Below are 55,286 nucleotides of genomic sequence, written 5' to 3' on the forward strand. Positions count from 1 at the left end.
TCCCCGCCGGGGGGGGCTAGGGCGTGGCTTTTGGCACCGCCCCCGCGAGCCCGGCCTGATCCAAACGACAAGCCCTAGGTACGCCCTCGGGGACGGGTGATCGCTAGGCGATCACCAGGGAAGTGGGCTCGTTGCTCAAGCCCAGGGGGGTGGTTGCCGAGACCGTGTTGGTCGTCGTGTCCACGCGGATGATCGTGCTGGACGTGTTGTTGGCGACCCATATGTCGGTGCCGTCGCCGATGATGCCGGTGGGTATGTGGCCGACCGTCAGGGTGCCGGTCACGGCGAGGCGGGACGTGTCGATGATGGACAGGCTGTCGTCGTTGGCATTGGTGACGTACGCGCGCGAGCCGTCGCCGGTGAAGGCCACGTTCCACGGGGCGCGGCCGGTGGTGATGCGCTTGGTGACCCTGCCGGTGGCGGTGTCCACCACGGCCACACGGTCGTCCATCGGCAGAGTGACGTAGCAGGACTTGCCGTCCGGGCTCAGCGTGGCGCCTCGGGCGCGGGACAGCTCCCTCAGGACGGTCAGCCGACGGCCGTCCGCCGCGTTCAGTACGTACAGGCCGTTGCTGCAGGGAACGTACAGCCGGGCGCTGTCGGGGGACACCGCGATCGTGTACGGGGCCTCACCGGCCTGGTACGTGGCGGTCACCGTGTCGGTCGCGACGTCGATCACCGAGATGTCCCGCGAGCCGCCCGAGCCGGTGTCCGGGCCGGTGTCGGCCACGTAGACGCGGGTGCTGTCCGGCGAGGCGGCGGCGCCGTGCGGGTACACGCCCACGGTGATCTTCTTCGCGACCTTGTTGGTGGACCGGTCGACCACCGCGACCGTGTTCGTGCCGGAGTTCGTCACGTACACCTTGCCCGCGGCGGCCGTGATGCCGTACGCGTTGGTGAACCCCTTGACCGCGGCGATCAGAGTGCCGGACGACCGGTCGAGGATCGCGAGCCCGCCGCCGAGCGACGCGACATACACGGCGGGCGTGGTCGTGTCCGCCGCGGCGTCCAGGTGGCTCTGGCTGGACACCGCATCCATGATGCCGGGGAAGTTGGTGCCCTTGCCGTGGTCGGGATAGTCGTCGCGGGCACTGGTGCGCACCTCGTCCAGGCGGCTGGGCGAGTCACGTAGGGCGCCGCCCCGGCGCCGGCCCGGGTTCTTCTGGGACGGCATGGGGGACGGTGACTGCTGCTGGTGCGGCGGCGTCTGGTCCGTGCCGGGAAGCGTCGGTGCGGGCAGGTTCCCGGCCTCGTACTCCGCCAGCCAGAACGACGGCAGCGTGGGCGGCATGGGCGGGAACCGCTTGTTCACCTTCATGCCGAGCGCGGACGTCAGGTCGCCGAACGTCTCGCGCCGCCAGTCCGTGATGTTGGCCGCGCGCACGCCGGTGACCTGCTCCAGGAACTGCAGGACGGACGTGTGGTCGAACGCCTCGCTCGCCACGTGTCCGCCGCGCGTCCACGGCGACACGATCGTGCAGGGCACCCGGAACCCGCCGCCGATGGGCAGGCCGCCCACGAACTCGTGCGGGGTGCCGGCCGGCGGCGTGGGCGGCGGCACATGGTCGAACAGCCCGTCGTTCTCGTCGTAGTTGATGATGAAGACGGTCTTGGAGAACAGGTTCGGGTCGGACGCGACGGCCTCGAGCTTGCGGGCCACGAAGTCGGCCGCGGCGGCCGGGAGATACGCCGGGTGGGAGGACTGTTCCGACGTCGGGACGATCCACGAGACGGCGGGCAGCCGGCCGCGTTTGACGTCGTACTCGAACTGATCCGCCGGGCCGATCCGCATGCCCCGCGTGTGCAGCGGCGAGCCGGGTCTGGCGTCCTGGAACGTCTGGAAGAACTCCAGCGGGTTGCAGCCGTAGTCGTCCTCGTCCTGGTAGACGCGCCAGCTCACCCCCGCCTCCTCCAGCTGCTCGGGATAGGACTTCCAGCGGTACGGCTGCGGTACGACGTTGCTGATGACCGGGCCGCCCGCCGCGCCGTCCGGGTCGATCGTGCCGGACATCAGGTAGAGGCGGTTGGGCCAGGTGGGGCCCATGAGGGAGCAGAAGTAGCCGTCGCACAAGGTGAACGCGTGGGCCAGCGCGTAGTCGAAGGGGATGTCCTGCCATTCGTAGTAGCCCATGGTGTACGGCCCGACCGCGTCTCCGTCGGCTCGCCGGTGAGCGGGCAGCCAGTTGTCCATCTTGCCGTTGTTCCAGGCCTCGTGCTGCACGGACCAGGCGTGGCTGGTGGAGGGGATGGCCTGGGCGCTCGTACGGTGCGTGTCCAGGTGCCAGGGCAGCAGGTAACCATCCGGGTTCTTCGGATCCGGTTGATGGAACACGGACTTGCCGTCCGGGAGCCGCAGCGCGTCCGGGTCGTCGAATCCGCGGACCCCGGCCAGCGAGCCGAAGTAGTGATCGAACGAGCGGTTCTCCAGCGTCAGGACGACCACGTGCTCGATGTCGCGCAGGGAGCCGGGTCTGGCCGTCGCGGCTGCCGCCGCTTGCAGATTGGGCGGCAGATTCGAGGCGATGAGCGCACCGGCGGCGGTGCCCGCCAGGGATCCGAGCAGTCGACGGCGTGTGATCTCGGGCATGTATGAGACACCTTTCTGGCACGACGGTCCGGACGTGGTTCCCCCGGGCGGACAGCAGGTCTTTCGGTTGCTCGGCCGCGTGCGGGTGCCTGACCGGCTCCGGCCCGCGGCCACGGTGACGTGGGGAGCGAGAGGTGACTTGGATGACCATTACACGGATGTGCCGTGAGGGGCAGCTGCGTGATCGGACTTTGCGGGCAATTTGCGTACGGCCTGAGGGGCTGTCACCTCGCGTTGCATGCGGGCCGCTGGAGTCGTAACGTGCCGTTCCGGTAGCGGACTTGACGGGGCGCTCCAGCGAACGCGGGCAGGATGAAGCCTCGTTCGAGGCGCTTCGTGCTTCGTGCTTCCTGTCTCGGCGGGACGGGCTCTCGGCGCGGATCGAGGACCGGTCTCTTCGGGGTGCCGGGGAGCCCGCCCGGGGAGGGGGCGACGTGGAGTAACTCCTCAATGCCCTTGGCGAGATCGGGCACGATCGCTGCCGCCGCGTCGGTGCCCGAGACGATGACGATCTGCTCGTCGAGCGCGGTGAAAAGGTCCGGGCCCGGCCTCGCGGATTGCCGTGGGTGAGTCGAAACACTGCTCACCCGGTTCCACCCGCACCTGGAAGGCGTGCTCGGCCCCCGCTTTCGGCTCCCGGCCGTGCTCACCCTCCTCGGATACTGTGCTGCCGGGTGAGGGACTGTGGGGCGACCACGTGAGCACGCTGGGGATGAGTGACATGGAAGTCGACATGATCCTGCGGCTGCAGCTGGCGAACGCCTTGATGTTCGTCCCCTCGGCCTCTTCCTCGTCCTGGGAACCCGTGGGCCCCGCCTGGGCCGTGCGGCCGCGACGTGTCTGGTTCTGAGCGTTCTCATCGAGGCGGCGCAGTACGGGATGGACGCCGGCCGCACCGTCGACATTGACGACGTCTTGTTCAATACGCTCGGCGGCGTCCTCGGAAGTGTCCTGGCGTATCTGCCGCACCGGATGCTGAGCCCTGCGCCGCGGCTCCGGCACGCCCAATGACCGCGCAGGGAAGTCCTGTTCGCGGCCACGGCATCCGGCGGCACGTGACTTTGCAGGGCTTCGATACCTCGCGAGGAGTGCGGGACGATGCCGGTACTCGTCGGGCTCGTGGCTCAGCCCGCACCCTCGGTGCTCTTGGCGAGGCGCACTACAGCGCCGTCGTCGGCATCGGGCAGGGGTACGTATCCCTGGCGGCGGTAGAGAGACAGGTTGCGGTGGCTTGCGGCGCCGGTGGACAGGACGATGCGTTCGCAGTCGGCTCCCGCCGCCTCGGCCTGGCGTAGCAGCCAGCGCCCGGTCCCGGCCCCACGCAGGTCAGGAGCGACACCGAGGCGGCCGACGTGCAGGTCGGTCCCGGACTTGCGTGTGCGGACCATGCCCAGCAGCCGTCCGTCGCGCCACAGGCCCGTGGCGTGCCAGGTGCCCAGCCAGTCCCGGACCTCGGCCGGCGACTCGTGCAGAGCCGGGATCGACAGCGTGTTGTTGTCGATGGCCTCGTCCATCCAGCAACACCGCTGAAGCACCGTCACTTCGGCGGCATCGTCCGGGCCGAGCCGGCGTGTGTAGGAGCCGGTCACCGGACCCGGGGAGGATGCCGCGAACTCGCGCTCACGCATCGGAGTGAGGGCACGCGCCACCCGGACCAGCTCTGCCAACAGATCCTGGGCGGCAGCGGCATGGCGCGCGTCGCGGGTGGGACAGCTGTCCTGGAACGCATCCGCGACCTTCAGGGCCACAGTCGCGCCCAGCGGCACCAACCGCAGCGCCGTGACCACCTGCTTGGCGTGCTGGACCGCACGCGTGCCGGACGAGGTGTGGCCGTAGCTGACGAAGCCGACAGGCTTCCACGCCCACTCGGGGCCGAGGTAGTCGAGCGCGTTCTTCAGCGTGGCCGGCATCCCGTGGTTGTACTCCGGAGTCACGAAGACGAACCCGTCCGCCTTGTTCACGATCCGGCTCCAGCGCCGGGTGTGGTCGTGCTGGGGGAGGGCCGTCGACGGGTGCTCCTCCTCGTCCAGGAACGGAAGATCCAGGTCGCCGATCGCCCGGAGTTCGAGATCGGCGTCGAGCAGCCCCGCGGACCGGGTCAGCGTGTCGGTCAGCCAGCGGCCGATCGACGGGCCGAGCGCGTTGGGCCGCGTACTGCAGACCAGGACGAGGACACGTAATTTCGTTGCCATGGAAACGAAATTAGAAGCTAGGTTGGTTACGTGTCAACGAATGAGGTGAATGGTCCCCGTGCCCGCTGGCTCACCCCCGACGAGGAACGCGCATGGCGCGCCTATGTCCGGATGGTCGCCGCCGTGCAGGCGGCAACAGCTCGCGACCTGGCCGCAGTCGGCCTGTCCGAACCGGACTACGAGGTACTCAGCACCCTGTCCGAGCGCCCCGACGGCACCAGCACACTCCACGAGCAGGCCACGAAGATGGGCTGGTCGCGCAGTCGTTTGTCCCGACACGCCACCCGCATGGAAGCGCGCGAACTCATTCGGCGCGCCCCGGACCCCGCCGACGGTCGCGGCTGCCTCCTGACCCTGACCTCAACCGGCTGGTCCACGCTCCGCGACGCCGCGCCTTCACATCTGTCCTCGGTACGGCGGCACTTCGTCGACCGCCTCACGTCCGAGGAACTGGCGGCCATCGAAGGTATCGCCCGCAAACTCACCGATCGAGAGACGGGCAGGAGGTCCCCACCCACCCCGGGAACAACAACGGATTCCAGCAGCCAGTGAAGACGCTGAGGAGTGTGAGGTCACCGCGGGCCGGACTCAGGCACAACTGCCCTGGCAGGAAATGCCGACTGGGGCGATGCACATGGTGCCGGCCGTTCTCATGCCCCGGTCGCCGTCGGGTCCCACAGTCCGGCTGCCGTGCCACGCGCGACGTGCTCGGCGTAGACGCCGACCTTCCGGGCGATGATGGAGCGGCATTCCTCCAGGGCGCGGATCTGGTCCTCCACGCGGTGTTGGTGGGCGTCGAGGAGCTGGAGCCGCTCTGACTCATTGCCCGGGCCCTGCCGGACCAGTGCGGCAAAGCGCTTCAGTTCGGCGAGGGGCATCCCGGACTCCCGCAGCCGTGTGCAGATCCCCAACCAGTCGACGTCGGCGGGGCTGTAGCGTCGGCGGCCGCCCGTAGTGCGGTGGACCGGACCGACCAGCAGGCTCTCGCGCTCGTAGAAGCGCAGGGCGTGGACGCTCAGGCCGGTGCGGTCGGCGACCTCGCCGATGCCGAGCGATTCCGGGAGGGGTTCGGGCGTCGCCATGCGGGTCACTCTAGGGCTTGATCTAGACCTTCCTCTAGCTCATAGCGTTCTCGACATGAGCACTCAAACCGCTACCGCGCAGCACCCGATCAACTCCCCCTTCGCCGCGGCTTCCACCGCGGCGGACGTCATGGCCGGGGTCGATCTCTCCGGCCGGACCGCCGTGGTCACGGGCGGCTCCTCCGGCCTCGGTCTGGAGACCACACGGGCCCTGGTGGCCGCCGGAGCCCGCGTTGTCGTCCCGGCGCGGCGGCCTGAATCAGCCCGGCAGGCGCTCGCCGGGCTCGGTGGCGACCTCTGCGAGATCGTTCCCATGGACCTCACCGACCTCGGCAGCGTCCGTGCCGCAGCCGAGCGCATCCGAGGGTCCGTCGACCGGCTCGATCTCCTCATGGCTGTCGCCGGGGTGATGGCCACGCCGCAGCGGCGCGTCGGGCCCGGCTGGGAGTACCAGCTGGCCGCCAATCACTTCGGGCACTTCGCCTTGGTGGGCGAGCTGTACCCGCTCCTGCGCGATGCGCAGGGCGCCCGCGTCATCGTCTACAGCTCCGGCGGCCACGGCATCAGCGACTTCCGTTGGCACGACCCGCACTTCCGTACCGGTTACGACCGCTGGCAGGCGTACGGCCAGGCCAAGACAGCCAACGTCCTGTTCGCCGTCCACCTGGACGCCCTCGGCCGCGGTGACGGCGTGCAGGCGTTCGCCCTCCACCCTGGCAGCATCATCACCGGCCTTCAGCGGGAGCTGACGCGCCGTGAGCAGGTCGAGCTGGGCTGGGTGGACCAGCACGGCACCGTGATCGGCGAGGGCTTCAAGAGCCCGTCGCAGGGCGCCGCCACCGGCCTGTGGGCGGCGACCTCCCCGCTCCTGGCCGGACGCGGCGGGCTCTACCTGGAGGACTGTGAAGTGGCGCGGGTCACCGACGAGGACGGCCCGATGGCCGACGGCTGGGTCCGCTCCTACGCCGTCGACCGCGCTTCGGCCGCACGGCTGTGGGAACTCTCCGTCGCGGCTACGGGGGTCGGGCCGATCGGCTGAGCCGTTCTCGACAGCGCTCCGACGGTTCCTCGATCCTGAGGCGGATCGCGCCGCGCGGCTTGCCGCTGTCGCCGCCCGCGAACTGGGCAAGCAGGGGCTGCGGCAAGGGATATGCGTCACCCGCGAGCAGCTTCGCGCTCTGGTCGGACAGGCGAGGCACACTGGTCTCCTCACGCTCCAGACGGAAAGATCATGACTGCGGCGAGGCGGCGTCCAGGAGAGACCGCCCGGCTTTGGTGAGCTCGTGCGTGGCGGTACGGCCGGACCGACTGCTGTCGATCAGCCCGGCATCGCGGAGGATGGCCAGGTGTTCGCTGGCCGTCGGCGGAGTGACGTTCACCAGCCTGGCCACCACGGTGGTCTGCAGCGGCGTGGTCAGCGCGGCCAGGATCCGCGCGCGGGTCGGGCCCAGGAGGCGGTCCAGCGACCTGGGAGTGGACGGCGTGGACCACAGGTAGCGCCCGGATGCCGGATAGTAGATCGCCGGCGTCCAGTGGCTGGAGGTGGTGCACTGGATCCGGTCGGTGATGAACAGCGACGGAACGAGAATGAGCCCCTCGGGGCAGTCAACGTCGATGTCGACGCTCTTGTCCACGGTGACGGTGTCGCCCTCGCACGCGGCGGACGGGTGCAGGCGCGGCAGGACCGCACGCAGCCCCTCCCGGTTGACCTGGAGGGCCCGATCCAGCATCTCGGCCCGCAACGCCTGCCGCATCGAGGGCCACTCCGGTTCCACCACTGTCTTCCACAGGCGCCGCAGCGCGTCGGCGGCCTCGGATTTGGCCCGGTCCGGGTTCTCGAGCAGCCGGCGGCGTATGTCTGCTCCCCGCCCGGTCGTGGCGTCGACCAGTTCGGCGTACGTCTGGTCCGCCGGCGCCGCGCGGAGGGCGTCCATGCCCTCCGCGAACGTCGGCTCACTGGACATCGGCGACGGGTCGAGGAAGTCGGGCCGGTAGGCGCCGTCGGCCATGAAGACGGTGAGCGCCCGCAGGTCAGCAAGCGAGAGCCGCGGGCGTCGACGGCGCAGCCAGGAGTGGAACAACGGGTGCCGCTGCGGCTCGGTCAACAGCTGGGCCAGGCTGACGACTTCGTGGATCGGCGACATCGCCCACCGCACACCCGCGGCACCGGCCCCCAGTCGATAACGGATCACTTCTCCATTGTTAGGCCACCGCCGAATCGAGCGCGAGCGATCCGGCCGAGCTCCCAGACTCGGGCCATGACCGACAGGCAATCGATCCGCCCGTACCCCGAGCAAGAGCAACCCCAACAGATCCGAACGATCCGGCTGGGCGCCGCCGGATCGACCATCGAGGTCCTCGCCAACCCCGATCAGGCCAGCGGGAACCTGAGCCTCTATCGGTGGCGCATGGCGCCCTCCAGCACCGGGCCTGCCCCGCACTTCCACACGACCTTCAGCGAGACCTTCATCGTCGAAGAGGGCGAAGTCGACTACTTCGACGGGCGGGACTGGCGAACACTCCGGCCCGGAGACACCGCGCACGCCGCGGCGGGTGACGTGCACGCCCTGCGCAAGGAGCGCGCCGAAGGCGCGACCCTCCTGATGGCGCTCTCACCGGGCGTGCCGCGCGAGGAGTACTTCGCCGCCCTCGCCACCACGGACGAGCGCGACCTGAACCGGCTCCACGAAGCCCACGACAACCACTTCCCCGGCGACGAGCGGTGACCGCACCGCCGCACCCGCCCTTTCCTCATCCGCTCCGTCCCGACCAACCTGCCAGCAAAGGACTCACCGTGCCCACCATCGCCATCGTCGGAGCCGGCCCCGGTATGGGCCTGGCCATCGCCCGCACCTTCGGCTCTCGCGGCTTCGACGTCGCTCTCGTCTCCCGCAACCGCGACAAGCTCGACGCCCTGGCCGGCCGTCTGGAGGCCGAAGGCATCAGCGCTGCCGGGTTCTGCGCGGACGTACTCGACCACGAAGCGCTCACCCAGGCGCTCAAGGACGCGGCGACCCGTTTCGGCCGTATCGATGTCCTGGAGTATTCGCCGGCCGGGAGCCTGGAATCCGTGTCACTGACCACCCCGTCCCAGGCCGCCCCCTCCGATGTGCAGTGGGTGATGGACATCCTGCTCTACGGGGCAATGGCCGCAACGCAGGCCGTGCTGCCCTCGATGCGCGCGGCCGGCGCGGGCACCCTGCTCTACACGAACGGCGCCGGCTCGGCCGACCCCAACCCGATGCTCGGCAACCTCAACGCCGCTCAGGCCGCGCTGCGCAACTGGGTGCTCGGTCTGCACAAGGAGCTCACCGGCACCGGCATCCAGGCGGCCCACGTCGCCATCGGTGCCTGGATCGGCACCGACGGCCCACCCGGTGTCCCGGCGGCCCCGGCCGAGGACGTCGCCCCCCTCTACTGGGACCTGCACACCCGGCGCGACGAAGCCGAACGCGCCTTTACCGCCTGACGCCGGCCGTGCCGGAGGTCGGCGGGAATCCAGTGCCGCCGCCCTCCGGCGGACGACGGCTGTGGTTCAAGGGGGTTGCGTCGACGGGGACCTGGCCGTGGCGCGGGGCCCCGCGGGTCAGTCCACCAGGTCGGGGGAGCGGAGCATCTCCGGAGGGATGCCCCACGCGTCGACGAGATCGACGGCGAGGGGGCGGACCCTGCGGCAGAGGCTGTTGATCTCGCGGCTGATGGCCTTGGAGCGTTGGACGGTCAGGCGTCCGTGCTCCATGAACCACGCCCGGTCGGACTCGATCGCGGACAGCGCGAACAGGTCGCACAGGAGCCCCAGGGCGGACTTGTTGCCGTCGCCGCCGTTGCTGCCTTCGTCGCCGTCGTCCGGCAGCGTGCGCAGCTTGTCGATGAACGCCTCCAGGATCAGGCGTTCCACGTGTGCGTGGGCCACGGCGATGACATGGTCCTGGACGTGGGAGAACACCGCCCCGGGATCGCGCTGCTCGTCCATGCCGCGCTTGAGTCGCCGGGCGAGGGAAGCGAGCATGTGCTCCTCGCGGAAGCGGACCATGGCGAGTTGGTAGTCCGAGTTGAGCAGGCCGACCTCGGGGTCGCCCTCGTCGCCCCCGGGCAGCAGGTCGCGTACGCGTTCCAGCAGTTTGTGCACCGACGTCTTCTCGATGACGGTCTCCACGGCCTGGCCGGTCACGAACCGGACCATGCCGAGCTGGTCGAGGTCCTCGAACTCGTTCGCGTAGTTCGTGAGGAGCCCCTTGGCCACGAGCTGCAGCAGGACGTGGTTGTCGCCCTCGAACGTGGTGAAGACGTCGCTGTCGGCCTTGAGCGCGGCGAACCGGTTGACGGCGAGGTACCCCGCGCCGCCGCATGCCTCGCGGCACTCCTGGATGGTCCGCGTCGCGTGCCAGGTGCCCAGCGCCTTCGTGCCGGCGGCCCGTGACTCCAGCTCCCGCCGTACCTGCTCGTCGTCGCCCTGGTCCGCCGACCGGTTTCCGGAGAAGACCTCGTGCAACTGGGTGCGCACCACGTCCTGGGCGAAGTGCAGGGCGTACGTGCGGGCGAGCAGCGGCAACAGGCGCCGCTGGTGCATCCCGTAGTCGAGCAGCAGTTGCTCCTCGCCGTCCGCCGCCGCCTCGAACTGGCGACGGCGCACCGCGTACTTCGTGGCGATCGTGAGGGCGACCTTGGCCGCGTTGATGGCTCCGCCGCCGACACTGACCCGGCCCTGGACGAGGGTGCCGAGCATGGTGAAGAAGCGGCGGCCGGGGTTCTCGATCGGACTCTGGTACACACCGTCGGGTGTCACGTCGGCGAACCGGTTGAGGAGCGCTTCGCGCGGCACCCGCACGCCGTCGAACCACAGGCGGCCGTTGTCGACACCGTTGAGCCCCATCTTCCGGCCGGCGTCCTCGATCCGTACGCCCGGCGCCGGGCGGCCGTCGACCCGGATCGGCACGACGAACGCGTGCACCCCTTCCTTCTTGCCGTCGACCTCCAACTGGGCGAAGACAACGGCGAGTTCGGCGTGCCGAGCGGCGTTGCCGATGTAGTCCTTGCGTGCGGCGTCGCCGTGCGTGGTGATCACGAACTCCTGGCGGGCCGTGTCGTACGTCGCCACGGTGCCGAGCGCCTGGACGTTGGAGCCGTGCCCGGTCTCGGTCATCGCGAAGCAGCCCATGAGCTTTCCGGTGATCAGGTCCGGCAGGTGGGCCCGGTGGTGGCGCTCGGTGCCCAGGTGCAGGATGGCGCCCCCGAAGAGACCGAACTGCACGCCCACCTTCACCAGGAGTGACAGGTCGCCGTAGGCGAGTGTCTCGAACGCCGCGATCGACGCTCCGACGTCACCGCCCCCGCCGTACTCCTTGGGGAAGCCCATTCCCGTCTGGCCGGTGGCCGCGAGTTCGACCGCGAGCTCGCGCACCCGCTCGCGGAACGCGTCGATGCCGAGCTCCTCGGCCTCTTCGAGAACGGAGGCGTGCGTCGACAGATTCGCGCGCACCAGATCACGGATCTCGCCGTACTCGCCGTCGAGCAGTGCGGTCAGGGCCGGTACGTCGACGGCGGGCGGTACGTAGCCGTCGGTGGGAGGGGTGGCGTCGCTGATCATGGACCACTGGTACCCCGTGAGGGCGTGTGCAAGCGGTCCGTGGCGGCACACGGGTGATCACCGCTGTGGCGCGGTGTTCCGTCGGCGGTGGGTGGAGCGGCGGGCGGAGCGCTTCTTCAGCCAGAGCGGCAGGACGTACCAGCACAGGGCGAACCAGAGAAGCACCGTGGCCACGTAGACGTGGGTGTCGAAGGCGCCGAGGTCGTCGAAGCGCCCGTGGGCCTCCTCCAAGGAGCCGTCGGGCGACGTGTCCGGCCGCACTGTCTCGTCTGCGCTCACCGACTACCTCCACTGCGGGTACGGTCTGTGCTCAGCGTCGACGGGACGACCGGCTGCTCGCCCAGCCGGCGGCCCCCGCCACGTGCAGAGCCAGGGCGGTGAGTCCGAGCAGCATGACGTTCACGGACGAGAAGACGTCATTCGTCGAGATCTCGGCGGCGTTGATCAGGAAGGCGAAGAAGAACAGCACAGCAGCGACTACGGCGAACATGGCAACTCCCTTGTGTGGCGGTGGTGTTGTCGCCCGTATGCCCCCTCTCGTGTTCTCTATCGCATCCCGGGTAGCCGTAACCAAAGTGGCAACGCGAGGAAGTGGACCTCGCCGATCGACACCGAGGAGGCGTCATGCCCGGCATTCTCGACCGGATCAAGCAGTACAGCCGCAGCCCGCAGGGTCGACGGACCATCGCGACGGCGCGCCGGACGGCATCGGACCCCCGCAAGCGGGCGCAGGCTCGCGCGTGGCTCGGCCGTCTGCGTCGTCGCTGAGCGAACTGACCACGCCCAGAACCTCCTCGGCGACGAACCCGACACGTACGACGCCAAGTTGAGGAGCCCTCGCCGATGCCAAGGTGGCCCCCGTGACATCCGCTCTCCGTACCGCCCGCGCCCTCACCGCCGTTGCGCTCGCAGCCCTCGGCTCCGCCGTGTACCTCGGCCTCACCCACAGTCTGTGGCTCATGGCCGCATGCCTGTACGTCGCCGCGTTCTTCGCCTGGTGCGCGCACCGCGACCATCAGCACCATCGCACCCTCCGCGCCCGCGCCGCCCTTCGTGAACGCGCCGTGAGCGGGCTCCCGGTCCAGCCGGCCGTGTTCGACACCGTCCCTTGCTGCGACCTCGCGGGCCACGCCGACGGCCGCACCCACGGCGCCGACTGCCTGCGCCGCCTGGCCGCGCCGAACACCACGCGAAGTGAAGCCGCCTGAGCTTTGCGACCGCTCCCCGTTCTTGTCTTCTCCCGTGATGATCCAGGATGGCCGCGGCGAAGCAGGATGACGGTGTGCGGCTGCGCGCACTCACCACACGCGGCCGGGAGGTGAGTGATGAAGAAGAACGTCGGCCGCAGGATCGTCGCGGCCTCCGTCAGCGCCGGCGCCGCGGTGCGCCCGGGGCACGCACCGGGGGTTCAGGCCGCCTGGGGTTCGTCGTCCGAACGTGGTGCCGCGGCGGCCTCCAGGACTCGATCGGCTGCCAATAGAGCATCACTCACACACCGGGTGCCAGTGCTCACGCACAACGTGTAGGTGACATCGTCGAGCTGTCGCTGGAGTTCCAGGGTCGGCCGCTCCGAGTAACGCAGCTGCACGTCGGCATATCGGCTCAGAAGCGTCCGGATGGCCTTCGGATCGGGATTCAGCACGAGGCTCCGCCTGTTCTGTTGTCCTGAGGATCGTCGGACACCCAATTCCCCGTAATGCTCAGGACATGCCCACTCTTTCCCTGGTGCGACGTCACATTTTTCGTCGGCTTTTCGCCTACATACCGGACGGGCGGAGGGGTACGGGGGTGGAGCACATCCGTACGAGCAAGGAGATACGACGTTGACCTCTGAGGCTGCCCCGAAGTACACCGTGCCCGGCATCACCACCAAGGACGCCGGGACCATGATCGCGCTGCTCCAGCAGCGTCTGCACGCGCTGAACGACCTGCACCTGACGCTGAAGCATGTGCACTGGAACGTCGTGGGGCCGCACTTCATCGCCGTGCACGAGATGCTCGACCCCCAGGTCGACCGCGTCCGGGCCATGGCCGACGACATCGCCGAGCGCATGGCCACCCTCGGCGGGGTGGCCCAGGGGACGCCGGGCGCGCTGGTCGCGGAGCGTTCCTGGCAGGACTACAGCGTGGGCCGGGCCGACGCCATCGCCCATCTCGGCGCACTCGATCTCGTCTACACCGGCGTGATCGGGGACCTGCGCGCCGCGGTGAAGGAGGTCGGAGACCTCGACGCGGCCACCGAGGACTTGTTGATCGGGCAACTCAGGGACCTGGAGCAGTTCCAGTGGTTCGTGCGGGCCCACCTGGAGACCGCCGGCGGCACCCTCGCCACGGCCGATGCCTCCACCGAGGTCGACGCCGCGCGCGCCGGCGCGCAGTGACCGGCGGCGCGCCGAGCCCGTCCGCGCCTACGGGAGGCGGGCGGGCTCAGCGCGGGAGCAGGGGGTCCAGCGGGCCGAGGGCGATGTGAGGCCTCCGGGGTGAGGCCGTAGCGCTCACGCAGCTCGGCCATCCGGTGGTGGAGCAGCATCAAGGTCCTCCGTGCGGTCGAATGTCTCCTCGTTGATGTCACCCGCCGGCGAGCGGCAGGAGGAGCACTTCGTTCCGCAGTCCCATGGGCGCCTCACTCCGCGGTGGTCGCCGCGGGCGCCTGGTCCACGAAGCTGTAGGGCGGCAGCGGACCGTTCACCCGGAACACGAGGTGGGGATGCGCCTTGCGGAGCTGCTCGATCGCCCCCAGGAGGTGCTCGGACGAGGAACGGTCCACCAGGAACGAGAGGTTGGTGATCCATCCGGTGGTGTCGGGCGCGGGGCTGATCGCGTCCGCGTGCGGCTCCAGCTGCGCCAGGACGAGCTCGCCGTCCTCGGCCTCGCGCTGCTGCACGGCCTTGGCGACGGTCTCGCCGAGTCGCATCTTGTCCTCGTGGGTGCCGCCGCCGGTCGCGCGGTTGTGCTCCACCTGAGCGCGCAGCTCGGGCTGGTCCGCCACGACGGTGCGCAGCACCGCCTCCTCGTCGTGCTGGACCTTGACGTTGTACTCGACCCGGTCCCGCAGGGCGGCAAGACGTTCCTGATAGTGGTCCGCATGCTCCTCGAGCGTGGCCGCGACCGCGTCGTCGTCCGTCGCGACGCTGCCGAAGCGCATGGGCAGCACGGTGCCCCCGCCGCCTGCCTCGGCCAGGACGTTCTGGTGGGCCAGCAGATCCCGGCGCTTGGGCCGCAGATTCTCGGGGGCGTCGCTGACCAGGGCGGCGAGTCCGCCGCCGGTCGCCGTGCGGACGGTCAGTGCCGGGCGGCCGATGCCCTCCATGCCCTCGGGCAGGCCGGGGTGGTCGGCGGCCGTGATGCCGTAGACGTACGTGCTCACTAGCGCTCCTCCTTACGGCTCGACGTGCGGCGGCGCGCCCGGGACTGGCTGCTGCCTTCCTCGCGGGCCTGGCTGAAGGCGTCGGATATGGTCTCCGCCGCCCCCGACAGCGCGCCCTTGGTCTTGCCGCGGGCGCCGGACTCGAGGCTGTCGCCGACGATGTCCGTCAGGCCGGACGGCTTCTTGCTGCCGGTCTCCAGGTCGAGTCGGTTGCAGGCCTCGGCGAAGCGCAGATACGTGTCCACACTGGCGACGACGACGCGCACGTCGATCTTCAGGATCTCGATACCGACGAGGGACACGCGGACGAAGGCGTCGATGACGAGGCCGCGGTCCAGGACCAGTTCGAGGACGTCGTAGAGACCACTGGTGCCTCCACCTCCTCCGCCGCTCTGGGTGGTGGCAACGGTCATGGTCGTTCCTCCCATTCCTGTGCGTTCGGGTTCCTGGACGTTCCGGCTGCGGTGAAGCTGTGCTGGTGGTCCAGGTGTGGTCCCTTCGGTCACCGCGACGTCCTGTCCGGCAACGACCGCCGGTTCAGCCGGAGTTGCGGCTGGTGGCGCGACCGCGCTCGTAGCGGCCGAGACGTCGGTAGCCGGTGAGCAGTCCCGCGTCGTCGAGCGTGACCTCGTAGCTCGCGAGCAGGCTCATCGTGTCGGGGACCCGGGAGAGCTCCAGGACCTCGACCTCAAGTCGCCACCCGTCGTCGGTGGCGTTGAACGTGGACACCGACTCGATGGGCTTGCCCGTCAGCTCCGCCAGCTGCTCGCGTGCCTCGCGGATCGCTTCGGCGGGGCGCAGCTTCCTGCTGCGCTGTGGGGCCGGTGACTCGGAGCGCCGCGGGGCGTCCCGAGTCTTCCTGGTGGGTGCCTTCTTCTTCGCGCCGGGATGCGTGTCGCGATTCGAGTCGGAATTCGTGCTGGGCTTCGCGTCCGGCTCGGCGTCGGTCGGCCCGGAAGAGTCGTCCATGTGAACCTCCCGCCCAAGTGCTCGTGTGGATCAGTGCACTTGGGGCGTGTCGGGACGGGCAGCGTGTGCGGTACGTGGCCGATCAGAAGCGGCCGCCGGTCGCGCGGGTGATCGGGCCGTGCCCGCGCCTGGCGCCGGCCCTGCCGAGGCCGTAGGCGCTGACGAGGACGGCGAGCGCGCCGGCAGCCGTCCCCGCCGCGATCACCTTGCGATGCCGGACGAAGTCCCAGGCCGCGGTGGCCACTTGTGCGGACTTGGCGGGAACGGCGGCCAGATGCGCGCCGCCGGCCTTGGCCCGCGCGGCGAGCGCACCCGCCCGGCCCGTTGCCTTGGCGGCCTCGGTCTCCTTCGACCGGGCCGACGCGGTGGATGCGGCCTTTCCGGTAGCAGCGGACGTTTTCGACGTTGCGGTCTTCGTCGCCGTGCTCTGTACGGGCTGGTCGGTCTTGGCAGCTTCAGTCATGCACCCCGATTTGCCGCCGCCGCGCTCCTGAAACCGCTCTGTGAAAATTCGGGGTCGAAAAGGGGGAGAGGTGCGCCACGGCCGATGCCCGCGCCCATGGATCAGGTAGTCGCGCCAGATGCGCCGACGTGGCGGGGAAGCGCGGTCAGTGGGCCGGTTCGCCGTGCGTGGGGCTGTCGTCGCCGAGGAGCGCGCGGATGCGCCGCAGTCCGTTCTCGCGCGTGGCGGTCAGGTCCAGGACCTCGGCGACGCCGGTGACCTCGAAGAGCCTCTCGACGGGGCGCTGGTAGGGGCCGCACAGCACGAAGGGCCTGGCGGCCGCCTCGTAATCGGCCTGGGCGCGCAGGATCAGGTTGAGCAGGGTGCTGTCGGCGAAGGACAGCCCGGCCAGGTCGAGGAGCGTGCCGGTGGTGCCGGCGTCGGAGCGTGCGCTGTCCAGCGCGAGCATGATCTCGGGCCCGTCCGAGAAGTCCAGGTCGCCCCGCAGGGGGACGATGACCACCTGCTGGTGACGGGCGAGCTCGATGCTCTGTCTGTCGGAAGTCATCCGCAGAGCCTCCCACAGGTCCCGCTCAGGTCAGCCGTTGGAGAACCTCGGGCATCTTGGGCCTGGATGGGGACGACGGAAACGTATGGGGCCCGCAGGGTCGGGCATACGAACCCGGACCGATGGGATGAGGGCGGTGACCGCACATGTACGACACGGCCGACGGGGCGCCGACCGTTGTGGAAGCGGGGGAAGCGGCGACAGCGTTGGAGTGCGAGGACATCAGCTGCGCGGACGCCAGGATGGCGGTCCGCTCGGTGTTGACGCAGGAGTACCGGGATCTGCCCACCGACGACGCGGAGCGACTGCGGGACGACGCGCTGCTGGTGGTCACCGAATTGGTCACCAACGCCCTGCTGTACGCGGGTACGGTGACCGGCCTCTCCGTCCGCCGGATCGGGGACGAACTGCATCTGCGGGTCAGTGACGACAGCCCCGAAGCGCCGAAGGAGCGGACGCCGGTGCCGGGCAGCAAGGGCGGGTACGGCTGGAAGGTGATCCGGCGTCTGTGCAGGCGTGTGCAGATCGACACGGAGCCCGACGGAAAGACGGTCACCGCCGTCCTGGCCCTGGCTTGAACCCGACGTGCCGCGCACCGCGCATCCGAACGTATGTGTACGCGCGGCAGCCGGGGGCAATCGGATGCGGACGGGACACCGAAGAGCACACGACGAGAGGCAGGGGCTTGCGGGTATGAGCACCACGGCAGTTGACGAGCAGACGCGCATCGCGACCGACGGAGCCGACGTGAGTCTGATCGAGCGCGCCTGGGTCGATCCGTCCTCCGTCCGCCCGAAGGACGCCCGCGAGATCGGCCGGCACTTCTTCGACCGGCTCTCCCAACTGGAAGAGGGCACGCACGAGTACAGCTACGTGCGCAGCGTGCTGATCGAGATGAACCTCACCCTGGTGCGCTACGCGGCCTCCAGGTTCAAGCACCGCGGGCCCGAGGAGATGGAGGACATCGTCCAGGTCGGCACGATCGGCCTGATCAAGGCGATCGACCGGTTCGAGCTGACCCGCGAGGTCGAGTTCACATCGTTCGCCGTGCCGTACATCGTCGGTGAGATCAAGCGGTTCTTCCGGGACACGTCCTGGGCCGTGCACGTGCCGCGCCGGCTGCAGGAGGCGCGGATCGAGCTGTCCAGGGCGACCGACGAGCTGCGCACCCGGCTGGGCCGCACGCCCTCGACGGCTGAGCTGGCGGAGCTGATGCAGCTCGACGTGGCGGAAGTGGCCGAGGCGCAGAAGGCGTCCAACGGCTACAACAGTGTCTCCCTGGACGCGGCGGTGAACGGGGCCGACGACGAGTCCGAGACCATGCTCGCCGACTTCATCGGTATGGAGGAGGACCGCTTCGAGCTCGTGGAGAACTTCCACTCCCTGGCCCCGTTGGTCGCGGACCTGGACGAGCGGGACCGGCGCCTGATCCATCTGCGCTTCGTCGAGGAGCGCCGCCAGCAGGACATCGCCGTTGAACTGGGCTGCTCGCAGATGCATGTGTCCCGGCTGATCTCCAAGGTGGTGGCCAAGCTCCGCGCCGGGCTGATGGCGACGGAGTAACGCCACGGAGCCGTATTCGACCGCTGCGCCGCACAGCCGGGCGGTGCAGCGTCATGTCCGGCCGGGGGACCGGGACATGCGCCGGCAATGGCGTCTGCCATGTCGTCGTGCTCGACCCGGACGCTTCCACTACCCTGGGTGGCCCCGACTTGCCTCGGCCGTTCCGGGCGGTTCGCCCGTGGCGGCACTTCGACAACCGGCCACGTCGCTCCCTGGGCAGAGAGGGTGCAGGAATGCCCCGGAATCCATCTCCACGTGATCCCGAACAGGTGGCGGACACCGCGAACCACGTGGGTGAGCTGCTCGAGGTGCTGTGGGGACGGGCGCAGGAGAAGGCGCCGTCGGGTCCGATCCCACCCTCTCAGCTGCGCGCCTTGAAGCTCATCGAGGAGCAGGGCAGCGTCAACCAGCGTACGTTGGGAGAGGTCCTGGGCACCGGCCCGTCCTCCGTCAGCCGCCTGTGCGACCGCCTGGAGGCCGCCGGGCTGCTGGAGCGGGTCCCCAGCGCGACGAGCCGTCGTGAGGTCGAACTCACCTTGAGTGCCCAGGGCGAGAAGGTGCTCGACGAGTTGCGCCTGGCGCGCACCCGCGAGGTCGCGGAGGTGCTGCGCACGATGGCACCGTCCCATCTCGGCATGCTGTCCGAGGGACTGGAGCGGCTGCGGCAGGCGGCGACGGTCCACGTGGGCCTGGAGCGGCCCGCCGCCGACGACACTTCCGCGATCGCCTGAGCCTCCTCGGAGCATCCCCTGGCCACCGATCGCGCGCGGCCGAGGAATCAAGCCGCCACTCCCGCCGAGCCGTTGGACGGGCGGGCTAGACTTGACCGTTGCCCCATGACAATAGTTGCCCGGCAGCTACGATCTGTTCGGCTTGATCTATCGACCACTGCTGAGCTGTGCTCGCACCATCAACGAAGGCTGCCGTGACCAACTTCCTGGCTGTGGAACGCGCGCTGCGCACCGCCGCACCGTACGACCTCTATCCCGCGGTGCGGGCCGCACTGGTCGAGCACTACGGTGCGCTCCGCGTCGATCTGCTGCTCGCCGACTACAGTTCCAAGGTGCTGCGGTCCGTCGCCGCGGGCCCGGGCGGCGGCGAGCAGCTCCCGGTCCACGGCAGCCCGCAGGGGCGGGCCTTCGAGAGCCGCGAGCCCCTGCAGATCGTGCGCCACGCGGACTCCGTCGAGCTGTACGTGCCGGTGGCCGCGCACGGCGACCGGCACGGAATCCTGTCCGTGCGGCTGCCGGAGGAGAAGGACCCGCCGCACGTCGTCGACGAGATCGTGGCGATCGCCGACGTCCTGGGCCACGAGATCCTCGTCGCGGAACGCGACACGGACGTCTTCCTCCAGGCCCGCCGGGCCAGTCGGCTCACGCTCGCGGCCGAGGTGCAGTGGAACCTGCTGCCGGGACGGGCCTGCAGTCGCAAGGAGTACGCGATCGGGGCGCAACTGGAGCCCGCGTACGCCATCTACGGCGACAACTTCGACTGGGCCGAGACCGAGAAGTCGCTCACCCTCAGCGTCACCAACGGCATGGGCGAGGGTATTCAGGCGTCCCTGCTGAGCAGCCTGGCCGTCAACGCCCTGCGCAACGCGCGGCGGGCGGGCGTCGGCATCGCGGACCAGGCGGCCCTGGCCGACCAAGCGCTGTTCGCCCAGTACCGCGGCGAGCAGTACGTCGCGACGCTGCTGCTCTCCTTCGACCTGGACACCGGCCGCGTCGAGGTCGTCGACGGCGGCTCCCCGCAGATGTGGCGCCACCGGGGCAGGACGGTGGAGCGCATCTCCTTCGACGAGCAGCTGCCCCTCGGCATGTTCGAGGAGACCGACTACGTCACCGAGGACTTCCAGGTGGAGCCGGGGGACCGGCTGATCTTCGTCAGCGACGGTGTGTTCGCCGCGCTGTCGGACAAGGGCGAGGCCTTCGGCGAGAGGATGCTGGCGCGGGCCATCCAGGCGGCGCGGCTGCTGCCGGCTGCCGCCGTGCCCCGAGCGGTCCTGCGGGAGCTGTCCCAGTACCTGAATGCCGGGCCCGGCCCTGAAGTCGCCGATGACGCGCTGGTGCTGTGCCTGGACTGGTTCGGCCGCGACGTCCGTTCCTGACGCTGCAATGCGCGGCGCCGGCGGCCGCCGAAACGTGTGTGCGCCCGTGGTGGGCGAGCTCTCGAAAGGGGTCGCCCACCACGGGCGCGATCACGCCGAATTCAGTGCTTGCCGATGTCCTTGGTCTTTTCCTTGGCCTGGCGGGCGTCGCCCTTCATCTGCTGGGCGCGGCCTTCCGCGGTGAGTCGTTCATTGCCCACCGCGCGTCCGACCGCCTCCTTGGCGGCGCCGGTGACCTGCTCGGTCTTTGCCTTGGCCTTTTCGTTGGCGGTCATCTCCGCTCACACTCCCTTGGCATCGACATCATGTGCTGCCCTCCGTTTGGCCGCTCGACGGCGAGGCAAACATCCTCGGCGCCGAAGAATCGTGTGCGGCCTCGTTCGGCGGCTCTGCGAAGTCTTTCGACGAGGCCGCGAAGAGAATGTGCCCGCCGAGTGTGTTTGTAGCCGCGATAAGCGAGCACTTGGCGGACAGGAGGTAATAACAATGGTTCCCCTGCTGCTGGTTCTTCTTCTGGCTCTGATCCTCTTCGGCGCGGGTTTCGCGCTGAAGGCCTTGTGGTGGATCGCTGTCATCGTGCTCGTGGTGTGGCTGCTCGGATTCGTGATCCGGCCCGCGGCGAGTGGCGGCCGCAAGGGCCGCTGGTACCGATGGTGAGACGAGCCCGACAGGGTGCGAGACGGCGCGGTGCCACGGGCGGTGGCACGCGCTGAAGCGGTGGGCCCGGCCTGGGACGGCCGGGCCCACCGCTGCTTTGTTCGCGGCGTCAGGGGCGCTTCGGGACGGGCCGGTCGACTTCCGAGGCGCGGGACGCCGTGGCGAAACCGTGCAGCCCGGCCAGCAACTGACGCCGTGTGTGTTCCGGCATCCGGTCGAGCACCTCGGTGAGCAGGCGCTCGCGGCGGGCGGACACGGCGTCGAGCGCGTCGTGTCCGCGCCGGGTGAGTGTGAGGCCGATCGAGCGGCGATCGGCCGGCGCGGGCTCGCGGCGGATCAGTCCTGCCGCTTCGAGCCGGTCGCACAGCCTGCTGGCCGCGGATGGGACCGTGTCGAGCGTCTCGGCCAGGGTGCCCAGGTTGATGCCGGGGGCGGTTCGGGCCGTGAGCAGGGCGTGCAACTGCAGGGCGGAGAGTTGCGGCGTGCCGGTTCCGGCAGTGCGCGTCCACAGGGTCACCAGCGTGTCGACGGCTGCCGCCGTCTCCGGCGCCAGCGATGGGCGGGGATCATCCGGGGAGTCGATGAAGTCGCTGCGACCGTCACGGTCGTCCATGAGATGAAGGGCACCTCTCGCGAGCTGAGGCAGTCGGTACACGCGTTTACCCGTCTTCCTCGTATGCCCGTTGCGCGGGAAGTATCCGTCCGGAATTGCGCCGGTCTCCGCCGTGTTCGCTCCTGCTTCGTGGCCGAAGTTGTCTGCTCGGCCGCGCAGTTCGGTTTGCTTTCGGTGGCGTGGGTACTCGCCCGTGTTCGTGGCGGGCCGGCAATTTCCGCCGAGCGGCGGGGCCGTGAACGGACAGGGGGCGTTCGTGGTTGCCGCGAGCCCTTCGGCCGTGCGACTGTTGCCCTATGGCAACTATGATCGGCCGTGATGTTCGGTCACGATGATCATGGAGCAGCCCAGAGCAGTCGTCCAGCGTTGATGACAGCCTTGGTTCCCCAGCGAAGGGTGGTGGGGATCCCGCACCGTGCGGGTCCCGCGTGATGAAAACCCCAACGGAACCGGTGAGTTCCCGAAGCGCCGGCCCCCCTGCCGGCGACGATGCGGCGTCCCCCTCGTACTGGTCGAACCCCGCGCACTCGTCCTACCCGTCGGTCACGGTGGACGGGGCGGGCCGCGTGCTGTCCTGTGACCACGGAGCCGTCGCCCTCCTGGAGGGTGTGCGGACCGGTGCGCTGCTCGCCGATGTGGCGCCCTCCTGGCTGACCGCGGCGCACGCCGGACTCTGCGCAGGCTTCGAAGGCGCCGATGCGGGCGCGGCGGCGGTGGCGAGAGGCCGCATCGGAGAGGCGACCGTGGACGCGTTCCCCAGCCGCGCGGCCGACGGCTCGGTCTCGTGGTGGCTGGTCGACGACAGTGAACTGCGGCACGTGCGGGACGCGTTGGCGGACGAACGGGCCCGCTCGCGGGTCCTTCAGGAGATCTCCAGCGAGCTTCTCGCCTCGCTGAACGTGAACCGGTGCATGGAGGTGACCGCCCGCCTGGCCACGCGGCATCTCGCCGACGCGGCGGTCATCGTAGGCGTCCGGTCCGGCCGCGTGTATCCCGTCACCCGTTGCTCCACTGGCGGCGCCGTGGTGCAGGAGCGGATCGGGCTGGACCCGCAGAGCATGCCGGGGCTCGCGGAGGCGCTGGCGGGCTTCCCGCCGGTGCCCTCGCGATGGATCGATCCCGCTCTCGTCCCGGACTGGGCGGTCCCACAGGAGTTCATCGGCGGGCGCGCGCAGATCGGTTCCATCGTGGTGGTCCCGCTGCCGGGGCACGGGGTGCCGGCCGGCGCCGTCGTGCTGCTGCGGCAGAGCCGGGAAGCGGCGTTCACCGAGGCCGAGGAGGCCTTCGCGCGGCTCTTCGCCGCCCGTGCGGGCGTGGCCCTGTCCTCGGCGCGGATCTACGCCGAGCAGGCCCACATCACGGACGTCCTGATGCGGGACCTGCTGCCGCCGGACCTGGGGACGGTGCGCGGCATCGACTACTCGGGCCGCTACCGGCCGGCGTCCGCCGCCGACCGGATCGGTGGCGACTTCTACGACGTCTATCCCGCAGAGGGCGACGACGCGGAGAGCTTCGTTGTCCTGGGCGACGTGTGCGGCAAGGGACTGGAGGCGGCCGTGCTGACCGGGAAGATCCGCAACACGCTCGAGGCGCTGCTCCCGTTCGCCGCCGACCACCTCAAGGTGCTCAAGCTGCTGAACAACGCTCTGCTGTCCTCGCACCACACGCGGTTCGCGACGCTCGCCCTGGCATCCGTCCGCCGTGAGGGAAACCGCGTGCGGCTGCGGGTCTCCAGTGCCGGGCACCCCGCCCCTCTGATCCTGCGTGCCGACGGACGGGTGGAGGAGGCGGACACCAAGGGCACGCTGATAGGCGTCCTCCCCACGGACCGGGTCAAGATCACCACCATGTCCGTGGACCTCGCACCCGGCGAGACGTGTCTGCTGTACTCCGACGGCATCACCGAGGCCCGCGGCGGCCCGCTCGGCGATGTCATGTTCGGCGAACAGCGCCTGCACCACACCTTGGCCGAGTGCGCCGGCCTGCCCGCCGACGCGGTCACCGAACGGCTCCACATGGTCGCCACGCAGTGGGTCGGTGGCGGGCCGCACGACGACACTGCCGTCCTGGCCATCACCGCGCCGCGCACCCACGATCTCGCGGCCGTCGAAGGACACACCAGAGGCAGGTTCATTTCATGACCGCACCACATGTCACCGACGGCCCGGCGATGCCCAGTCACGAGGAGCTGTGCGAGCAGCTGTGGCGGGCGGCGATCGACTGCGACGAGATCCATGCCGTGGCCGTCGTCCGCAACGCCGTGGGCGGTGGATCTTCCGCGCAGGTGGTGGCCGCGGCGGAGCGGACGCTGCTGCGGATGATCGCGCCGGTCCAGGAGCGCGTCGGTATCCAGTGGGCGGCCAACGCCATCACGGTGGCCCAGGAGCACGCGGCGACCGCCGTCAACGAACGTTGCGTCTCGGCGGTCGCCGACCTGGCGGCCCCCGCGCTCGCGGAGGTGCCGCCGCTGGGCCGGGTGACGGTGGCCTGCGTGGACGGCGAATGGCACGCCCTGCCCGCCCGCCTGGTCGCCGAGGTGCTGCGCCTGCGCGGCTGGCACGTGGACTACCTGGGCGCGCAGGTCCCCACCGAGCACCTCGTCTCGTACCTCCACCGGCGGCCGGCCGACGCCGTCCTGCTGTCCTCGTCGATTCCCGCGCACCTGCCCGTTGCCCACGCGGCGATCAGCGCCTGTCAGGCCGCGGGCGTGCCCGTCATGGTGGGCGGCGCGGCGTTCGGCCCGCAGGGCCGCTACGCCCATCGCATGCGGGCCGCCTGGGCCCCGGACGCGCCCGGTGCCCACGCCCTGCTGAAGCAGGGCCTCGGCCGGCCCACCGCCGACGCGGCCCGCCTCCCCGACCTGGACCTGCCGCACCTGAACGACCAGGAGTACACGCTGGTCCGGCAGACGGCGCGGCAGCTGGTCAAGCAGACCCTCGCCGACGTCGAGGAGGCCTTCCCTCCCCTGCGCTCCTACACGGAGTACCAGCGGGAGCGCACCGCCGAGGACATCGACCACATCGTCACGTATCTGGCCACCTCCGTGTACGTCGACGACGCCGACCTGTTCACCACGTTCATCACGTGGACCGCGGACATCCTGCGGTCCCGGGGCGTCCCGCCGCGGAGCCTGCTGCCCGCCGTCGACTCGTTGCAGCGCCAGCTGAAGGACTTCCCGCGCACCGTAGGCATCCTCACCGAGGCGTGCGGTGCGCTCACCGCCGGTGCGCTCGGCCCCGCCGCATGAACACCGACTCGAGCACCACAAGGACCTGGGGGGGGGCCGAGAACGCCTACTGCTCGATCTGCTCGGGGTCGATCGGGATCTCGGGGGCCGTCTTCTCGGCGCGCTCCTCGGCGATCAACTCCCGCGCCACGGTCCCGCAGCAGCGGTCGAACTGGTTCTGCCAGTCCGTCTTGAACATGTCGTAGCTGGACTGGCCGACCAGCTTCAGATCCGACTCGTCGTTGTGCCAGACGCCGTTGCTCGTCCAGTTCGAGGAGCCGACGAACACGACTCTGGCATTGGTCGCCCCCGCGTAACCGCCGCTGACCATCATGTACTTGTCGTGCGTGTAGTGCAGAGCGTTGCCGTTCGCGTCGGTGCCGCGGCTGGTGTCGTGCACGTCGATGTTCGGCCGGTCCTTCAGGTAGTTCTGCACGCTGCCGTCAACCTGGCCGGCGGTGAAGAGTATCCGTATCTTTACGCCGGTCTTCGCCAGGCTCACCAGCTTCTTCGGCAGCTCCAGATAGTTCCGGTCGCCCGGCTCTCCGTGAGAGGTCCACTGGAACATGGCGACGTTGATCGTGGCCGGTGCCTTGATGTTGTTCAGGAAGTCGACCCAGGTGTCGCTTCTGGAGCGCGCCTTGGGCCACTGGTAGGAGGGCGGGGACAGCGTCGTCCTGGCGTCCGTGCCGCTGGTGGAGTTGTAGTAGTCGGGCACCAGCGGGCCCGGGCCGTTGAGCGCACCCTTGGCCATGGCCGTGAAGTAGCGGAGATAGGAGTTGTACAGGTCGACGTTGCCCTTGACGGTGGCGCCGCTGTTCCACGCGGTCTTGGCCTGGGCGGAGGTGGGGTTGGCGCTGCTGACGGTCACCGTCCTGTTCGCGTCGCTCCCGCCGCTGAGCATGTAGTACTTCGCGTGCAGGGCGGACCCGGCGTAGTGGGTCAGGCAGCCGCCCGGGCACAGCGCGGCGAAGCTGGAGGCTCGCGGGTCGTTGCCCAACTCGGTGACCAACGACTGCCAGACCGCGTTGTCGCTGTGCGAGTCCATCAGCGTCTTGACGATGACGCCGCGCTGGTGCGCGGCGATCAGGGCGTTCGCGAAGTCCGGGCCCGGGTTCGTCTTGCCTATCGAGTACATGGCGACGCGTATCGTCTGCCCGCAACTGGCGCTGTTGATCGATTCGATGATCGGGCCCATGACGTTCATCTGGGAGTTGGGGTCCTCCGGGTCGCTGAAACTCGGGCCCGGTCTCGAGGTGAACGTCCGGGACTCGCAACTGAGTGGAGTCTTGGCCTTCTTGACCGCCGCATGCGCCGTTGTGGGCGACAGGGCGGTGATGGCCAGCGCGGTGATCAACGTGAGTGTTCGGTGTGTTCGCTTCATGGACGTGCCTTTCTATGGGTTGTGTTGACGATGGCGAGACGGGGTGCTGCCGCGGTGCTCGACCCTGATCGACCCATGAGTGGTCGCTGCGGGGGGGGGACTGGTGGTCGACGTCGCAGTACGGGGGGCCTGTCCGGCAGTTCGGAGTGACGGGGTCGCCCGTCATCCGGTCGGATCAGCTGCCCGTGGCTTCAGGGCAGTTGGCGGCGTTCGCCCCGAACCCGGAGAACGCGACGTCGCCGTAGCCCTCCCCGCAGAAATCCGCCTTGTCGTGCGTGACGGCGCCGCCCGCGCCGGCCGTGCCCGCCGACGCGGCGAGGAGGCCGCCGGTCACAGGCGCCGCCGAGGCGTTCGCTGTGGCGGCGCGGACGCGCGTGGGAGGCGGGGTCGGGGTGGTGGGGCGTATGTGCTCGGCCATGCGTTGAGCTCCTGCAAGGGACAGGGGCGTCCGGCGGACATCCCGCGTCGATAAGGTGCCGATTCGTTGGTTTTTGCCCGAAGCTGATCCAGACGTCACCCAATGTTCGGCAATCAGGAGACGCGTAAAGGCGTCCGAGGGTTGCACGAGAAACCAGGGAAGCTGCCGTGACGCTGCGCACGTTGAGCCGGAGGGCGAGCAAGGTACCCGGGCGCTCGGGCGCATCTGTCCGAAGAGCCGGACGGTGACCGCCGTGGCCGGCTCCGGGCCCCGGGAGGAGGGCCGTTTTGGTCTTCTCCCGTGATGATCCATAAGATCCGCCGATGATCATCAGACAACGGCTGGCGGCGGGCCTGTGTGCCCTGCTCGCCGCCCTCGCCGTCGGCGGCCTGCCGCCCACCCAGGCGTATGCCGATGGGGCCGACGAAGAACCGGCGCCTCAGGTCGAACTCGTCCTGGACGCAAGCGGATCCATGCGCGCCCGCGACATCGACGGCGGCTCCCGGATGGCCGCGGCGAAGCAGGCGTTCAACGAGGTGCTCGACGCGACACCCGACGAGGTGGAGCTCGGGATCAGGACGCTCGGGGCCAACTACCCCGGAGAGGACCGGAAGACGGGCTGCAAGGACACCGAACGGCTCTACCCGGTCGGTCCGTTGGACCGCACCGAGGCCAAGACGGCCGTGGCCACGCTTCAGCCCACCGGCTGGACGCCGATCGGGCCCGCCCTGCTCAAGGCGGCCGACGACTTCACGTCCGGCGCCGACACCGGCGCCAAGCGCATCGTCCTCATCAGCGACGGCGAGGACACCTGTCAGCCGCTCGACCCGTGCGAGGTGGCCCGCGAGATGTCCGCCAAGGGCATCGGTCTGACCATCGACACGCTCGGGCTCGTCGCCGACGCGAAGACGCGTGAGCAGCTGTCCTGCATCGCGGACGCGACCGGCGGCACGTACACCGCCGTCCGGCACAGGGATCAACTCTCGGACAAGGTCGGTCAATTGGTCGACCGTGCGGCCGACCCGGTGATCACGCCGGTGGCTGTCGACGGCGCCGCGCAGTGCGCCGACGCGCCGCGGCTCAAGGCCGGCCTCTACACCGACCGCGAGAAGTTCGGTGAGCACCGCTTCTACCGCGTCGACGTCGAACCGGGACAGGAGCTGCGCGCCTCGGTGAGCGTCGCGGCCGACCGGGCGGTCAACCAGGACTACGGCGTGCTGCTGCGCGCACTCACCACGCACGGCCGGGAGATCGTACGCGGGCAGGAAGCTGGCGACGGGCGCACCGACGTCCTCTCGACGGGCCTGCGTTACCCGAAGTCCGAGCAGGACGAGGACAACGAAACGGATGAGGCGCAGGACGAGGCACAGGCGGAGACGGTCTGCCTCCAGGTCTCGCAGTCCTTCTCCGCGCCCGCCTCGGTGAAGACCGCACCCGGCTTGCCGGTCGAGCTGACGGTCGACCTGGTGGACGGCCCGGACCAGGCGTCCGACGTGGCCGCGTTCGGGCTCGGCAACGGCTGGTGGCTGCTGGCCGCCCTGGTCGTGGTCGGCTTCCTCGCAGGTGTGATCTGGGGCTGGCTCTCGCGCTGGCGTGTCGCTGTTTGGAGGACGAACTGATGCGATTCAGCACGCTGTTGGGGCGTACGAGACTGGTGGCGTGCGGTGTAATAGGCGCCGCCACCGCGCTGCTGGCGCTGGCCGGACCTGTCGCAGCGGACGAGGGTGACGGCACCGGCCAGAAGGCGCCGACGGAGGCGGGCACGTCGTTCCGTACGGCGGCGCAGACGCAGCAGGGCCAGAAGGCGACGGCGAGCGCGTCGACGGGGGACTACCTGTACTGGTCGTTCCCGGCCGACGCCGGTCAGCGCCCGACGGTGAAGGCGACCGTCGAGCTGCCCGAGCCGCAGGCCCGGCACGGCGCGCAGACCTGGCGCATCGACGTCTACGACGGGCTGAGGCGCCGTCAGTCCTGTCAGTACGGCATGCAGGCACGTGCCGTCAAGGCCGGGGCGAACCGTGTGGAACTCGCCTGCACGCTGCGTACGGTGCGCGCCTCGGCGGACGCCTGGAGCAACGACCCACTGCCCGGCACCTACTACGTCCGGCTCACGACGACCTCGCTCGCCGACGCCGACCTGGGGCAGCCGGTGACGGTGTCGATGGAGGCCCACTCGAAGGACATCGGCGGCGCGGCGGCGGTCGACGGCAGCCTGTCCACCCCGCTGGTCCCCGGCACGACCGCCTCCGCCGACCAGGCCGCGCCGGCGGACGGCTGGTCCTCGGCCTGGTGGACGAGCCGCTGGCTGTGGACGGCGACGGGAGCGGTGCTCGCGGCGCTGGCGGGCATCGGGGGCTACGCGCTGACGCGAGGAGGGGGTCGCCCGGCGGGGGTCTGACAGGCCGCGGATGCGAGGCGTGAGGGAGGGGGCGCCCTCAGTGCGGCGTCAGGGGCGTGGGCCCCTGACGCCGGGGCGGTTACGCCTTGCGCAGTCGCAGGGTCACGATCTCGAAGGGGCGGAGCGTGAGCTCGATCGGGTCGCCCCGCTCCCAGGTACGTACCTGAACCGCACCGTTGCCGAGGCTCGCGGCGTCACGCTCCAGGAGGTCCGTCGTCCAGGCGCGTGCGACGGCCTCCGACACGTCGACACGGGTGGTCGCCCGTCCGCCCCGCGCTTCGTAGAGCCGCACGACGAGGTCGCCGGAGCGGTCCTCGGCCAGCTTGACGGCCTCGACGACGACTGCGGGAGAGGGCACCGATACCAGGGGTGCCACCGCGCCCGCGCCGGTCACCGTGCGCACCGGGAGGTTCATCCGGTAGCCGGTGTCGAGGGCCTCGAGGACGGTGGGGGCCGGCCGTACCGCGGCGCGCAGCACATGGGTTCCCTGGTCGGCCTGCGGGTCGGGGAAGCGGGGTGCGCGCAGCAGCGACTGTCGTACGAGGGTGACGGTCGAGCCGTCGGCGGCCCAGCGGCGGGTGATGTCGTGCCCGTACGTCGAGTCGTTGGCGACTGCGACGCCGAAGTCGGGTTCGCCGACGTGCACCCAGCGGTGGGCGGCGGTCTCGAAGCGGGCCGCGTCCCAGGAGGTGTTGGTGTGCGTGGGGCGTTGCACGTGTCCGAACTGCACCTCCGACGAGGCCCGGTCGGCGTGCACGGCGAACGGGAAGGCAAGCTTGAGGAGCTTTTCCTGTTCCTTCCAGTCGACACGGGTCTCCAACTCCAACTCGCCGGCGCACGTACCTAGTTGGAAGGTCTGGGTGAACGTCGAGTTGTGGAAGGAGCGCCGTACGACGAGGCCTTCGGGGGTCGGCTCGACGGCGTCGGCCTCGCGCAGGTCGGTGATGTTGTGGCGGTAGTGGACATCGACGTCCCAGGCGTCCCACTGGTTGGGGGTGTCGCGGCAGACCTGGAGCAGCGCCGCGGCCTCCCCCTCGGCGATCAGTTCGCGTCCGGAGAGGTGATCGACGAGGGAGACGAGCAGGCCCGCCGCGTCGAAGGCGGCCCGGACGATGCCGTTGTCGAGGATCCAGCCATCCTCCCAGGCGCTGGGCGCAGTCCAGGCCGGGGCGGTGCCGGGGGCGGCGCCGAGCGCTGGGGCTCCGGCGGCGGCGACCGGCGCGCCGTTGAAGACGACGGGGGTGTCGCCGGGGCCGGCGAGCGTCTGCTGCGCCTGGTCGATGACACCGTCCAGCGTCCGTGCCAGGGCCGCGTAGTCGCGCTCCGCCTCCTGGTACACCCAGGCGATGGAGGAGCCGGGCAGGATGTCGTGGAACTGCAGGAGCAGGACGGTCCGCCAGATCTCGTCGAGCGACTCGTAGGGGTAGTCGGCGAGGCCGCGCCACGCGGCGGTGGCGCTCCACAGTTCGGCCTCGCGCAGCAGGTGCTCGCTGCGGCGGTTTCCCTGCTTCGTCCTCGCCTGTGAGGTGTACGTGCCGCGGTGCAGTTCCAGGTACATCTCGCCGGACCAGGTGGCGGGTGCGGGATGGGACTTCTTGGCGAGTTCGAAGAAGCGGCGGGGCGTGCCGACCTCGACGCGCGGCGAGCCCTCCAGGGAGCGGGTGCGGGCGGCTGCCTCCATCATCTCGCGGGTGGGACCGCCGCCTCCGTCGCCGAAGCCGAAGGGGACGAGCGAGACGTTGGAGAGCCCCTTCTCGGCGTACTGGCGCTCGGCACGGGCCAGTTCGGCGCCGGAGAGCTCCGAGTTGTAGGTGTCGGCGGGCGGGAAGTGCGTGAAGACGCGGGTGCCGTCGATGCCCTCCCACCAGAACGTGTGGTGGGGCATCCGGTTGGTGTCGTTCCAGGAGATCTTCTGCGTCAGGAACGAGTCGGCTCCGGCCGCGCGCGCGATCTGCGGCAGCGCGGCGGTGTAGCCGAACGAGTCCGGCAGCCACACGTCCTGGGGTTCGAAGCCGAACTCGCGCAGGAAGAAGCCCTTGCCCTGGACGAACTGGCGGGCCAGGGCCTCGCCGCCGGGCAGGTTGGTGTCCGACTCGACCCACATGCCGCCCACGGGGACGAAGCGGCCCTCGGCGACCCGTGCGCGGATCCGCTCGAACAACTCGGGATAGTGCTCCTTGACCCACGCGTACTGCTGGGCACTGGAGCAGGCGAACACGAAGTCCGGATTCTCGTCCATGAGGGCGAGCACGTTGGAGAAGGTGCGGGCGCACTTGCGGATGGTCTCGCGGGTCGGCCACAACCAGGCCGAGTCGATGTGCGCGTGGCCGACGGCGACGACCCGGTGGGCGCTCGCGCTCGCGGGTGCGGCCAGCACCCCGGCGAGCGCCTCGCGTCCGGCGGCCGCGGTCTCGGCCACACGGTCGGGATCCACGACGTCGCACATCCGCTCCAGAGCGCGCAGGATCTCCGCGCGGCGCGGCAGCGACGCCTCCAGCTCACCCATCAGGCCCACCAGCGTCCACACGTCGCGCAACAGGGCGTCGACGGTGAGGTCCCGTTCGACGAGATCGACCCGGCGCAGCGTGTAGATCGGGTCGGTGCCGGCGGTCTTCTTGTCGCCCAGCGGAGTCGGCAGATAGAAGTAGTGGCCGCCGACGTCGGGGTTGGAGGCGCCCTCGACGTACAGGTCAACGGGTCCCGGGCCGAGAGGGATCGCGTTGTTGAGCGGTTCGAGGCCCTTGGCGATGGTGCCGTCCGGGCGGTAGACGAGTCCCTCGGCCTGGAAGCCCGGCTGGCGGTCCGAGAAGCCGAGGTCGACGACGAGCTCCAGGGCAATGTCCGGTCCGCCCCAGCCGGCGGGGATGTCGCCGGTGACGTGGAACCAGGTGGTGCCCCACGGCCTGCTCCAGGGCGTACCGGGCGTGATCGGCGCGTACTCCTGCTTGACGGCCTCGGCGAAGGGGACGGGCTCGTCGGGCACGTCCCATGCCGTCACGTCGAGAGCGAGGTGCCGGCGTTCCAGGGCCGGGGCGATGCGCTCACGGACGAAACGCTCGACGCGCGACTCGATCTGTGCGGTGCTGTCGTGCATCAACTCTCCATAAGGAAAAGGCTGTTGGCTGCGTGCGGGAGGGGGCTACACCGTGGCGGCGGCCGCGCGGTTCCAGTCGGCGCAGCGCTTGCCCCACTGCTCGACCTGCGCGCGCATCTCCTCGAAGCGTTCGGGGTGGGAGGGCGCCAGGTTGTGCTCCTCGGCGGGGTCGGCGTCGAGGTCGTAGAGGCCTTCGGTCACGGCGACGGCCTCCTCCATGCTTTCGCAGCCGTTCAGGACGGCCTTCCAACGGCCGAGGCGGCCGGAGAGCTGGCCCTCGTACTTCCAGAAGTGCCAGCGGTCGGGTCCGGCCTCGCCCGCCGCCAGTTCGGCGAGCACCGAGCGGCCGTCGAGGTTCTCGTCGCTGGGCCGTGTGCCGTCGACGGCTTCGAGGACGGTGGGCAGAACGTCGGACATGCAGCCGACGACGGCGCCGTCGCCGCCCGACGGGAGACCGGCCGGCCAGGAGATGATCGTGGGTACGCGGACGCCGCCCTCGAACAGCGAGCCCTTGTGGCCGCGCAGACCACCGGCCGAACCGCCGTCGTAGGAGATCTCCTCGCCGTCGAGCCAGTTGCGCTCCTCAATGGAGGGGCCGTTGTCGGAGGAGAACAGAACGAGTGTGTTCTCGCGCAGCCCCAGGCGGTCCAGGGTGGCGAGGATTCCGGCGATCGCGTCGTCCATGGCCTTCACCATGGCGGCCATCATCTGCCGCCCGGCGGGCAGGTGCGCGAACTGGGCCACGTACTCCGCGGGGGCGTGCATCGGATAGTGCGGCGCGTTGAACGGGACGTAGCAGAGGAACGGGTTCTCCGCGTTGCGCTCGATGAAGTCGGCGGCGCGGTGACCGATCACCGTGGTGAGGTACTCGCCGTTGTACCAGACCTCGTCCTCGCCCTCCCACAGGTCGTGCAGGGGGTTGTGATCGCCCCAGTAGTAGATGTGGGAGTAGTAGTCGACGCAGCCGGCGAGGAATCCGAAGTGCTCGTCGAACCCCCGCTTGAGCGGGCCGTACTCCGGGTCGACGCCGAGGTGCCACTTGCCGAATATCCCGGTCGCGTAGCCGCGCTCTCGCAGCTCGCTCGCGAGGGTGGGCTGGTCGGGCAGGCCGACGGTGCGCCGGGTGCCGCCGAGGATCGCCTCGACCCCGGCATGCGCCGGGTGGCGACCGGTGAGCAGGGAGGCCCGGGACGGAGAGCAGACCGGGGAGTTCACGTACCACTGCGGCAGGCGCACGCCGGAGGCGGCGAGACCGTCGAGGGCGGGGGTGTCGAAGTCGTCGGCGCCGAAGCAGCCGAGGTCTCCCCAGCCGAGGTCATCGGCGTAGATGACGACGACGTTCGGGCGGTCGATCGGTGATGTCATTCCTTGACGCTCCCAGCAGCCATTCCGGCGACGAGTCGTTTCTGTGCGAGGGAAAAAAGCACGATGGTCGGGACCGTGGCCACCGTCGCGGCGGCCATGATCATTCCCCAGTCGCTGGCGTACTCCCCGAAGAACGAGGAGAGCCCCACCTGGACGGTCTTGTGGTCGTTGCTCGTCATCAGAACGCTGGAGAAGAAGTACTCCTCCCATGTCGCGATGAACGTAGTGATGACCACGGTGGAAATGCCGGGCAGCGCGACCGGCACGATGACCCGGAAGATGACGCCGACCGTCGAGCAGCCGTCGATGCGTGCCGCCTCGTCCAGGGCGAGCGGGATGGTGTTGAAGTAGCTCAGCGTCAGATAGATCGCGAGCGGCAGCGTCATCGCGACGTAGACGAGGGTCAGACCCACGTACGAGTCCAGCAGGCCGAGCTCGCCGAGCGCGATGTACATCGGCGTGATCAGCACGACGAAGGGCAGGAGTTGCGTCGCGAGGACGACCATCAGGATCGAGCCGCGCAGCCGGAAGCGGTAGCGGGACAGCCCGTACGCGGCGAGGCAGGCGAGCACGACGGTGCAGGCGGTGCTCGCGACGGAGACCAGGAGGCTGTTCGCGAGGTAGCGGCCGAAGTCGGAGTCGGCGAACAACCGCTGGTAGGCGCCGAAGCCGAGGCCGTGCAGGTACTCGCCGACCGGCACCTTCGCGGCGAGCGCCGTCGAGGGCCGCAGTGAGGTGAACACCATCCACAGCACCGGAAAGACGATCACCAGCAGGATCGCGAGGGTCGGCACGACCACCAGCAGGTCGCGGGCCCGCCGGCCCGAGGCGCGGGGGCGGACGGCCGCCCGGCCGGAGGCGCCGGCCGTCGTCGCCGGCCGTGTCGTGACGTCGGTGGTCATGCGGACCGCCCCTCTCGTTCTCCGGTCATCCGCAGGTACACGAGGGCGAACAGGGCCATCACCACGGTCATGACGATGCCGATCGCGGCACCCTCCCCGAGGTGATTGGAGACGAACGCCGCCGAGTACAGGCGGGTGGCGAGGACCTGGGTGTACGTACCGGGGCCTCCGGCGGTGGAGAGCCACACGTAGACGAAGTTGTTGAACGTCTGGATCACGGTCATCAGGACGACGACCACCATGACGGGGCGCAGGCCGGGCAGCGTGATGTACCGGAAGGACTGGAAACGGCCCGCCGAGTCGAGGGCGGCGGCCTCGTACCGCTCCTTGGGTATGGACTGCAGGCCCGCCATCAACACGACGACGACAAAGGGCAGCTCGCGCCAGACGATGATGGTGGCCACCGCCCACCACGCCGTGCTCGTCTGCGCGAGGAACGCCTCGCCGTGCGGCAGGATGTGCAGGGCGACCAGGAACTGGTTGAGGACCCCGGTGTCCGCGTCGAAGATCCACTTCCAGCAGGCCACCGCCACCACGGGCGGCACCATCCAGGGGACCAGGACGAGGGTGCGGCTCAGGCCCCGCAGCCGCCAACGTTCCAGGACCGGGCTCTGCAGCAGCAGGGCGAGTCCCAGGCCGATCGCGAGCCGGGCCACCACGGTGACGACGGTCAGCCAGACGACCGTGTTGAACGTGGCGGAGCCGGTCTCCGGATCCTGGAAGAGCTTCACGAAGTTGTGGAAGCCCACCCACTCGGCGTCGCTCGGCAGGTCGTAGGGGGTCAGTTTCTGGAAGGCCAGCACCACGTTGTAGATGCCGGGGAAGAGGAAGAGGACGCCGATGACAACGAGCGCCGGGAGCGTCAGCGCGTAGGGGAGGCGGTTGGCCGAACGGGGCGCGTCGGTCGTACGGGAAGCCATCGGGCGCTCAGTCCTCCAGAGCCTGGTCGAGGCCGTCGAGGATCGTGCCGGCCGCGTCCTCGCTGGACCGCTGGCCGGAGTAGACGGCCGAGAAGTTCTGGTCCACCACCTCCTGGAACGAAGTGATCGTCGCGCCCGACCCCAGATAGCGTCCGAACGAGCGGGCGTGTGGCAGCTGGTCGGTGTAGGCCTTCTGCGACGCCGGTACGGCCACGGTCTCGAGCGTCGTCTTCGACGCCGGGAGCTGGTTGTAGGTCTTGAACGTCGTGGCGCTCATCAGGTACTTGACCACCTTCCACGCCGCGCCCGGGTGCGCGGTGTTGCGGTTGATCCCGAGCGCGCGCCCGCCGAGGTGCGTGGCGCCGGTCTTCAGCCCCTCGGGCATCACAGCGGCCCTCAGCTCCGTGCCCGACTTCTTGGCCTGCTGCCGCAGCGGTGCGAACGTGGACGGCGGCAGATAGCTCATTGCGCAGCTGCCGCGGGCGAGGCCGTTGACGATGGTGGGGTCGCTGTAGTCCTGCACCGCCTTGTTGCCGGCGGGGGTGGCGCCGGAGCGGAACAGGCCGGCGAAGTAGTCGATGGCCCGGGTCAGTTGGCGGCGCGAGACGCCGGTGGTCCAGTCGCCGTCCGCGTCCTTCTTCACGAGCGTGCTGTCGTGCGACCAGAGGAAGTAGTTGATGGCGAACCACTGGGCGCTCGTGACGGACCCCGAGCCGGGGAAGCAGAACCCCTTGGTCGCGCCGGAGCCGTGCGCACTGATCCGTTTGGCGTCGGCGGCCAACTCCTCCCATGTCGTGGGCGGGTGGGTGATACCGGCGTCGGCGAGCGCCTTTGGGTTGTGGACCAGGGCCATGGTGTCGGCGGTCCAGGGCATGGCCCAGGTCTTGCCCTCGAATCGGGTCGCGTCCGTGGCGAGGAGGCCGCTCGCGCCGGCCGGTGGATCCTTGTCGAGGTAGGAGTCCAGCGGCAGCAGGATCCTCGGCCTGGCCAGGAACTGGACGTCGCTGTAGCCGATCTGGTCGATGTCGGGGCCCGAACCCGAGTTGGCCTCGCGTGCGAACTGCTGCACGTTGTTCGGGCTGAGCGTCTCCAACTCGACCTGGATGTGCGGGTGGCGCTCGTTCCAGGTGTGGATCGCGGCGGCCAGTCCCTTGGTCTCGCTCTCCGGGTCGAACTGCCGCAGCACCAGTTTCACCGGCCCGGAACCCGAGTCCGATCCGGAGCCCGAGCAGGCAGTGAGCGGGGCGACGAGGCAGAGCGCCAGGGCGGCCAGCGTCGGTTTCGGCAGTTTCATGATGCCTCTCCCTTGAAGATCATCACTGCGCGGCGGATGCTGGAAGCTAACACAATCAATTTGATTTGCACGAGCCCCAGTTGGTGCTTCCCGCCCCGACCTGCTGGTTTCTCATCTAGGATCTGGCGCACCCCGTGCACCGTTGCGGATCAAGGATGTTCGGCCCCCGTGGAGGTGCAGATCAGGATGGAACGACGTGGCTCCAACCTTCCGCGCGTCGGCGACTACAACCAGCTGCTCGTACTGGACCTGGTACGGCGCGGCGCGTGCATCAGCCGCGTCGAACTCACGCGGCGCACCGGCCTGTCGGGACAGACCGTCTCCAACATCTGTGCGCGGCTCGTCGACGCCGGACTCATCGAGCCCGCGGGGCGCACGGAGGCCGAGACCGGGGCGCGCAGGACGATGTTCAGGGTGGTGCCCGGCGGCCGGTACTCCGTCGGTCTGCACATCGACCCGGCCCGGATGACGGCGGTCCTGCTGAACCTTGCCGGAGAGGTGGTGGACCGGGCCTCCATCGCCACCCCGACCACGGACGGCCCCGAGGATGCACTGGACGCGATCGTCGCCGCCGTCGATGACCTCGCGCGCCGCAACCGGGTCCCACGCCAGCGCCTTTCGGGCCTCGGTGTCTCAACCCCCGGGCCGGTCCTGGCCGATGCTGTGGTCGGGCCGCCCAATCTGCGGGGCTGGGGCGTGGTGCGCCTGCGCGAGGAACTGGAGCACCGCACCGGCCTGCCCGTCGTACTGGAGAAGGACACCATCGCCGCGGCCACGGGTGAACTCTGGGCGGGCGGCGGCGCGTTCACCGATTTCGCCTTCGTCTACCTGGGCACCGGCATCGGCGCGGGCGTCGTTCTGGACGGCGAGGTCAAACGCGGCTCCTCCAACAACCTCGGCGAGATCGGCCACCTGAGCGGCGACCCCGACGGCCCGCCATGTCCCTGCGGCGGCCGCGGCTGCATCGCGCTCACCTGCGCGCCGGCCCACCTGGTCGCGGCCGCCGTCGACGTCGGCGCACTCGGCCCCGTCGATCTCCAGGACCATCTCGGCGTAGAGACCGCACTCACCCGCCTCTGCGCGCTCGCCGACGCCGGTGACGCGAATTGCGCAGCCATCGTGGAGCGGTCGGCGCAAGCCATCGGCCGCGCGGCGGGCCAGCTCGCGAACGTCCTGGATCTCGCCACGGTCGTGCTCGGCGGGCCCAACTGGTCTGCCCTGTCGGCCATTTACCTCAAGGTGGTCCCTCCTATCGCCGCGTCCTTGCTGACGGTCAGCAACGTCCACGGTGTCCAGGTGTGCGGCACGACACTGGGCGAGGACGGCGGGGCGATCGGGGCGGCGTCACTGGTGATGTCGTCGATGGCTTCCGCACGGTCGGAGCGATTGTTTCTTCCTGGGTGATCGGCGGTGCGGTCGGCTGCGAGTGGACCGGGGAGCCCTGCCGGTTCCCCGCCGCTCGCTCGTCCCGACTACCACCCGGAATGGGACGGCGCGGCCACCGGGCGCGGCCCGCACCCCGGACTCGCCGAAGCCCTGCGCCCGCCCACGTACTTCCCGCTGATCAGCATGAATGAGCGGGACGCCCTCCAAGGCCGCTCGACCGCTTCGACGCGGACGCGGTTCGCGGAGTGGACACCGAGTACGGGCGGGGCGCCAGTGAACAGGACCGCCACCTCGGCGACCCCGCGAACACCCCCAACCCGTGCCTGGCACCGCCGGCGAAGGCCCCCTTCTACGCCGTACCCGTCCATGCCGGCGTATTCGGCACGGCAGGCGGCCTGCGCACCGACTGGCCGGGCGGCCGGAGAAGGAAGGGACGCGGGCTGGAGGGATCGCGCGTCGAGTGGTGCGGTCGATGGCGGTCGAGCGATGCCGCAGCCGCCGCACGGGTCGATGCCCGAGCGGCGGCACCCTCACACGGTGAGCCGGAAGGAGCGCACGGTCGTCACCGCTGTCACGGCGGCGAACAGGGAGGCGAGCGCGGCCAGTCGGAGTCCGGCCGTGCGCAGTTCGCCGGGTGCGGCGAGACCGCGTGTCGGTGCCCGCTGTTCAGGGTCGTAGACCACCGCGAGTTGATCGCCCGGCTGTTTCGCCGCGGTGCATCCCCGCCATACCTGTGTGGTGAGCGGTTCGGTCGCCGTGCCGCCCGAGACCGAACAGAGGCGACGCGCCGCGGAGTGAGCCGCCTCATCGGTCCACTCGACTGCCGTGACATGCAAGGACTCCACTCGTCCCCGTGTCTTCAGCGCCACGCCGGCGGCGATCTGCGGTGTCGTGAGCGCGAGGCATACGCCAAGTGCGGCGACGACGCCGATCAGCGCGCGTCCGGCGCGAACCGTGGCCAGGTGGACGAGCACCACGCCGAGGACGAAGAGCCCGACCTCGCCGCTGCCCAGTGCGGTCGGGCCCCACCACATGCCGGCGAATCCCACGCCGGCCACGGCCGCGGTGCCCAGGACGCCGACAGCGAGTCCGCGCACCACCAGTCGCCGGCCCGGCAGGCCGACGAACTCGGCGGGACCCCACAGTGTGGTCCGGAGATGGTCGACGAGGCCCCGCGCGGGCGTGGGGCGCCGACGGCGTACCCGTTCGCCTCGCATGAGTCCCTCCTGCAAAGTCGGCCGACAAGCACCCTTGCATTATGCAAAATGAAGGGAGCTGGTGTGAAGGCGGCGTGATGAAGGCGTCTCGGGGGTCACCATGGCGTGTCGCGGTCGAGGGCGCCACGTGCAACAGTTCGGCGAGCGTCACGGGTTTGGTTGCGCCGCGCGAAGACACCGTCCATGACCCCAAGCGGGGGTGCCGCGCTTCGCATGCCGCCTTCGACTCATTGCCCGTCCTTTGCGTCCCAGGGCTGGTGATAGCGCAGCAGGAGCATCGCGGCGTCGTCATGCAGGGGACCCGCCGCATGGCGGACCACGTCCTCGCGCAGGTCCTCCAAGGCATTCTGGGCGTCCTTGTGGACGAGCAGAGCCGGCGCCTGCTCGGGGAGTGGATAGAAGACCCCGGTGGCGTCACGGGCCTCGGTCACCCCGTCCGTGTACAGCAGGAGTTGCTGGCCGGGCCGGAATTCGACCGGGTACGGGGCCGGGGAGTCGCCGCCGTGCATCCCCAGGCCGAGCGGAAGCGCGAACGCGGGCGGTTCCGGCAGGTCGACCGTGCCGTCCTCGCGAAGGAGAAGCGGTGGCGGATGGCCGTGATTGAGGAACACGACCTGCTCCGCCTGCGGCCGTACCTCGGCCAGGATCGCGGTGACGAACTTCTCTCCATTGGCCTCGCGCGCCATGCTGCGCTCGAGTCGGGCGCCGATGGCCGACAGGTCCGGCTCCTCGTGCGCGGCCTCCCGAAAGGTACCCAGGACGACAGCCGCGGTTTCGACGGCGGCAAGTCCCTTGCCCTGCACGTCACCGACGATGACCCGGATTCCGTGCGGCGAGGCGACCACCTCGTACAGGTCGCCGCCGATGCGGGCCTCGGCCAGGGCGGAGGTGTACGACACCGCGACTCTGAGTGGTCCCGCGCTGCGGGGGACCGGCCGCAGCAGCACTCGCTGTGCGACCTCCGCGATCGATCTGACGCTGGCCAACTCCGCTTCGCGCCGCCGTCGCATGACGGCGGCTGCGACCCCGGTCGCGGTGACGCCGGCCACCGACAACATCGCCGTGTACCCCCGTCGGGTTTCGAACAGCCCGTCGTACAGCCCCAGGCTCGCACAGAGCACCAGCGCGACCACGCCGGTCAGCATGGTGCGCCGCCATGTGCCGATCAGCCCGGCGAAGGCGGGCCCGAGCGACACCAGCGGAAGAAACCCCACTTCAGGACCGGCTGTGAGGTCCACCCCGGCCACAACCGCCATTGCCGCGACGGGCAGCCAGGACAGAACCAGCTGTCGGTCCTGTCCCTCGACGATGGTGGCCATGGTGCTCCCGGCGGTGTTGCTTCGGCGTGCGAGCCGCCTTCGCCGAGCGACCCTCCCCCCGAGCTTTAGACTATGCAAAGATTGCCTCGCCTCACGGGAACGGACGGGGAGCCGTTACCCAATCGAGTCCGCTGTCCGCAGTGCCGTCCCGGTGGATTCCCGGCGTAAGGCCCCCACTCCTGCCGTGACTTGATGACGCTTCCTTAACTCGCCCGGCATGAAGGACGTCGTGAACGTTGCTGGAAACCGGCAGTGTGCCGTCGCGCTCACGACGGCAAGATGGGGCCCGGCGGAGCGCTGAGGACGACCCCGATGCCGAACATCGGCAGCCGGCCGCACGGCTGATGGTGTCCGGCGCCGGAGCCGTGAATTGCGAGGGGGGATGGGGCATGGAGGTGTTCTACGCGGCGGCCACCGGGCTCCCGACGGTCGTCTTCACCGCGGCCGTGGCCGTCGTCGTCTGTTTCTGGCTGCTTGTCGCCGTGGGCGCGGTGGGTGTCCGGTCCTTCGACCGTGATGTCGACCTGAGGCGCTGGGGGACGGGAGGCGTTCCCGCCGCCGTCGTGCTCTCGTTGCTGTGCGCCCTGACATGGGGCCTGGACCTCACGATCACGATCCCGCTGGCGGCCATGGTCCCCACGGGATCGGCTCATCTGCTCCTCGAACTCGTTGGTGCCGCCGTTGCCTCGACCGTCGCCTGGCGGCTGACGCGGGCGGCAGCCCGGCCGCTGGCCAAGCGGTGGCCCGATGAACCGGAGCCTGCGGGCCGGTATCTCGCCCCGCCACGCGTCTGACCCCGAGCCGTTCGCGGGTTCGCCGGCCCCCTGTGCACTGCCGTCACTGTTCACGTCTCACGCCTGACGCAAGGACGTCCGAAATGAATGCCACCACTGTGGGCATCGGCGTGTCCGTCGCCGTTGTCCTGATCGTCGTCGCCGTACTGCTGCTCGTCTTCACACGATTGTTCCGCAAGGTGGAGCAGGGCAAGGCGCTCATCGTGTCGAAGATGCGCAAGGTCGATGTCACCTTCACCGGGCAGATCGTCCTTCCCGTGCTGCACAAGGCCGAGACGATGGACATCTCGGTCAAGACCATCGAGATCACGCGGACCGGCCGGGACGGCCTGATCTGCAAGGACAACATCCGCGCGGACATTCGCATCTCGTTCTTCGTCAAGGTCAACAAGACCGTCGACGATGTCATCAAAGTCGCGCAGGCCGTCGGCACCCAGCGGGCCAGCGACCGGGACACGCTGCAGGAGCTGTTCCACGCGAAGTTCTCCGAGGCGCTCAAGACGGTCGGCAAGCAGCTCGACTTCACCGACCTCTACACCAAGCGTGAGGAGCTGCGCTTCCGGATCATTGAGGTCATCGGCGTCGACCTGAGCGGCTACCACCTCGAGGACGCGGCGATCGACTACCTGGAGCAGACGCCGCTGTCCCAGCTCGACCCGGACAACGTGCTCGACGCCCAGGGCATCCGGAAGATCACCGAGCTGACCACCGTCGAGCACGTGCGCACCAACGAGTTCCAGCGCACCGAGGAGAAGGAGATCACCCGCCAGAACGTGGACGCCCGTGAGGCGATCCTGGAGCTGGAGCGCCGGCAGGCCGACGCCGAGATCAAGCAGAAGCGGGAGATCGACACCGTACGGGCCCGGGAGGAGGCCGAGACGGCGCGGGTGGTGGAGGAGGAGCGGCTGCGCTCGCAAGGGGCGTTCCTTGCCACCGAGGAGAAGCTCGGGGTCCAGCGCGAGAACCAGACCCGCGAGGTCGCCGTCGCGCAGAAGAACCGGGAGCGGGTCATCGCCGTAGAGAACGAGCGGATCGAGAAGGACCGCCTCCTCGAAGTCATCGCGCGGGAGCGGGAGACCCAGCTGACGAAGATCGCCGCCGACAAGGAGGTCGAGGCGGAGAAGCGGGAGATCGCCGAGGTTGTACGGGAACGGGTGGCCGTCGACCGGACCGTCGCCGAGCAGGAGGAGTCCATCAAGAAGCTGCGCGCGATCGAGGAGGCCGAGCGCGGGCGGCAGGCCGTCATCATCGCCGCGGAGGCCGAGGCGCAGGAGAAGCTCGTCAAGGACATCAAGGCGGCAGAGGCCGCCGAACAGGCCGCCACACACCGGGCCGCCGAGCAACTCACGTTGGCCGACGCCGAGCTGAAGTCGGCCGACCTGCAGGCCCAGGCCAAGCGGAAGCTCGCCGAAGGTGTCCAGGCGGAGGCCGCGGCGCCGGGCCTCGCCGAGGTGCAGGTGCGCGACAAGGAGGCCGAGGTCATCGAGAAGGCGGGCCGCGCCGAGGCCGAGGCCACCGAGGCCCGGATGCGCGCCGAGGCCGAGGGGGCCCGCGCCAGGGCCCTCGCGGAAGCGACCGCGATCTCCGAGAAGCTCAAGGCGGAGGCCGAGGGCATCAACCAGAAGGCCGTCGCGATGGCCGCGCTCGACGAGGCGTCTCGCGGGCACGAGGAGTACCGGCTGCGCCTGGCGGCGGAGAAGGAGATCCGCCTCGCCGGCATCGACGTGCACCGGCAGGTCGCCGAAGCGCAGGCCACGGTGCTCGCCACGGGCCTGGAGAACGCCGACATCAACATCGTGGGCGGCGACTCCGTCTTCTTCGACCGGCTCGTGAACTCGATCGCGCTGGGCAAGGGCATCGACGGCTTCGTCCAGCACTCGGAGACGGCGCAGCAGTTGGCGAAGCCCTGGCTGGACGGCTCTGCCAGTTTCACCGACGACCTGGCGAGGATCCTCGGCTCGGTCTCCACGGCCGACGTGCAGAACCTGACGGTCTCCGCACTGCTGATGAAGCTGATGAAGAGCGGGGCCATGAGCGAGCAGGCCGGGCAGCTTCGTGAACTGCTGGACCAGGCGGGCCAGTTGGGCGTCGCCGATCTGCCGCTCGCGGAGCTGAACGGGACCCGCAAGGGCTGAGAACCCGCACCAGACAGGCCGGGGCCACCGCACGGGGGTCGGAGGCCCCGGTCATGCAGACATCCGCAGCGCACTGAGAGGTAACACGTCATGGAAACGGGGCTGGACGCCGGTACGTACGACGTTCTGCGCGACCGTCTCGCCGGGCAGGCCCGACAGCTCACCGAGCGGACCACGGAACTCAATGAGCGCCGCGTCGCCGAGTTCGGTGCCACGGGCCTCGCACTCACCGGCACCGAGAATCTGCGCACCGAGCAGCCGTCGACGGCGCGCGACGTGGTGGCGATCGGCGACATCCTGCTGTTCGGCCGGACGGCACGGAACAGTACGGGAGCCGAGGGCGTGTTCACCCTCCACGACCGGCGCACCCTCAAGCGTCTCCCGGACGACGCCGTGCCGGGACTGCTCGACGACCCCGACTTCGTACGCGAATGCTCCGCACTGCACCGCTACTATCGGGCCTCCGAACTGGTACAGCTCCGGCTCGTGGACGGCCTGTTGCTCGCCGTCTTCCGTACGGGAGAGAAGGCCTCCGACACCCGTGTGCTGCGCTGGAAGGCCGGGGCCGACGGCCGGGCCGCCTTTCTCGACGCGCGCGGCGAGCGCGACCACGTGCTGCCGCCCGCCCACGACATCGAATGGACCCCCGCCACCCGCGAGGACCACGTACCCGGCCGCCACCCCCACATCGCCGTCCCCGGCGGCGAGCTGTATGTCGCCACGCTGGGCGGCACCCTCACCCTCAAGACCGACAACGACACCGAGACCGCCGAGGGCATTCACAGCGAACCCGTCGACGAACCCCTGCAGTCGCTCGCCGACGCCGCCGTCGCGCACGCCCGCGTCGGCCCGCTGATCCTGCTGCGCGTGCGCCCCTACAAGGAGACGTCCGACCGCCACCTCGTCTACAACACACTCACCCGGACGGTCGTTCGCCTCGACGGCATCGGGCAGGCATGCCGGGCGCTGCCCGAGGGACAGGGCATCGTCTTCCCGGGCGGATACTGCCTGGCCGGCGGTGAACACAAGACGTTCGAGGCGCTCGACACGAAGGGACTCGCCTACGAGCGCACCGTGCGCGCGCCGAACGGCGAGGACGTCCTGTACGTCTTCCGCGCGCCCGGCGCAGACCGGACCCTGCTCCTCCCGTACAACGTCATCCGCACAGAGGTCGCCACACCGATCACCTGCCGCGGGCACGCCCTGTTCGGCGACGGCGAGCTGCTCGTGCTGCGTTCCCCGATCGACGACGGTCCCGCACACGTCCACGGGCTGCAGCGGTGGACCTCCCCCTACGTCTCCGACGCCCACGCCGCCGCGCAGCCGCCGGGTGAGGGCCCGCTGGCCCGCGTCGGCAACGGCGACCTGGTGCGCGGCATCTCCGACTGCCTGTCCGTGGCGCGCGTGGCGATCGACACCACCGGTACGCCGACCGCGGCCGCGTACCAGGCACTGGTCGCGGCCTGTACCAGCGCGGCCGACCGTTACCACTGGCTGCACGACCCGCAATTCGGCGGCCTGCACCGCCTGTTGGGTGAGGTGCGGTCCACGGCCGGGCAAGTGCTCACCGAGTTCGAGACCGTGCAGATCCTCACCCGGCAGGCCGCCGACGCGCTCGACTCGGCGGCGGAACACGTCACCGGACTGGCGCGCCGCATGCGCGGCGAAGTGCCGCGCGGTGCATCCGAGTGGTTCGAGCGGCTCTCCGAACTGCGCAACGCTCAGGGGCGCTTGCTGGGGCTGAAGGATCTGCGGTACGCCGATGCCGAGCGTATCGACGCGCTCGGTGAGGAGCTTGCGGCCGACCTGGCGGCGGTTGGGCAGCGGGCTGTCACGTTCCTCGCGCGCCCCGACGCCTTCGCCGTGCATCGCGAGCGGATCGAGGAGCTGACGCGGAACGCGGAGGCCCTCGCGTCCGTCGCGGAGGCGGACGCACTGCACGAGGAACTGCGGGAATTCAGCGACCAGTTGCACACGGCAGCCGACGTCGTGACCGGAGTCGACATCGCCGATGCCACCGTGCGTACCACGGTGCTGGAACGCGTCACTGAGGCACTCGCCGGCGTCAACCGCGCCCGTGCCACCCTGGAGGCGCGACGCCGCGAACTGAACGCACGGGAGGGACGGGCCGAGTTCGCCGCAGAGTTCGCCCTGCTCGGCCAGGCCGCCGCCGGCGCGCTCGCCGCGGCCGCCACCCCGGCGGGCTGTGACGACCAGCTTGCCCGGATTCTTCTCCAACTCGAAGACCTGCAAAGCCGGTTCGCCGAATCCGACGGGTTCCTCCGGGATCTCGATGCCAAGCGCACCGAGATCCAGGAAGCCCTTACCGCACGCAAACAGAGCCTCATTGACGAGCGCGCCCGCCGCACCGAGCGACTCGCCGCCTCCGCGGGCCGCGTCCTGGACACCGTCGCCCGGCGCGCCGCGACCCTCGCCTCACCGGACGAGATCCACACGTACTTCGCCTCCGACCCGCTCGTCACGAAGGTCGACCGCAGCATCGCCGAGCTGCGCGAACTCGGCGACCAGGTACGGGCGGACGAGCTGGCGGGCCGCCTCGACGCCGCTCGCCAGGAAGCCGCCCGGGCCCTGCGCGACCGTACCGAGCTCTACACGGACGACGGCTCCGGCATCCGCATCGGCCGCCACCGCTTCGCGGTGAACACCCAGCCCCTCGACCTCACGCTCGTCCCGCACGGCGACGGTATGGCCTTCGCGCTCACCGGGACCGACTACCGGGCGCCCGTCGACGACCCCGCATTCGCCGCCACCCACCCCTACTGGGACCAGCACCTGGCGTCCGAGAATGCCGCCGTCTACCGCGCCGAACACCTCGCCTCCCGCCTCCTCGCCGAGCACGGAGCCGACGCGCTGCTCGCGGCGGACGACCTCCCCGGCCTCGTGCGCGCCGCGGCCGAGGACGCCTACGACGAGGGATACGAGCGCGGCGTCCACGACCACGACGCGACACTGATCCTCACGGCGCTGCTGCGGCTGAACGCGGCGGCGGGGACGCTGCGGCACACTTCGGCGGCCCGCGCGGCAGCGCAGATCTTCTGGGCGCATCGCGTGCCGTCGGCCGACCGCGAGGTACTGGCCCGCCGCGCAGCCTCCCTCGCCCGCGCCCGCGACACATTCGGGCTCGCGCCCGCCATCGACGACTTCCGTGCCGAGCTGGCCGCACGCATGGACGGCGACCGGGCGGCGGCCGCGTACCTCTTCGACGAACTGAGCCACGGGTCCGCCGCCTTTGTCCTGTCGATGGGGGCACGCACGTTCCTCGACAAGTTCCGCGGATCGGTGGACACCTCGGCGTACGAAGCAGATCTGGCGGGGGTCGAGGACATGCCGGCCCGCCGCCAGCTCGCGGAGGCCTGGCTGCACGCCTACGCGAACTCGGCGGGGGAGGGGGCCTACGACCTTTCCGAGGCGGTGGCCGTGGAACTCTGCGCCGACCTGGACCGCTACGACAGTGACGCGGAACTGGCCGCGACCGTGACCGGCCTGCTCGGTACCCACCCGCGCATCGAGGGGCGCGCACTGGCCATCCGGCTGGACGAATTCCTCGGCCGCACGCGGGAGTTCCGCGACGGTACGCTCCCCGGGTACAGGAACTACCGGGCCCTTCGCACCCGCCTGGCCGCCACCGAACGCGAGCGTCTGCGCCTGGACGAGCACCGGCCCCGCGTGATGTCCACGTTCGTGCGCGGGCGCCTGGTCGACGAGGTCCACCTGCCACTCGTCGGAGACAACCTCAGTAAGCAACTCGGCACGGCGGGCGGCCTGTTGCTGCTCATCTCGCCGCCCGGCTACGGCAAGACAACGCTCATGGAATACGTCGCGGACCGCCTTGGCATGATGCTCGTCAAGGTCAACGGCCCGGCCCTCGGCCATGCCGTCACCTCGCTCGACCCGGCCGAGGCCCCGAACACGACGGCCCGCCAGGAGATCGACAAGGTCAATTTCGCGCTGGAGGCGGCCAACAACGTCCTCCTCTATCTCGACGACATCCAGCACACGTCCCCGGAACTCCTGCAGAAATTCATCTCCCTGTGCGATGCGCAACGCCGCATGGAAGGTGTCTGGAACGGCGTGTCCCGCACCTACGACCTGCGCGGAAAGCGCTTCGCCGTGTGCATGGCCGGCAACCCGTACACCGAGTCCGGCGCTCGCTTCCGCATCCCCGACATGCTCGCCAACCGTGCCGATGTGCGAAACCTCGGCGATGTCCTCACCGGCAAGGAGGAAATCTTCGCCCTCTCCTTCGTCGAGAACGCGCTCACCGCCAACCCGCATCTCGCACCGCTCGCCGGCCGCGACCGCGCCGATCTCGCCCTGCTGCTCCGCATGGCCGAGGGCGACCCCACGGCCCGCCCCGACCACCTCACCCACCCGTACCCAACAGCCGAACGCGAGCGGATCGTTGCGGTCCTGCGCCACCTGCTGACGGCGCGTGCCACGGTACTGGCGGTGAACGCGGCGTACATCGAATCGGCCGCCCAGGACCCGGCGACGCGCACCGAACCCCCCTTCCAGCTCCAGGGCTCGTACCGCGACATGAACGCCATCGCCACCCGCATCGACCCGGTGATGAACGAGGCCGAACTCGTCGCGGTCATCGACGACCACTACCGGGCACAGGCCCAGACGCTGACCGCCGACGCCGAGGCGAACCTCCTCAAACTCGCCGTGCTGCGCGGCACGTTGACCGCCGAGCAGTCCGCCCGCTGGACCGACATCAAACATGGGCACGTACGCGCCCGGACCCTCGGAGGCCCCGAGGAGGACCCGGCCACGCGCGCGGTCGCCGCGATCGGGCTGCTGGCGGAACAGGTCGCGTCGGTCGAGTCGGCCATCACCCGCGCCACCCACCCCGGCCACGCCCGCCCCGGCCCGTAGTGGCGGAGCTACTCGGATGGTCCGGCAACGCCGCGAGCGTGCGTACCAGCCGCCGCGACGCAGACGGGAGTTTGACCACAGTCCCTAGCGTTCCGCCGTCAGCCGGAAGGTGGCGATCTCCCATGCGCGCAGCTCGGCATCGAACCGGCCATCCCGTACCGGCAGTTCACCGGTGGTGGTGCCGGTCAGGTCCACGCGGCGCGCGGCCGTCGTGCCCGCGCGGGCGAGACGCACCGTCGTCGCCCGAGGGGTCTGGGCGACGACGCGCACCTCCAGGGCGCCGGCGCGCTCGCGTACGGAGCTGAGCACCACGCCGTCGCCCTCGACGCGCAGGCCCTCCTCGGCGGCGGGCAGCGGCGTCCGCGCGGGCGCGGTGCCGGGCAGCGTCGCCACCGGGTGGCGGAACTCCTCCGCCGCCTCCAGGACACCGGACGCGTGCCACTCCTCCGCGTACGGCAGCAGCGCCAGGTCGACGGTGCGCAGGCCGCGGCACTGGGCCTGCGGCGTCGGGATCTGCGGGCCGGCGGGCTCGTCGCGGTGGGCGTGCCGGTTGCGGGAGATCTGACCGGTGGGCCGCAGCAGCGTCAGCGCCAGCTCACGGCCCTCGTCGACCAGTTCGTACTCGGTGGCGTGCTCCAGGAGGGCGGCGACTCCCCCGGCCGCGACGAACGCCGACGCCGGGAACGTGGGCAGCGCCTCCTCGCCGAAGCCCGCCTCCGCGGTCAGGCCGCGCTCGACGACCGCGAACTGGCCCTCGCCGTAGGAGACGTCGGCCTGGCGTGGCAGCGGTACGTGCAGCCGGACGCGGTGGTCGTCGCTGCGGTTGTCGAAGGCGACCCGCAGGCGCACGAAACGCTCGCCCGCGCGCAGTTCCACCCGGGTGGTGACGGTGGTCGGCTCCGTGGCCCCGGTGCGGGCGTCACCCGCGAAGTCGCCGGCCGCCGGCCACGCGTAGCCGCGGACGATCTCGTAGGCGGACACCAACGGGCCGTCCGCGACGCGACGTACGGCGGTGCTCGACGGGGTGTCGACGACGGTGTCGTGGGCGGGCGGCGCGTAGTTGTACGTGTCGCCGAGGTCGCCGCCGTCGACGATGCGGGCCGCGCCGGACAGCGTCGTGCCGTACTCGCCGGTGAGCGCGAGGGTGCCGTCGTCGGCGATGGCCACGGTCAGCAGGCCGTTGGCGAGGGTGTTGTCCGTGGCCGTGACCGTGTGCTCGGGCAGCGGGGTGCCGCCCGGCTCGGGGCGGACGGCCGTGTGGCCGAGGGCGGGTGTCTCGACCAGGGCGGCGACGGTGCGGCGTGGCTCGGCCTCGATGACGACGCGCCAGTCGCCGTCGTGCGGGGCCTCGGCCAGGGCTGCCTTCACCTCGGCCACGTCGAAGGCCAGCTCGGAGCGGAGGGCGACGGTGAAGCGCAGCACACCCGCCTCGGCGTCGACGCTCCAGGAGGTGATCTCCTGCCCGTACAGCTCGATGCCGTGCACGCGCGCGAGGACCGTGGACAGTCTCTCGTACGGGAAGGTGTCGTCGGCGAGCAGCGTCGGCGCGGCGGACAGTTCCTGGGCGGGGTAGGAGCGGCCGGCGGCGTCGGCGAGGTGGACCGGGCCCGTGCCGGGGACGTCGAGTTCGACGAAGGTGGTGCGCGGCTTCGGGGCCGGGTTGAGCAGCAGGTGGCCGGTGTGCGGGACGCGTGCGGCCAGGGCCCGCCCGGTCATGTCCCGCACGGCCAGGCCGAGTTGTTCGGCCTCGGCGATACGGGCGGCGACCTGCTGGGCGGTCTCGTCGCAGCCGCAGCCGGTGACCGAGTCGTGGCAGGAGACCTCGATGAGGCGGTGCCAGGCCATGGCGAGGAAACGGGCGGCGTCGCCCTCGTAGAACAGCGCGGACAGCGGCTCGGCGTAGCGCTCGACGGCACGTTCGGCGCGGGCCATGGCCTGCTTGACGGGGGCGCGCACGGAGAAGACGCCGGGCAGGATGTTCGCGAGGGCGTGGCTGCGCAGTTCGCCGGCGACGGTGCCCAGGCCCTCGGTGGTGACGGGCTGTGTGGCGAAGTACTCGGCGAGGGTGGCCAGGCGCAGCGTCACCCCGTCCTCGCCCTGCTCGGCGTTGTGCGCCTGGAGAAGGTCGCAGAGGTCGGCGGCCGGGGCGGTGTGGTCGGAGCCGTACATCGCGAGCATCGGGGAGCCGTCGGGGCGCCACGGGCGCAGCTTGGCGGCGATGGCAGCGGCCCGTTCGGCGACGCGCTCCGGGTCGTCGAAGAGCCCGGCGGCGGAGCCGTAGCCGCCGGCGGCCAGGTACTCGGTGCGCACCGCCGTGCCGTCGGGCGACTGCCAGGAGAACGCGTGGGAGTCGACGGCGACGGGCACGCCGCGCCACACGCAGGCGTGCCGGATGCCGAACTGGTGCAGGATCTGCGGCACTTGGGCGGCGTGGCCGAACATGTCGGGGAGGTAGCCGACCTCCATGGCCTCGCCCATGTCGCGGCTGCGGGCCAGGCCGAGCTCCAGGTTGCGGACGATGTTCTCGCCCGAGCAGAGGAATTCGTCGAGGAGGATCTGCCAGGGTCCGACGGCCAGGCGGCCCTCCTCGACCAGGGCGGTGAGGCGCTCGCGCTGCTCGGGGCGCACCTCCAGGTAGTCGTCGACGGCGACGGCCTGGCCGTCGAGGGTGAAGCGCTGGCGCGGGTCGTCCTCCATGCGCTGCACGACCTCGTCGAGGAGCCCGATGAGCTGCAGGCGGAACTGCTGGAAGGGCAGGTACCACTCGCGGTCCCAGTGGGTGTGCGGGACGACCACCAGCTCCTGCTGCTGCCGGTCGTGGGGCTGGGCGGTGTCGGTCGCGGGCTTGGTGGTGTGGTCGGTGGTGCTCATGCGGTCTTGGTCTCTCCTGCGCAGGGAAGCCGGTGCTGGGCGGCGAAGCGGGCGGCGGCGCGCTGGGCCGTGGTCAGGTCGTCGAGGGCGCCGGTGACGCCGGTGCGGGGCGGGGTGCCGTTCACGATCATGTCGTGGAAGGCGGCGAGTTCCTGCTCGAACGCCTCGACGTCGCTGGTGAATCGCGCACGCCGCTCCATGCCGGCGGCGTTGTCAGTGGCGGTCAGTACGGTGGGGGCGTTCATGAGATAGGGGGCGGGGAAGGCGAGTTCGGGGCTGCCGGTGTCGTGGTGCATGGGCCCCACTCGCGCAGCGCCTCGACCGGGTCGCCGCCGGCGAGCCACAGGTGGGCGGTGTCCAGGCAGAGCGAGACGTCGGTGAGGTCGAGCAGTCGCCGGATCTCGTCGGGCGTCTCGACGTCGGTGCCGAGGTGGTGGTGGAAGACCGGTTCGAGGCCGCGGGCGCGGACCCGGTCGGCGGCGCGCTGCACATCGGCGGCGAAGGCGGGCCAGTCGGCGTCGGTGAGCTGCAGCGCCGGGGCGACGGGCAGGCCGGGGCGGCGAATCGCCTGGGATCGGCCGGACAGGCCAGCGTCGGCCGGGGCGCGAACCGCTCGTCGTCCACCGGCACCGAGGTGAACACGTCGAGCGCGGCATCGAGTCCCGGCAGGTCGGCGGCGAAGCCCTCGGGGTCGCCGTAGCGCAGGTCGACCCAGCCGCCGGCCAGCCCCTGGCCGTGCCGGCCGAGCCGGGCCGCGAGCTCCTCGCCCGTGCCGAGGTAGCCGAGCGGGCCGAGGTCGGTGCCCTCGTAGCCCGCCGTGGCGAAGGAGGCGAGGAGGGCGTCGGGGTCGAGCGGGGCGGTGTCGGGGGCGTAGATGCCGTAGGAGACGGGGGCGTTGGCGATGCGGACGGAGCAGGTCATGAAGGCGGGGACTTCCCGTAGGAGGCTGGGTGGTGCCTGACAGGGGTGGGGCCCGGGGCGGGGACCGGCGGCCCCGCCTCACGTCATCCGCACAGCGCGACCACCTCGCAGCGATACGTCTCCAGACGGTGTGGGCCGGGGGCCGCGGGCAGCGTCTCCCGGTTGGAGCGGACCACAGTGCGGGATCCGTCGGGGCGCACCAATACCGTCGACTCGGCTCCCAGGGCGAGGAGTTCGTCGCCGCAGCGCAGCAGCACCGGCGCATCGGGGCCTGCGGAGACGGCGGTCCGGCCGGCGGCCAGCGCGCCGAGGACGTCGGCGCCCTCGACGAGCGCCCAGGTGGTCGGCGCCCCCAGCGGGCGGCCCTGCTCCGGCCGGTGGAAGTCGCTGCCGCCGAGCGGCACGAGCGCCCCGTCGGCGAACGCGCGGGCCCAGGCCAGCGGCGCGCCGTCGGTGCGGTCGCCCCAGGTGTGGTGCCACAGCTCGGCGTGGCGGGGCCTGCGGTCGCCGAAGGGCAGCTCCCAGGCGCAGTCGTCGGCGAGCGGGTGGTTGACGGAGAGGAACCCGCCGCCCGCCTCGGCCTGCTTCAGCCAACTCGCCGCGGGGGCACGGAAGTCGATCCATCCGGTGTCGCCGAAGACGTTGGCGTGGCCGAGGTCGGTGGTGACCTCCTGCCCCGGCAGCAGCGTGATGCCCTGCCGGGCGCCCGCGGCCGCGAGGTGCGGGTGGTGGCTGACGGTGTTGTGGTCGGTGACGGCGAGGAAGTCCAGGCCCTCGCCCGCCGCGGACCGGGCCAGCTCGTCGATGGTCAGGCCGCCGTCACTGTGCAGGGTGTGCGCGTGCAGGTCCCCGGCGAGCCAGCGGGCCCCGTCCACCTCCGGCAGATCGCGCCGACGTGCCCGCCGCGCGTCGGCGGCGAGCGGTTGCGGCACGGCGACGACCGGCTCGGGCGGCACCCGGTCGGAGGCGACGGCCCGGACTTCGTACGGCACGCCCTGAGGCGGGACGCGGTGCAGCCGCAGCAGCACCCGCCACGTGCCGGGGGCGAGCGGACCCGGCAGATACCCGGGCGTGGCCCAGCTCCCGGTCACGGTGTACGTGGAGCGGGCGCCGCCGGACCAGCCGCGGAACTCCCCGTCGGGGCCGAGGAGTCCGAGGTCGAGCACGCCGCCCGCGGCCCGCTCGTAGAACAGCGTGACGGTGAGCGCCCCGGTACCGGCAGGGACCTCGACGGGCAGCTCCCGCAGCACGTCCCGCGCGCGCTGCTCCATGGTCCAGGTGCCGCGGTGCCTGGTGGTACGGCCGGTCATGCGGGCACCCCGCCTTCACCGGGCACGTGGTACCGGCGGACGCCCCCGCCCTCGCACCACGACGGCCCGCACCGCGCAGGGCAGTGGCCGCCGGCCGGCCCACGCACCGAACCGGTCCTGCGGGCCTCCGCCGCCGGCCGACCGTCGTGGCCCCGGGAACGCGTACGCGCACCTGCGCCTGCCGGCCGTGGCCGGTCCGCTGCCCGACGGGTCGCCCCGCCGACCAGCAGCCCACTGGTCAACCGGAGTTGCGGGCTCGGCCCGCGGACCGCCGTCGGTGCACCCCACCCGCTCACGCGGTCACCTCCGCCTTCACGGTGCCCGCGGTGCTGCGGTCCGCGGGCTCGACGAGGTCGCCGTCGCGGTAGAGCAGGGCGCGGTCGGCGCGGGGCAGGAGCCGGCCCGGGTCGCCGACCGCCGGCTCGTCGTCCTCGTCGACGACGGCCTGGACGGTGGTGCCGTCGACGTCGAGGGAGACAAGGTGGGCGCTGCCGAGGTTCTCGACGACGGCGACCGTGCCGGTCAGGGCGCCGTCCTCGGTGGGCTCGGTGGCCGACCAGCGGATGTACTCGGGCCGGATGCCGTAGACGACCGACTCGCCGGCGTGCACCGCGCCCGACACCCCGTCGGGGAGCGGGAGTTCGGCTCCCAGAACGCGCACGGCGTCGGCGCGGACCGTCCCGGGCAGCAGGTTCATCGGCGTCGAGCCGATGAAGGAGGCGACGAAGGTGCTGGTGGGGCGCCGGAACACCTCGGCGGGCGTGCCGACCTGGCGCAGCCTGCCGCCCTCCATGACCGCGATCCGGTCGGCCATGGCGAGCGCCTCGGCCTGGTCGTGCGTCACGAACACCGTGGTGACGCCGAGTTCGCGCTGGAGCTTCTTGAGGAACGTACGGGCTTCGAGCCGCATCCGGGCGTCGAGGTTGGACAGCGGCTCGTCGAAGAGGAACACCTGCGGGTGGCAGGCCATGGCGCGGGCGAGCGCGACGCGCTGCTGCTGTCCGCCGGAGAGCTGTGCGGGCCGGCGCTCCCCGAGGTGGCTGAGGCCGAGCGCCTCGGCGGTCTCGGTGGACTTGGTGGCGCGCTCCGCCTTCCCCATCTTCTTGATCTTCAGCGGGTAGCCGATGTTCTCGGTGACGGTCATGTGCGGGAACAGGGCGTAGTCCTGGAACACCATGGCGATGTCGCGCTTGCCGGGCTCCATGGCGGTGACGTCCGTGCCGCCGATCTCGATGGTGCCGCCGGTGGCGTTCTCCAGGCCGGCGATGGTGCGCAGCAGTGTCGACTTGCCGCAGCCCGAGGGGCCGAGCAGGGCGAAGAACTCGCCGTCCTGGACGGCCAGTTCGAGGTCGTCGAGCGCGCGGACCCCGCCGGGGTACACCTTGGCGAGGTGGCGCAGGTTGATGTCAGCCATCAGGCCTTGATCCCTCCGTGGAAGCGGAAGCCGTACCGGCGGCTGACGAACAGGAACATCAGCACCACGGGCAGCGAGTAGAGAAGCGAGAAGGTCGAGATGAGGGCCAGGTCGGGCTGGCCGCCCTCGGTGTAGAAGGTGTACATGACCACGGCGGCCGGGGACTTGTCCGGCGAGCGCAGCAGCAGGAACGGAATGAGGAAGTTGCCCCACACCTGCGCCACCGACCACACGCCGACGGTGGCGAGGCCGGGCCGCACCACGGGCACGACGATGTCCTTGACG

Annotated in this window: 52 protein-coding genes and 1 pseudogene (1 of these 53 running past the window's edge); 22 read left to right on the forward strand and 31 right to left on the reverse strand. The window is 70.5% G+C overall.

Annotated features, from left to right (window positions below; translation table 11 throughout):
• Nucleotides 1–103: 103 nt before the first annotated feature.
• A complete protein-coding gene (locus tag ACIA8D_RS14515) occupies nucleotides 104–1,174 on the reverse strand; it encodes a hypothetical protein (protein WP_399232217.1) in 1,071 nt (356 codons plus the stop codon).
• A pseudogene (locus ACIA8D_RS14520) lies at nucleotides 1,175–2,587 on the reverse strand (alkaline phosphatase family protein); the annotation flags it as partial.
• A 712-nt stretch (nucleotides 2,588–3,299) separates the two neighbouring features.
• On the opposite strand from ACIA8D_RS14520, the gene ACIA8D_RS14525 reads away from it, so the two are divergent.
• Together ACIA8D_RS14525 and ACIA8D_RS14530 are read left to right on the forward strand one after the other, a co-directional pair.
• Nucleotides 3,300–3,437, forward strand: coding sequence for a hypothetical protein (locus ACIA8D_RS14525; RefSeq protein ID WP_399231965.1), 138 nt, complete (start codon nucleotides 3,300–3,302; stop codon nucleotides 3,435–3,437).
• On the forward strand, nucleotides 3,404–3,598 hold the full coding sequence (locus ACIA8D_RS14530) for a VanZ family protein (protein WP_399232219.1): 195 nt from the start codon (nucleotides 3,404–3,406) through the stop codon (nucleotides 3,596–3,598). Before ACIA8D_RS14525 ends, ACIA8D_RS14530 begins: the two co-directional genes overlap by 34 nt.
• Before the next feature lie 113 nt (nucleotides 3,599–3,711).
• Here ACIA8D_RS14530 and ACIA8D_RS14535 read toward each other — a convergent pair whose 3' ends face one another.
• The gene (locus ACIA8D_RS14535; RefSeq protein ID WP_399231967.1) at nucleotides 3,712–4,779 is read right to left on the reverse strand and encodes a GNAT family N-acetyltransferase; all 1,068 of its coding nucleotides are present in this window, start codon (nucleotides 4,777–4,779) and stop codon (nucleotides 3,712–3,714) included.
• 111 nt (nucleotides 4,780–4,890) lie between these two features.
• Between ACIA8D_RS14535 and ACIA8D_RS14540 the strand changes: the two genes are divergently transcribed.
• A complete protein-coding gene (locus tag ACIA8D_RS14540; protein ID WP_399232221.1) occupies nucleotides 4,891–5,331 on the forward strand; it encodes a MarR family winged helix-turn-helix transcriptional regulator in 441 nt (146 codons plus the stop codon).
• Nucleotides 5,332–5,429: 98 nt separating this feature from the next.
• Here the strand turns inward: ACIA8D_RS14540 and ACIA8D_RS14545 are convergent, their stop codons facing one another.
• Complete coding sequence (locus ACIA8D_RS14545; protein WP_399231969.1) at nucleotides 5,430–5,861, reverse strand: MerR family transcriptional regulator; 432 nt, start codon at nucleotides 5,859–5,861, stop codon at nucleotides 5,430–5,432.
• Nucleotides 5,862–5,916: 55 nt separating this feature from the next.
• On the opposite strand from ACIA8D_RS14545, the gene ACIA8D_RS14550 reads away from it, so the two are divergent.
• Complete coding sequence (locus ACIA8D_RS14550) at nucleotides 5,917–6,900, forward strand: SDR family NAD(P)-dependent oxidoreductase (protein ID WP_399231970.1); 984 nt, start codon at nucleotides 5,917–5,919, stop codon at nucleotides 6,898–6,900.
• Between the two features lie 190 nt (nucleotides 6,901–7,090).
• On the opposite strand, the gene ACIA8D_RS14555 is transcribed toward ACIA8D_RS14550, so the two are convergent.
• Entirely contained in the window at nucleotides 7,091–8,053 is a 963-nt protein-coding gene (locus ACIA8D_RS14555; protein WP_399231972.1) for a DUF5937 family protein, read from the reverse strand.
• Between the two features lie 66 nt (nucleotides 8,054–8,119).
• Between ACIA8D_RS14555 and ACIA8D_RS14560 the strand changes: the two genes are divergently transcribed.
• Nucleotides 8,120–8,587, forward strand: coding sequence for a cupin domain-containing protein (locus tag ACIA8D_RS14560; protein ID WP_399231974.1), 468 nt, complete (start codon nucleotides 8,120–8,122; stop codon nucleotides 8,585–8,587).
• Between the two features lie 68 nt (nucleotides 8,588–8,655).
• Nucleotides 8,656–9,330: an SDR family NAD(P)-dependent oxidoreductase gene (locus ACIA8D_RS14565; protein WP_399231976.1), complete on the forward strand. Its 675-nt coding sequence runs from the start codon at nucleotides 8,656–8,658 to the stop codon at nucleotides 9,328–9,330.
• 117 nt (nucleotides 9,331–9,447) lie between these two features.
• On the opposite strand, the gene ACIA8D_RS14570 is transcribed toward ACIA8D_RS14565, so the two are convergent.
• Genes ACIA8D_RS14570 through ACIA8D_RS14580 form a run of 3 tightly spaced genes read right to left on the reverse strand, consistent with a single transcriptional unit; the run spans nucleotide 9,448 to nucleotide 11,938 of the window.
• Entirely contained in the window at nucleotides 9,448–11,448 is a 2,001-nt protein-coding gene (locus ACIA8D_RS14570) for an acyl-CoA dehydrogenase (protein ID WP_399231977.1), read from the reverse strand.
• A gap of 57 nt (nucleotides 11,449–11,505) precedes the next feature.
• Nucleotides 11,506–11,727 carry a hypothetical protein gene (locus tag ACIA8D_RS14575; protein WP_399231979.1) on the reverse strand — a complete coding sequence of 74 codons (222 nt, stop codon included), beginning with the start codon at nucleotides 11,725–11,727 and terminating at the stop codon, nucleotides 11,506–11,508.
• Nucleotides 11,728–11,758: 31 nt separating this feature from the next.
• Nucleotides 11,759–11,938 (reverse strand): hypothetical protein, encoded by a 180-nt coding sequence (locus tag ACIA8D_RS14580; RefSeq protein ID WP_399231980.1) that lies wholly within the window; start codon nucleotides 11,936–11,938, stop codon nucleotides 11,759–11,761.
• 134 nt (nucleotides 11,939–12,072) lie between these two features.
• Between ACIA8D_RS14580 and ACIA8D_RS14585 the strand changes: the two genes are divergently transcribed.
• Both ACIA8D_RS14585 and ACIA8D_RS14590 read left to right on the forward strand, forming a co-directional pair.
• Entirely contained in the window at nucleotides 12,073–12,216 is a 144-nt protein-coding gene (locus tag ACIA8D_RS14585) for a hypothetical protein (RefSeq protein WP_399231981.1), read from the forward strand.
• 92 nt (nucleotides 12,217–12,308) lie between these two features.
• Entirely contained in the window at nucleotides 12,309–12,656 is a 348-nt protein-coding gene (locus ACIA8D_RS14590) for a hypothetical protein (protein ID WP_399231983.1), read from the forward strand.
• Nucleotides 12,657–12,856: 200 nt separating this feature from the next.
• On the opposite strand, the gene ACIA8D_RS14595 is transcribed toward ACIA8D_RS14590, so the two are convergent.
• Nucleotides 12,857–13,090: a DUF5133 domain-containing protein gene (locus tag ACIA8D_RS14595; RefSeq protein WP_399231984.1), complete on the reverse strand. Its 234-nt coding sequence runs from the start codon at nucleotides 13,088–13,090 to the stop codon at nucleotides 12,857–12,859.
• A 181-nt stretch (nucleotides 13,091–13,271) separates the two neighbouring features.
• On the opposite strand from ACIA8D_RS14595, the gene ACIA8D_RS14600 reads away from it, so the two are divergent.
• Nucleotides 13,272–13,829 (forward strand): Dps family protein, encoded by a 558-nt coding sequence (locus tag ACIA8D_RS14600; protein WP_399231986.1) that lies wholly within the window; start codon nucleotides 13,272–13,274, stop codon nucleotides 13,827–13,829.
• 242 nt (nucleotides 13,830–14,071) lie between these two features.
• Here the strand turns inward: ACIA8D_RS14600 and ACIA8D_RS14605 are convergent, their stop codons facing one another.
• The 5 genes from ACIA8D_RS14605 to ACIA8D_RS14625 form a co-directional block, all read right to left on the reverse strand.
• Nucleotides 14,072–14,815 carry a GvpL/GvpF family gas vesicle protein gene (locus tag ACIA8D_RS14605; protein WP_399231988.1) on the reverse strand — a complete coding sequence of 248 codons (744 nt, stop codon included), beginning with the start codon at nucleotides 14,813–14,815 and terminating at the stop codon, nucleotides 14,072–14,074.
• A complete protein-coding gene (locus ACIA8D_RS14610) occupies nucleotides 14,815–15,228 on the reverse strand; it encodes a gas vesicle structural protein GvpA (protein WP_399231989.1) in 414 nt (137 codons plus the stop codon). The genes ACIA8D_RS14605 and ACIA8D_RS14610 overlap by 1 nt, the downstream gene beginning before the upstream one ends.
• 124 nt (nucleotides 15,229–15,352) lie before the next feature.
• On the reverse strand, nucleotides 15,353–15,784 hold the full coding sequence (locus ACIA8D_RS14615; RefSeq protein WP_399231990.1) for a gas vesicle protein: 432 nt from the start codon (nucleotides 15,782–15,784) through the stop codon (nucleotides 15,353–15,355).
• A gap of 82 nt (nucleotides 15,785–15,866) precedes the next feature.
• Complete coding sequence (locus ACIA8D_RS14620; RefSeq protein WP_399231992.1) at nucleotides 15,867–16,247, reverse strand: hypothetical protein; 381 nt, start codon at nucleotides 16,245–16,247, stop codon at nucleotides 15,867–15,869.
• Between the two features lie 145 nt (nucleotides 16,248–16,392).
• A complete protein-coding gene (locus ACIA8D_RS14625) occupies nucleotides 16,393–16,794 on the reverse strand; it encodes an STAS domain-containing protein (RefSeq protein ID WP_399231994.1) in 402 nt (133 codons plus the stop codon).
• A gap of 146 nt (nucleotides 16,795–16,940) precedes the next feature.
• On the opposite strand from ACIA8D_RS14625, the gene ACIA8D_RS14630 reads away from it, so the two are divergent.
• From ACIA8D_RS14630 to ACIA8D_RS14645, 4 genes are all read left to right on the forward strand, one after another.
• Nucleotides 16,941–17,372 carry an ATP-binding protein gene (locus ACIA8D_RS14630; RefSeq protein WP_399231995.1) on the forward strand — a complete coding sequence of 144 codons (432 nt, stop codon included), beginning with the start codon at nucleotides 16,941–16,943 and terminating at the stop codon, nucleotides 17,370–17,372.
• 115 nt (nucleotides 17,373–17,487) lie between these two features.
• The gene (locus ACIA8D_RS14635; protein ID WP_399231997.1) at nucleotides 17,488–18,357 is read left to right on the forward strand and encodes a SigB/SigF/SigG family RNA polymerase sigma factor; all 870 of its coding nucleotides are present in this window, start codon (nucleotides 17,488–17,490) and stop codon (nucleotides 18,355–18,357) included.
• 233 nt (nucleotides 18,358–18,590) lie between these two features.
• The gene (locus tag ACIA8D_RS14640; RefSeq protein ID WP_399231999.1) at nucleotides 18,591–19,088 is read left to right on the forward strand and encodes a MarR family winged helix-turn-helix transcriptional regulator; all 498 of its coding nucleotides are present in this window, start codon (nucleotides 18,591–18,593) and stop codon (nucleotides 19,086–19,088) included.
• A 194-nt stretch (nucleotides 19,089–19,282) separates the two neighbouring features.
• Entirely contained in the window at nucleotides 19,283–20,464 is a 1,182-nt protein-coding gene (locus tag ACIA8D_RS14645; RefSeq protein ID WP_399232000.1) for a PP2C family protein-serine/threonine phosphatase, read from the forward strand.
• A gap of 101 nt (nucleotides 20,465–20,565) precedes the next feature.
• Here ACIA8D_RS14645 and ACIA8D_RS14650 read toward each other — a convergent pair whose 3' ends face one another.
• Nucleotides 20,566–20,739 (reverse strand): CsbD family protein, encoded by a 174-nt coding sequence (locus ACIA8D_RS14650; RefSeq protein WP_399232002.1) that lies wholly within the window; start codon nucleotides 20,737–20,739, stop codon nucleotides 20,566–20,568.
• Nucleotides 20,740–20,950: 211 nt separating this feature from the next.
• Between ACIA8D_RS14650 and ACIA8D_RS14655 the strand changes: the two genes are divergently transcribed.
• Entirely contained in the window at nucleotides 20,951–21,121 is a 171-nt protein-coding gene (locus ACIA8D_RS14655; protein WP_223775182.1) for a hydrophobic protein, read from the forward strand.
• A 109-nt stretch (nucleotides 21,122–21,230) separates the two neighbouring features.
• Here ACIA8D_RS14655 and ACIA8D_RS14660 read toward each other — a convergent pair whose 3' ends face one another.
• Nucleotides 21,231–21,734, reverse strand: coding sequence for a MarR family winged helix-turn-helix transcriptional regulator (locus ACIA8D_RS14660; RefSeq protein ID WP_399232004.1), 504 nt, complete (start codon nucleotides 21,732–21,734; stop codon nucleotides 21,231–21,233).
• 431 nt (nucleotides 21,735–22,165) lie between these two features.
• Here ACIA8D_RS14660 and ACIA8D_RS14665 point away from each other — a divergent pair, with 431 nt between their 5' ends.
• Nucleotides 22,166–23,875 carry a PP2C family protein-serine/threonine phosphatase gene (locus ACIA8D_RS14665; protein ID WP_399232006.1) on the forward strand — a complete coding sequence of 570 codons (1,710 nt, stop codon included), beginning with the start codon at nucleotides 22,166–22,168 and terminating at the stop codon, nucleotides 23,873–23,875.
• The gene (locus ACIA8D_RS14670; RefSeq protein ID WP_399232008.1) at nucleotides 23,872–24,981 is read left to right on the forward strand and encodes a B12-binding domain-containing protein; all 1,110 of its coding nucleotides are present in this window, start codon (nucleotides 23,872–23,874) and stop codon (nucleotides 24,979–24,981) included. The genes ACIA8D_RS14665 and ACIA8D_RS14670 overlap by 4 nt, the downstream gene beginning before the upstream one ends.
• A gap of 46 nt (nucleotides 24,982–25,027) precedes the next feature.
• On the opposite strand, the gene ACIA8D_RS14675 is transcribed toward ACIA8D_RS14670, so the two are convergent.
• Together ACIA8D_RS14675 and ACIA8D_RS14680 are read right to left on the reverse strand one after the other, a co-directional pair.
• Entirely contained in the window at nucleotides 25,028–26,344 is a 1,317-nt protein-coding gene (locus ACIA8D_RS14675) for a phosphatidylserine/phosphatidylglycerophosphate/cardiolipin synthase family protein (protein WP_399232010.1), read from the reverse strand.
• Nucleotides 26,345–26,519: 175 nt separating this feature from the next.
• Entirely contained in the window at nucleotides 26,520–26,762 is a 243-nt protein-coding gene (locus tag ACIA8D_RS14680; RefSeq protein WP_399232012.1) for a hypothetical protein, read from the reverse strand.
• A gap of 323 nt (nucleotides 26,763–27,085) precedes the next feature.
• Here ACIA8D_RS14680 and ACIA8D_RS14685 point away from each other — a divergent pair, with 323 nt between their 5' ends.
• The gene (locus tag ACIA8D_RS14685) at nucleotides 27,086–28,381 is read left to right on the forward strand and encodes a VWA domain-containing protein (protein ID WP_399232013.1); all 1,296 of its coding nucleotides are present in this window, start codon (nucleotides 27,086–27,088) and stop codon (nucleotides 28,379–28,381) included.
• Nucleotides 28,381–29,160: a hypothetical protein gene (locus tag ACIA8D_RS14690; protein WP_399232015.1), complete on the forward strand. Its 780-nt coding sequence runs from the start codon at nucleotides 28,381–28,383 to the stop codon at nucleotides 29,158–29,160. The genes ACIA8D_RS14685 and ACIA8D_RS14690 overlap by 1 nt, the downstream gene beginning before the upstream one ends.
• A gap of 79 nt (nucleotides 29,161–29,239) precedes the next feature.
• Here ACIA8D_RS14690 and ACIA8D_RS14695 read toward each other — a convergent pair whose 3' ends face one another.
• From ACIA8D_RS14695 to ACIA8D_RS14715, 5 genes are read right to left on the reverse strand one after another with little or no spacing between them, the layout of a single operon-like run.
• Nucleotides 29,240–32,254 (reverse strand): alpha-mannosidase, encoded by a 3,015-nt coding sequence (locus tag ACIA8D_RS14695; RefSeq protein WP_399232016.1) that lies wholly within the window; start codon nucleotides 32,252–32,254, stop codon nucleotides 29,240–29,242.
• Nucleotides 32,255–32,299: 45 nt separating this feature from the next.
• Nucleotides 32,300–33,619, reverse strand: coding sequence for a sulfatase-like hydrolase/transferase (locus ACIA8D_RS14700; protein WP_399232018.1), 1,320 nt, complete (start codon nucleotides 33,617–33,619; stop codon nucleotides 32,300–32,302).
• Entirely contained in the window at nucleotides 33,616–34,521 is a 906-nt protein-coding gene (locus tag ACIA8D_RS14705; protein ID WP_399232019.1) for a carbohydrate ABC transporter permease, read from the reverse strand. Before ACIA8D_RS14705 ends, ACIA8D_RS14700 begins: the two co-directional genes overlap by 4 nt.
• On the reverse strand, nucleotides 34,518–35,441 hold the full coding sequence (locus ACIA8D_RS14710) for a carbohydrate ABC transporter permease (protein WP_399232021.1): 924 nt from the start codon (nucleotides 35,439–35,441) through the stop codon (nucleotides 34,518–34,520). The genes ACIA8D_RS14705 and ACIA8D_RS14710 overlap by 4 nt, the downstream gene beginning before the upstream one ends.
• A 7-nt stretch (nucleotides 35,442–35,448) precedes the next feature.
• Complete coding sequence (locus ACIA8D_RS14715; RefSeq protein WP_399232023.1) at nucleotides 35,449–36,735, reverse strand: ABC transporter substrate-binding protein; 1,287 nt, start codon at nucleotides 36,733–36,735, stop codon at nucleotides 35,449–35,451.
• A gap of 186 nt (nucleotides 36,736–36,921) precedes the next feature.
• Here ACIA8D_RS14715 and ACIA8D_RS14720 point away from each other — a divergent pair, with 186 nt between their 5' ends.
• Nucleotides 36,922–38,139 carry an ROK family transcriptional regulator gene (locus ACIA8D_RS14720; protein ID WP_399232025.1) on the forward strand — a complete coding sequence of 406 codons (1,218 nt, stop codon included), beginning with the start codon at nucleotides 36,922–36,924 and terminating at the stop codon, nucleotides 38,137–38,139.
• Between the two features lie 512 nt (nucleotides 38,140–38,651).
• On the opposite strand, the gene ACIA8D_RS14725 is transcribed toward ACIA8D_RS14720, so the two are convergent.
• Together ACIA8D_RS14725 and ACIA8D_RS14730 are read right to left on the reverse strand one after the other, a co-directional pair.
• The gene (locus ACIA8D_RS14725) at nucleotides 38,652–39,338 is read right to left on the reverse strand and encodes a hypothetical protein (protein WP_399232027.1); all 687 of its coding nucleotides are present in this window, start codon (nucleotides 39,336–39,338) and stop codon (nucleotides 38,652–38,654) included.
• A gap of 227 nt (nucleotides 39,339–39,565) precedes the next feature.
• Complete coding sequence (locus ACIA8D_RS14730; protein WP_399232028.1) at nucleotides 39,566–40,657, reverse strand: PP2C family protein-serine/threonine phosphatase; 1,092 nt, start codon at nucleotides 40,655–40,657, stop codon at nucleotides 39,566–39,568.
• 389 nt (nucleotides 40,658–41,046) lie between these two features.
• Between ACIA8D_RS14730 and ACIA8D_RS14735 the strand changes: the two genes are divergently transcribed.
• From ACIA8D_RS14735 to ACIA8D_RS14745, 3 genes are all read left to right on the forward strand, one after another.
• Nucleotides 41,047–41,451: a hypothetical protein gene (locus ACIA8D_RS14735; RefSeq protein WP_399232030.1), complete on the forward strand. Its 405-nt coding sequence runs from the start codon at nucleotides 41,047–41,049 to the stop codon at nucleotides 41,449–41,451.
• 83 nt (nucleotides 41,452–41,534) lie between these two features.
• The gene (locus tag ACIA8D_RS14740; protein WP_399232031.1) at nucleotides 41,535–43,586 is read left to right on the forward strand and encodes a flotillin family protein; all 2,052 of its coding nucleotides are present in this window, start codon (nucleotides 41,535–41,537) and stop codon (nucleotides 43,584–43,586) included.
• A 90-nt stretch (nucleotides 43,587–43,676) separates the two neighbouring features.
• On the forward strand, nucleotides 43,677–48,485 hold the full coding sequence (locus ACIA8D_RS14745; RefSeq protein WP_399232033.1) for a DNA repair ATPase: 4,809 nt from the start codon (nucleotides 43,677–43,679) through the stop codon (nucleotides 48,483–48,485).
• 84 nt (nucleotides 48,486–48,569) lie between these two features.
• Here the strand turns inward: ACIA8D_RS14745 and ACIA8D_RS14750 are convergent, their stop codons facing one another.
• The 6 genes from ACIA8D_RS14750 to ACIA8D_RS14775 form a co-directional block, all read right to left on the reverse strand.
• Nucleotides 48,570–51,356, reverse strand: a complete 2,787-nt coding sequence (locus tag ACIA8D_RS14750; protein WP_399232035.1) for an alpha-mannosidase — start codon at nucleotides 51,354–51,356, stop codon at nucleotides 48,570–48,572.
• Nucleotides 51,353–51,652, reverse strand: coding sequence for a hypothetical protein (locus ACIA8D_RS14755; RefSeq protein WP_399232036.1), 300 nt, complete (start codon nucleotides 51,650–51,652; stop codon nucleotides 51,353–51,355). Before ACIA8D_RS14755 ends, ACIA8D_RS14750 begins: the two co-directional genes overlap by 4 nt.
• A complete protein-coding gene (locus ACIA8D_RS14760) occupies nucleotides 51,598–51,846 on the reverse strand; it encodes a sugar phosphate isomerase/epimerase family protein (protein WP_399232038.1) in 249 nt (82 codons plus the stop codon). Before ACIA8D_RS14760 ends, ACIA8D_RS14755 begins: the two co-directional genes overlap by 55 nt.
• Nucleotides 51,847–52,360: 514 nt before the next feature.
• Nucleotides 52,361–53,587: a CehA/McbA family metallohydrolase gene (locus tag ACIA8D_RS14765; protein WP_399232040.1), complete on the reverse strand. Its 1,227-nt coding sequence runs from the start codon at nucleotides 53,585–53,587 to the stop codon at nucleotides 52,361–52,363.
• Nucleotides 53,588–53,879: 292 nt separating this feature from the next.
• Complete coding sequence (locus ACIA8D_RS14770) at nucleotides 53,880–55,001, reverse strand: ABC transporter ATP-binding protein (RefSeq protein ID WP_399232042.1); 1,122 nt, start codon at nucleotides 54,999–55,001, stop codon at nucleotides 53,880–53,882.
• Nucleotides 55,001–55,286 carry the final stretch of a carbohydrate ABC transporter permease gene (locus tag ACIA8D_RS14775; protein WP_399232044.1) on the reverse strand. Its footprint extends 557 nt past the window's final position, so 286 of the gene's 843 nt are visible here — the last part of the coding sequence; its start codon lies off the right edge, out of view; the stop codon is at nucleotides 55,001–55,003. The genes ACIA8D_RS14770 and ACIA8D_RS14775 overlap by 1 nt, the downstream gene beginning before the upstream one ends.

This window comes from Streptomyces sp. NPDC051684 (assembly GCF_044453445.1).
In the GTDB taxonomy this organism is placed as follows: Bacteria; Actinomycetota; Actinomycetes; order Streptomycetales; family Streptomycetaceae; genus Streptomyces.

Bases quoted from the DNA above. Each gene is read 5' to 3' on its own strand.
- ACIA8D_RS14515 (WP_399232217.1), bottom strand. From the start codon at position 1,174: ATGCCGTCCCAGAAGAACCCGGGCCGGCGCCGGGGCGGCGCCCTACGT.
- ACIA8D_RS14525 (WP_399231965.1), top strand. From the start codon at position 3,300: ATGAGTGACATGGAAGTCGACATGATCCTGCGGCTGCAGCTGGCGAAC.
- ACIA8D_RS14535 (WP_399231967.1), bottom strand. From the start codon at position 4,779: ATGGCAACGAAATTACGTGTCCTCGTCCTGGTCTGCAGTACGCGGCCC.
- ACIA8D_RS14540 (WP_399232221.1), top strand. From the start codon at position 4,891: ATGGTCGCCGCCGTGCAGGCGGCAACAGCTCGCGACCTGGCCGCAGTC.
- ACIA8D_RS14545 (WP_399231969.1), bottom strand. From the start codon at position 5,861: ATGGCGACGCCCGAACCCCTCCCGGAATCGCTCGGCATCGGCGAGGTC.
- ACIA8D_RS14550 (WP_399231970.1), top strand. From the start codon at position 5,917: ATGAGCACTCAAACCGCTACCGCGCAGCACCCGATCAACTCCCCCTTC.
- ACIA8D_RS14560 (WP_399231974.1), top strand. From the start codon at position 8,120: ATGACCGACAGGCAATCGATCCGCCCGTACCCCGAGCAAGAGCAACCC.
- ACIA8D_RS14570 (WP_399231977.1), bottom strand. From the start codon at position 11,448: ATGATCAGCGACGCCACCCCTCCCACCGACGGCTACGTACCGCCCGCC.
- ACIA8D_RS14580 (WP_399231980.1), bottom strand. From the start codon at position 11,938: ATGTTCGCCGTAGTCGCTGCTGTGCTGTTCTTCTTCGCCTTCCTGATC.
- ACIA8D_RS14585 (WP_399231981.1), top strand. From the start codon at position 12,073: ATGCCCGGCATTCTCGACCGGATCAAGCAGTACAGCCGCAGCCCGCAG.
- ACIA8D_RS14610 (WP_399231989.1), bottom strand. From the start codon at position 15,228: ATGACCGTTGCCACCACCCAGAGCGGCGGAGGAGGTGGAGGCACCAGT.
- ACIA8D_RS14615 (WP_399231990.1), bottom strand. From the start codon at position 15,784: ATGGACGACTCTTCCGGGCCGACCGACGCCGAGCCGGACGCGAAGCCC.
- ACIA8D_RS14620 (WP_399231992.1), bottom strand. From the start codon at position 16,247: ATGACTGAAGCTGCCAAGACCGACCAGCCCGTACAGAGCACGGCGACG.
- ACIA8D_RS14625 (WP_399231994.1), bottom strand. From the start codon at position 16,794: ATGACTTCCGACAGACAGAGCATCGAGCTCGCCCGTCACCAGCAGGTG.
- ACIA8D_RS14630 (WP_399231995.1), top strand. From the start codon at position 16,941: ATGTACGACACGGCCGACGGGGCGCCGACCGTTGTGGAAGCGGGGGAA.
- ACIA8D_RS14635 (WP_399231997.1), top strand. From the start codon at position 17,488: ATGAGCACCACGGCAGTTGACGAGCAGACGCGCATCGCGACCGACGGA.
- ACIA8D_RS14640 (WP_399231999.1), top strand. From the start codon at position 18,591: ATGCCCCGGAATCCATCTCCACGTGATCCCGAACAGGTGGCGGACACC.
- ACIA8D_RS14650 (WP_399232002.1), bottom strand. From the start codon at position 20,739: ATGACCGCCAACGAAAAGGCCAAGGCAAAGACCGAGCAGGTCACCGGC.
- ACIA8D_RS14655 (WP_223775182.1), top strand. From the start codon at position 20,951: ATGGTTCCCCTGCTGCTGGTTCTTCTTCTGGCTCTGATCCTCTTCGGC.
- ACIA8D_RS14660 (WP_399232004.1), bottom strand. From the start codon at position 21,734: ATGGACGACCGTGACGGTCGCAGCGACTTCATCGACTCCCCGGATGAT.
- ACIA8D_RS14665 (WP_399232006.1), top strand. From the start codon at position 22,166: ATGAAAACCCCAACGGAACCGGTGAGTTCCCGAAGCGCCGGCCCCCCT.
- ACIA8D_RS14670 (WP_399232008.1), top strand. From the start codon at position 23,872: ATGACCGCACCACATGTCACCGACGGCCCGGCGATGCCCAGTCACGAG.
- ACIA8D_RS14675 (WP_399232010.1), bottom strand. From the start codon at position 26,344: ATGAAGCGAACACACCGAACACTCACGTTGATCACCGCGCTGGCCATC.
- ACIA8D_RS14680 (WP_399232012.1), bottom strand. From the start codon at position 26,762: ATGGCCGAGCACATACGCCCCACCACCCCGACCCCGCCTCCCACGCGC.
- ACIA8D_RS14685 (WP_399232013.1), top strand. From the start codon at position 27,086: ATGATCATCAGACAACGGCTGGCGGCGGGCCTGTGTGCCCTGCTCGCC.
- ACIA8D_RS14690 (WP_399232015.1), top strand. From the start codon at position 28,381: ATGCGATTCAGCACGCTGTTGGGGCGTACGAGACTGGTGGCGTGCGGT.
- ACIA8D_RS14695 (WP_399232016.1), bottom strand. From the start codon at position 32,254: ATGCACGACAGCACCGCACAGATCGAGTCGCGCGTCGAGCGTTTCGTC.
- ACIA8D_RS14700 (WP_399232018.1), bottom strand. From the start codon at position 33,619: ATGACATCACCGATCGACCGCCCGAACGTCGTCGTCATCTACGCCGAT.
- ACIA8D_RS14705 (WP_399232019.1), bottom strand. From the start codon at position 34,521: ATGACCACCGACGTCACGACACGGCCGGCGACGACGGCCGGCGCCTCC.
- ACIA8D_RS14710 (WP_399232021.1), bottom strand. From the start codon at position 35,441: ATGGCTTCCCGTACGACCGACGCGCCCCGTTCGGCCAACCGCCTCCCC.
- ACIA8D_RS14715 (WP_399232023.1), bottom strand. From the start codon at position 36,735: ATGAAACTGCCGAAACCGACGCTGGCCGCCCTGGCGCTCTGCCTCGTC.
- ACIA8D_RS14720 (WP_399232025.1), top strand. From the start codon at position 36,922: ATGGAACGACGTGGCTCCAACCTTCCGCGCGTCGGCGACTACAACCAG.
- ACIA8D_RS14725 (WP_399232027.1), bottom strand. From the start codon at position 39,338: ATGCGAGGCGAACGGGTACGCCGTCGGCGCCCCACGCCCGCGCGGGGC.
- ACIA8D_RS14730 (WP_399232028.1), bottom strand. From the start codon at position 40,657: ATGGCCACCATCGTCGAGGGACAGGACCGACAGCTGGTTCTGTCCTGG.
- ACIA8D_RS14735 (WP_399232030.1), top strand. From the start codon at position 41,047: ATGGAGGTGTTCTACGCGGCGGCCACCGGGCTCCCGACGGTCGTCTTC.
- ACIA8D_RS14740 (WP_399232031.1), top strand. From the start codon at position 41,535: ATGAATGCCACCACTGTGGGCATCGGCGTGTCCGTCGCCGTTGTCCTG.
- ACIA8D_RS14745 (WP_399232033.1), top strand. From the start codon at position 43,677: ATGGAAACGGGGCTGGACGCCGGTACGTACGACGTTCTGCGCGACCGT.
- ACIA8D_RS14750 (WP_399232035.1), bottom strand. From the start codon at position 51,356: ATGAGCACCACCGACCACACCACCAAGCCCGCGACCGACACCGCCCAG.
- ACIA8D_RS14755 (WP_399232036.1), bottom strand. From the start codon at position 51,652: ATGCACCACGACACCGGCAGCCCCGAACTCGCCTTCCCCGCCCCCTAT.
- ACIA8D_RS14765 (WP_399232040.1), bottom strand. From the start codon at position 53,587: ATGACCGGCCGTACCACCAGGCACCGCGGCACCTGGACCATGGAGCAG.
- ACIA8D_RS14770 (WP_399232042.1), bottom strand. From the start codon at position 55,001: ATGGCTGACATCAACCTGCGCCACCTCGCCAAGGTGTACCCCGGCGGG.